The 57671-nt window shown below is 34.9% G+C and carries 65 protein-coding genes (1 of these 65 running past the window's edge); 15 read left to right on the plus strand and 50 right to left on the minus strand.

Annotated elements, in window-relative coordinates; translation table 11 throughout:
* The 7 genes from NE544_RS00005 to NE544_RS00035 all read left to right on the plus strand — a co-directional run.
* On the plus strand, positions 1–908 hold a 908-nt coding region (locus NE544_RS00005), incomplete at its 5' end, for an amidohydrolase family protein (protein WP_256267883.1).
* The gene (locus tag NE544_RS00010; RefSeq protein WP_256267884.1) at positions 908–2029 is read left to right on the plus strand and encodes an amidohydrolase; all 1122 of its coding nucleotides are present in this window, start codon (positions 908–910) and stop codon (positions 2027–2029) included. The genes NE544_RS00005 and NE544_RS00010, both read left to right, overlap by 1 nt.
* Positions 2029–3153 (plus strand): amidohydrolase, encoded by a 1125-nt coding sequence (locus NE544_RS00015; RefSeq protein WP_256267885.1) that lies wholly within the window; start codon positions 2029–2031, stop codon positions 3151–3153. Before NE544_RS00010 ends, NE544_RS00015 begins: the two co-directional genes overlap by 1 nt.
* Positions 3153–4274, plus strand: coding sequence for an amidohydrolase (locus tag NE544_RS00020; protein WP_256267886.1), 1122 nt, complete (start codon positions 3153–3155; stop codon positions 4272–4274). Before NE544_RS00015 ends, NE544_RS00020 begins: the two co-directional genes overlap by 1 nt.
* Before the next feature lie 44 nt (positions 4275–4318).
* A complete protein-coding gene (locus tag NE544_RS00025; RefSeq protein WP_256267887.1) occupies positions 4319–5503 on the plus strand; it encodes an aspartate kinase in 1185 nt (394 codons plus the stop codon).
* Positions 5503–6837, plus strand: a complete 1335-nt coding sequence (locus tag NE544_RS00030; protein ID WP_256267888.1) for an RsmF rRNA methyltransferase first C-terminal domain-containing protein — start codon at positions 5503–5505, stop codon at positions 6835–6837. The genes NE544_RS00025 and NE544_RS00030 overlap by 1 nt, the downstream gene beginning before the upstream one ends.
* A complete protein-coding gene (locus NE544_RS00035) occupies positions 6834–7517 on the plus strand; it encodes a pseudouridine synthase (RefSeq protein WP_256267889.1) in 684 nt (227 codons plus the stop codon). The genes NE544_RS00030 and NE544_RS00035 overlap by 4 nt, the downstream gene beginning before the upstream one ends.
* Before the next feature lie 125 nt (positions 7518–7642).
* Here the strand turns inward: NE544_RS00035 and NE544_RS00040 are convergent, their stop codons facing one another.
* The 4 genes from NE544_RS00040 to NE544_RS00055 all read right to left on the minus strand — a co-directional run bounded on the left by NE544_RS00040 (position 7643) and on the right by NE544_RS00055 (position 12171).
* Positions 7643–7837, minus strand: coding sequence for a hypothetical protein (locus NE544_RS00040; RefSeq protein ID WP_256267890.1), 195 nt, complete (start codon positions 7835–7837; stop codon positions 7643–7645).
* A gap of 347 nt (positions 7838–8184) precedes the next feature.
* Complete coding sequence (locus NE544_RS00045; protein WP_256267891.1) at positions 8185–9909, minus strand: class I mannose-6-phosphate isomerase; 1725 nt, start codon at positions 9907–9909, stop codon at positions 8185–8187.
* Complete coding sequence (locus tag NE544_RS00050) at positions 9906–10442, minus strand: glucose-6-phosphate isomerase family protein (RefSeq protein ID WP_256267892.1); 537 nt, start codon at positions 10440–10442, stop codon at positions 9906–9908. The genes NE544_RS00045 and NE544_RS00050 overlap by 4 nt, the downstream gene beginning before the upstream one ends.
* Before the next feature lie 301 nt (positions 10443–10743).
* Complete coding sequence (locus tag NE544_RS00055; RefSeq protein WP_256267893.1) at positions 10744–12171, minus strand: DEAD/DEAH box helicase; 1428 nt, start codon at positions 12169–12171, stop codon at positions 10744–10746.
* Between the two features lie 75 nt (positions 12172–12246).
* Here NE544_RS00055 and NE544_RS00060 point away from each other — a divergent pair, with 75 nt between their 5' ends.
* The 4 genes from NE544_RS00060 to NE544_RS00075 all read left to right on the plus strand — a co-directional run bounded on the left by NE544_RS00060 (position 12247) and on the right by NE544_RS00075 (position 16132).
* Positions 12247–12612 carry a hypothetical protein gene (locus tag NE544_RS00060; RefSeq protein WP_256267894.1) on the plus strand — a complete coding sequence of 122 codons (366 nt, stop codon included), beginning with the start codon at positions 12247–12249 and terminating at the stop codon, positions 12610–12612.
* A gap of 61 nt (positions 12613–12673) precedes the next feature.
* Positions 12674–14029, plus strand: a complete 1356-nt coding sequence (locus NE544_RS00065; RefSeq protein WP_256267895.1) for a transglutaminase-like domain-containing protein — start codon at positions 12674–12676, stop codon at positions 14027–14029.
* Complete coding sequence (locus NE544_RS00070) at positions 14022–14732, plus strand: gamma-glutamyl-gamma-aminobutyrate hydrolase family protein (RefSeq protein WP_256267896.1); 711 nt, start codon at positions 14022–14024, stop codon at positions 14730–14732. The genes NE544_RS00065 and NE544_RS00070 overlap by 8 nt, the downstream gene beginning before the upstream one ends.
* A complete protein-coding gene (locus NE544_RS00075) occupies positions 14732–16132 on the plus strand; it encodes a S10 family peptidase (protein ID WP_256267897.1) in 1401 nt (466 codons plus the stop codon). The genes NE544_RS00070 and NE544_RS00075 overlap by 1 nt, the downstream gene beginning before the upstream one ends.
* A 31-nt stretch (positions 16133–16163) precedes the next feature.
* Here NE544_RS00075 and NE544_RS00080 read toward each other — a convergent pair whose 3' ends face one another.
* Genes NE544_RS00080 through NE544_RS00105 form a run of 6 tightly spaced genes read right to left on the minus strand, consistent with a single transcriptional unit; the run spans position 16164 to position 21396 of the window.
* Entirely contained in the window at positions 16164–17609 is a 1446-nt protein-coding gene (locus tag NE544_RS00080) for a nicotinate phosphoribosyltransferase (protein WP_227991004.1), read from the minus strand.
* A 10-nt stretch (positions 17610–17619) separates the two neighbouring features.
* Entirely contained in the window at positions 17620–18231 is a 612-nt protein-coding gene (locus NE544_RS00085) for a cysteine hydrolase family protein (RefSeq protein ID WP_256267898.1), read from the minus strand.
* Positions 18232–18271: 40 nt separating this feature from the next.
* Entirely contained in the window at positions 18272–19288 is a 1017-nt protein-coding gene (recA, locus tag NE544_RS00090) for a recombinase RecA (RefSeq protein WP_256267899.1), read from the minus strand.
* Positions 19270–19764: a CinA family protein gene (locus tag NE544_RS00095; RefSeq protein WP_118114724.1), complete on the minus strand. Its 495-nt coding sequence runs from the start codon at positions 19762–19764 to the stop codon at positions 19270–19272. Before NE544_RS00095 ends, recA begins: the two co-directional genes overlap by 19 nt.
* Complete coding sequence (pgsA, locus tag NE544_RS00100; protein ID WP_117924178.1) at positions 19764–20342, minus strand: CDP-diacylglycerol--glycerol-3-phosphate 3-phosphatidyltransferase; 579 nt, start codon at positions 20340–20342, stop codon at positions 19764–19766. Before pgsA ends, NE544_RS00095 begins: the two co-directional genes overlap by 1 nt.
* Positions 20311–21396: a helix-turn-helix transcriptional regulator gene (locus NE544_RS00105; RefSeq protein ID WP_256267900.1), complete on the minus strand. Its 1086-nt coding sequence runs from the start codon at positions 21394–21396 to the stop codon at positions 20311–20313. Before NE544_RS00105 ends, pgsA begins: the two co-directional genes overlap by 32 nt.
* 87 nt (positions 21397–21483) lie before the next feature.
* On the opposite strand from NE544_RS00105, the gene NE544_RS00110 reads away from it, so the two are divergent.
* The gene (locus NE544_RS00110) at positions 21484–22236 is read left to right on the plus strand and encodes a hypothetical protein (RefSeq protein ID WP_256267901.1); all 753 of its coding nucleotides are present in this window, start codon (positions 21484–21486) and stop codon (positions 22234–22236) included.
* On the plus strand, positions 22233–22727 hold the full coding sequence (msrA, locus tag NE544_RS00115) for a peptide-methionine (S)-S-oxide reductase MsrA (RefSeq protein ID WP_256267902.1): 495 nt from the start codon (positions 22233–22235) through the stop codon (positions 22725–22727). The genes NE544_RS00110 and msrA overlap by 4 nt, the downstream gene beginning before the upstream one ends.
* On the opposite strand, the gene NE544_RS00120 is transcribed toward msrA, so the two are convergent.
* The 10 genes from NE544_RS00120 to NE544_RS00165 all read right to left on the minus strand — a co-directional run bounded on the left by NE544_RS00120 (position 22724) and on the right by NE544_RS00165 (position 31268).
* On the minus strand, positions 22724–23947 hold the full coding sequence (locus tag NE544_RS00120; RefSeq protein ID WP_305145680.1) for an NAD(P)/FAD-dependent oxidoreductase: 1224 nt from the start codon (positions 23945–23947) through the stop codon (positions 22724–22726). The two genes, msrA and NE544_RS00120, sit on opposite strands and share 4 nt — an antisense overlap.
* Positions 23941–24747 carry a Cof-type HAD-IIB family hydrolase gene (locus tag NE544_RS00125; protein ID WP_256267903.1) on the minus strand — a complete coding sequence of 269 codons (807 nt, stop codon included), beginning with the start codon at positions 24745–24747 and terminating at the stop codon, positions 23941–23943. The genes NE544_RS00120 and NE544_RS00125 overlap by 7 nt, the downstream gene beginning before the upstream one ends.
* A complete protein-coding gene (locus tag NE544_RS00130) occupies positions 24747–25622 on the minus strand; it encodes a YitT family protein (RefSeq protein ID WP_199670828.1) in 876 nt (291 codons plus the stop codon). The genes NE544_RS00125 and NE544_RS00130 overlap by 1 nt, the downstream gene beginning before the upstream one ends.
* 86 nt (positions 25623–25708) lie before the next feature.
* Positions 25709–26131, minus strand: coding sequence for a MarR family winged helix-turn-helix transcriptional regulator (locus NE544_RS00135; protein ID WP_256267904.1), 423 nt, complete (start codon positions 26129–26131; stop codon positions 25709–25711).
* Positions 26132–26135: 4 nt separating this feature from the next.
* The gene (locus tag NE544_RS00140) at positions 26136–27197 is read right to left on the minus strand and encodes a C45 family peptidase (RefSeq protein ID WP_256267905.1); all 1062 of its coding nucleotides are present in this window, start codon (positions 27195–27197) and stop codon (positions 26136–26138) included.
* A gap of 82 nt (positions 27198–27279) precedes the next feature.
* Positions 27280–27951 carry a Bax inhibitor-1/YccA family protein gene (locus tag NE544_RS00145; protein WP_256267906.1) on the minus strand — a complete coding sequence of 224 codons (672 nt, stop codon included), beginning with the start codon at positions 27949–27951 and terminating at the stop codon, positions 27280–27282.
* A 163-nt stretch (positions 27952–28114) separates the two neighbouring features.
* Positions 28115–28309 (minus strand): PTS ascorbate transporter subunit IIC, encoded by a 195-nt coding sequence (locus tag NE544_RS00150; RefSeq protein ID WP_117573687.1) that lies wholly within the window; start codon positions 28307–28309, stop codon positions 28115–28117.
* Positions 28309–29307, minus strand: a complete 999-nt coding sequence (locus NE544_RS00155; protein WP_256267907.1) for an SPFH domain-containing protein — start codon at positions 29305–29307, stop codon at positions 28309–28311. The genes NE544_RS00150 and NE544_RS00155 overlap by 1 nt, the downstream gene beginning before the upstream one ends.
* Positions 29308–29388: 81 nt before the next feature.
* Positions 29389–30150, minus strand: a complete 762-nt coding sequence (aroD, locus tag NE544_RS00160) for a type I 3-dehydroquinate dehydratase (RefSeq protein WP_256267908.1) — start codon at positions 30148–30150, stop codon at positions 29389–29391.
* A gap of 788 nt (positions 30151–30938) precedes the next feature.
* Complete coding sequence (locus tag NE544_RS00165) at positions 30939–31268, minus strand: DUF3784 domain-containing protein (RefSeq protein WP_118114895.1); 330 nt, start codon at positions 31266–31268, stop codon at positions 30939–30941.
* A gap of 278 nt (positions 31269–31546) precedes the next feature.
* On the opposite strand from NE544_RS00165, the gene NE544_RS00170 reads away from it, so the two are divergent.
* Entirely contained in the window at positions 31547–32830 is a 1284-nt protein-coding gene (locus NE544_RS00170) for a shikimate kinase (RefSeq protein ID WP_256267909.1), read from the plus strand.
* 48 nt (positions 32831–32878) lie between these two features.
* On the plus strand, positions 32879–34642 hold the full coding sequence (locus NE544_RS00175) for a serine hydrolase (protein ID WP_256267910.1): 1764 nt from the start codon (positions 32879–32881) through the stop codon (positions 34640–34642).
* A gap of 227 nt (positions 34643–34869) precedes the next feature.
* Here NE544_RS00175 and NE544_RS00180 read toward each other — a convergent pair whose 3' ends face one another.
* From NE544_RS00180 to terL, 30 genes are all read right to left on the minus strand, one after another.
* A complete protein-coding gene (locus NE544_RS00180; protein WP_256267911.1) occupies positions 34870–35079 on the minus strand; it encodes a helix-turn-helix transcriptional regulator in 210 nt (69 codons plus the stop codon).
* A gap of 80 nt (positions 35080–35159) precedes the next feature.
* Positions 35160–35915: a DNA adenine methylase gene (locus tag NE544_RS00185; RefSeq protein ID WP_256267912.1), complete on the minus strand. Its 756-nt coding sequence runs from the start codon at positions 35913–35915 to the stop codon at positions 35160–35162.
* Positions 35916–35991: 76 nt separating this feature from the next.
* Complete coding sequence (locus NE544_RS00190) at positions 35992–36969, minus strand: N-acetylmuramoyl-L-alanine amidase (protein ID WP_256267913.1); 978 nt, start codon at positions 36967–36969, stop codon at positions 35992–35994.
* Positions 36970–37053: 84 nt separating this feature from the next.
* A complete protein-coding gene (locus tag NE544_RS00195) occupies positions 37054–37425 on the minus strand; it encodes a hypothetical protein (RefSeq protein ID WP_256267914.1) in 372 nt (123 codons plus the stop codon).
* A gap of 90 nt (positions 37426–37515) precedes the next feature.
* Positions 37516–38670, minus strand: coding sequence for an RNA-directed DNA polymerase (locus NE544_RS00200; protein WP_256267915.1), 1155 nt, complete (start codon positions 38668–38670; stop codon positions 37516–37518).
* A gap of 630 nt (positions 38671–39300) precedes the next feature.
* A complete protein-coding gene (gene avd / locus NE544_RS00205; RefSeq protein ID WP_256267916.1) occupies positions 39301–39801 on the minus strand; it encodes a diversity-generating retroelement protein Avd in 501 nt (166 codons plus the stop codon).
* Positions 39802–39929: 128 nt separating this feature from the next.
* Entirely contained in the window at positions 39930–41009 is a 1080-nt protein-coding gene (locus NE544_RS00210; RefSeq protein ID WP_256267917.1) for an SUMF1/EgtB/PvdO family nonheme iron enzyme, read from the minus strand.
* Positions 41009–41341 carry a hypothetical protein gene (locus tag NE544_RS00215; protein WP_256267918.1) on the minus strand — a complete coding sequence of 111 codons (333 nt, stop codon included), beginning with the start codon at positions 41339–41341 and terminating at the stop codon, positions 41009–41011. The genes NE544_RS00210 and NE544_RS00215 overlap by 1 nt, the downstream gene beginning before the upstream one ends.
* Complete coding sequence (locus NE544_RS00220) at positions 41341–41841, minus strand: hypothetical protein (RefSeq protein WP_256267919.1); 501 nt, start codon at positions 41839–41841, stop codon at positions 41341–41343. The genes NE544_RS00215 and NE544_RS00220 overlap by 1 nt, the downstream gene beginning before the upstream one ends.
* A gap of 1 nt (position 41842) precedes the next feature.
* Entirely contained in the window at positions 41843–42151 is a 309-nt protein-coding gene (locus NE544_RS00225; protein ID WP_256267920.1) for a hypothetical protein, read from the minus strand.
* A gap of 11 nt (positions 42152–42162) precedes the next feature.
* Positions 42163–43050 carry a putative phage tail protein gene (locus NE544_RS00230; RefSeq protein ID WP_256267921.1) on the minus strand — a complete coding sequence of 296 codons (888 nt, stop codon included), beginning with the start codon at positions 43048–43050 and terminating at the stop codon, positions 42163–42165.
* Positions 43040–44140 (minus strand): baseplate J/gp47 family protein, encoded by a 1101-nt coding sequence (locus NE544_RS00235; protein WP_256267922.1) that lies wholly within the window; start codon positions 44138–44140, stop codon positions 43040–43042. The genes NE544_RS00230 and NE544_RS00235 overlap by 11 nt, the downstream gene beginning before the upstream one ends.
* A complete protein-coding gene (locus NE544_RS00240; protein WP_256267923.1) occupies positions 44140–44595 on the minus strand; it encodes a DUF2634 domain-containing protein in 456 nt (151 codons plus the stop codon). Before NE544_RS00240 ends, NE544_RS00235 begins: the two co-directional genes overlap by 1 nt.
* Positions 44592–44948, minus strand: coding sequence for a DUF2577 family protein (locus NE544_RS00245; protein ID WP_256267924.1), 357 nt, complete (start codon positions 44946–44948; stop codon positions 44592–44594). The genes NE544_RS00240 and NE544_RS00245 overlap by 4 nt, the downstream gene beginning before the upstream one ends.
* A gap of 12 nt (positions 44949–44960) precedes the next feature.
* Positions 44961–45917 (minus strand): hypothetical protein, encoded by a 957-nt coding sequence (locus NE544_RS00250; RefSeq protein ID WP_256267925.1) that lies wholly within the window; start codon positions 45915–45917, stop codon positions 44961–44963.
* A complete protein-coding gene (locus tag NE544_RS00255) occupies positions 45917–46636 on the minus strand; it encodes a LysM peptidoglycan-binding domain-containing protein (RefSeq protein WP_256267926.1) in 720 nt (239 codons plus the stop codon). The genes NE544_RS00250 and NE544_RS00255 overlap by 1 nt, the downstream gene beginning before the upstream one ends.
* A 13-nt stretch (positions 46637–46649) precedes the next feature.
* A complete protein-coding gene (locus NE544_RS00260) occupies positions 46650–48965 on the minus strand; it encodes a hypothetical protein (RefSeq protein WP_256267927.1) in 2316 nt (771 codons plus the stop codon).
* 171 nt (positions 48966–49136) lie between these two features.
* Positions 49137–49577 carry a hypothetical protein gene (locus tag NE544_RS00265; RefSeq protein ID WP_256267928.1) on the minus strand — a complete coding sequence of 147 codons (441 nt, stop codon included), beginning with the start codon at positions 49575–49577 and terminating at the stop codon, positions 49137–49139.
* 11 nt (positions 49578–49588) lie between these two features.
* Positions 49589–50026 (minus strand): phage tail tube protein, encoded by a 438-nt coding sequence (locus tag NE544_RS00270; protein ID WP_256267929.1) that lies wholly within the window; start codon positions 50024–50026, stop codon positions 49589–49591.
* Between the two features lie 15 nt (positions 50027–50041).
* The gene (locus NE544_RS00275) at positions 50042–51103 is read right to left on the minus strand and encodes a phage tail sheath subtilisin-like domain-containing protein (RefSeq protein WP_256267930.1); all 1062 of its coding nucleotides are present in this window, start codon (positions 51101–51103) and stop codon (positions 50042–50044) included.
* A gap of 5 nt (positions 51104–51108) precedes the next feature.
* Positions 51109–51564, minus strand: a complete 456-nt coding sequence (locus NE544_RS00280) for a DUF6838 family protein (RefSeq protein WP_256267931.1) — start codon at positions 51562–51564, stop codon at positions 51109–51111.
* Positions 51557–51961 carry an HK97 gp10 family phage protein gene (locus NE544_RS00285; protein WP_256267932.1) on the minus strand — a complete coding sequence of 135 codons (405 nt, stop codon included), beginning with the start codon at positions 51959–51961 and terminating at the stop codon, positions 51557–51559. The genes NE544_RS00280 and NE544_RS00285 overlap by 8 nt, the downstream gene beginning before the upstream one ends.
* Positions 51958–52320 (minus strand): hypothetical protein, encoded by a 363-nt coding sequence (locus tag NE544_RS00290; protein ID WP_256267933.1) that lies wholly within the window; start codon positions 52318–52320, stop codon positions 51958–51960. Before NE544_RS00290 ends, NE544_RS00285 begins: the two co-directional genes overlap by 4 nt.
* Positions 52313–52702, minus strand: coding sequence for a hypothetical protein (locus NE544_RS00295; protein WP_256267934.1), 390 nt, complete (start codon positions 52700–52702; stop codon positions 52313–52315). Before NE544_RS00295 ends, NE544_RS00290 begins: the two co-directional genes overlap by 8 nt.
* Positions 52641–52871: a hypothetical protein gene (locus NE544_RS00300; protein WP_256267935.1), complete on the minus strand. Its 231-nt coding sequence runs from the start codon at positions 52869–52871 to the stop codon at positions 52641–52643. The genes NE544_RS00295 and NE544_RS00300 overlap by 62 nt, the downstream gene beginning before the upstream one ends.
* Before the next feature lie 11 nt (positions 52872–52882).
* Positions 52883–53743: a hypothetical protein gene (locus NE544_RS00305; protein WP_256267936.1), complete on the minus strand. Its 861-nt coding sequence runs from the start codon at positions 53741–53743 to the stop codon at positions 52883–52885.
* 15 nt (positions 53744–53758) lie between these two features.
* Positions 53759–54364, minus strand: coding sequence for a DUF4355 domain-containing protein (locus NE544_RS00310; protein WP_256267937.1), 606 nt, complete (start codon positions 54362–54364; stop codon positions 53759–53761).
* Positions 54365–54402: 38 nt separating this feature from the next.
* Positions 54403–55419, minus strand: coding sequence for a minor capsid protein (locus tag NE544_RS00315; protein WP_256267938.1), 1017 nt, complete (start codon positions 55417–55419; stop codon positions 54403–54405).
* Positions 55412–56764 carry a phage portal protein gene (locus tag NE544_RS00320; protein ID WP_256267939.1) on the minus strand — a complete coding sequence of 451 codons (1353 nt, stop codon included), beginning with the start codon at positions 56762–56764 and terminating at the stop codon, positions 55412–55414. Before NE544_RS00320 ends, NE544_RS00315 begins: the two co-directional genes overlap by 8 nt.
* A gap of 3 nt (positions 56765–56767) precedes the next feature.
* Positions 56768–57671: the 3' portion of a phage terminase large subunit gene (terL, locus tag NE544_RS00325; protein WP_256267940.1), read on the minus strand. It continues 863 nt past the right edge of the window; only the last 904 of its 1767 coding nucleotides appear in the window; its start codon lies beyond the right edge, outside the window; the stop codon is at positions 56768–56770.

Consider the following 57671-nt stretch of genomic DNA (forward strand, 5'->3'; position numbering starts at 1 on the left):
ATGATGTCAATGAAATCACAGATCCAATCACACCAAATATGCGTGGTATTGATGGATGTAATCCAATGGATGAAACAGTAGAGCTCGCATTAAAAGGCGGTGTTACAACGGTAGCTGCAGGTCCTGGTAGTGCCAACGTTCTTGGTGGAACTTTCTTTGCGTATAAAACTCAAGGAAATTGTATTGATGAAATGACAATTGAGAATCCAATTGCGATGAAAGCAGCCTTTGGTGAAAATCCTAAGCGTTGTTATAAGGATAAGAAAATTGATACGCGTATGCAGATTAGTGCATTACTAAGAGAGACTCTAGCTAAGACTAAAGAATATATGGAGAAAAAAGAAGCTGGAAAAGATGTCGCTTATGATCAAAAACTAGAAGCCATGAATCCAGTTATCAAAAAAGAATTACCATTGAAGTGCCACGCTCATAGAGCCGATGATATTTTAACTGTCATTCGTATTGCGAAAGAATATGACATTGAAGTAACTTTAGATCATGCGACGGATGCAAGATGCATTGTCGAACAGATCAAAGAAAGCGGATATCCATGTATTTGTGGTCCTAGTTTTGGTCATAAGACAAAATTTGAATTGAAATCCAAATCCTTTAAAACGCCTGGCGTATTAAACAAAGCTGGAATCTTAGTTTCCATCACAACTGATTCTCCAGTTATTCCAGAACAATATTTATCTTTATGTGCCGCTTTGGCCGCAAAAGAAGGTATGGATGAATATGAGGCTATCAAAGCCATCACAATCAATCCAGCTAAGATCTTAAAGCTCGATAATCGCGTAGGTTCTATTAAAGCAGGTAAAGATGCTGACTTTATTATTTGTACAAAGAACATTCTAGATACGACAAATGAAATTCAATCCGTTTATATCGATGGAAAGAAGGCTGTGTAATGTTATTTAAGAACGCGACGATTTATACTATGGAAGAAGAACCCTTTATTGGTGATTTTAGAATCGATAAAGGAGTATTTACTGAAATCGGAAAAGATTTAAATCCAAAAGATGAAGAAGTACAAGATTTAAATGGTCTATATGTATTTCCAGGACTTGTCGATGCCCATAGCCATTTAGGTATGGTATGTTCTTCCATTGGATTTGAAGGCGAAGATGGAAATGAAGTCACAGATCCAGTTACACCCAATATTCGTGGCATTGATGGCTGTAATCCAATGGATGAAACAATTAAAGAAGCATTAAAAAGCGGAGTGACTACAGTCGCTGCAGGACCTGGTAGTGCTAATGTCATTGGTGGAACTTTCTTTGCGTATAAAACTGCAGGTAACTGCATTGATGAAATGACAATTCAAAATCCTTTGGCGATGAAAGCCGCATTCGGTGAAAATCCTAAGCGTTGTTATCAAGGAAAGAAAATTGATACGCGTATGCAGATCAGTGCATTACTTAGAGAAACTCTAGCTAAGACTAAAGAGTATATGGAAAAAAAAGAAGCTGGAAAAGAAGTAGATTATGATCAAAAACTAGAAGCGATGATTCCGGTTATTAAAAAGGAAATGCCATTAAAGTGCCATTGTCATAGAGCCGATGATATTTTAACCGTGATTCGTATTGCGAAAGAATATGACATTGAAGTGACATTAGATCATGTAACAGATGGAAGAAGTATTATTCCACAAATTAAAGAGAGTGGCTTTCCATGTATTCTAGGTCCTTGTTTAGGTCATAAATCAAAATATGAAGTTAAAAACATGTCTTTTGAAACGGCCAATGAATTCTATAAAGCCGGTATTCCTTTCTGCATTATCACAGACTCTCCTGTAGTACCCGAACAATACTTATCATTAAGTGCAGCTTTAACCGCAAAAGCTGGTCTTCCAGAATATGAAGCCATTAAGGCCATCACAATCAATCCAGCTAAAATTTTAAAACTGGATGATCGTATTGGTTCTATTAAAATTGGTAAGGATGCAGACTTTGTGATTTGTACAAAGAATATTTTAGATACACAAAATAAAATTAAGACAGTATATGTCAATGGAAAGAAGGAAGCATAATGTTATTTAAGAACGCAACAATTTATACAATGGAACAAGATCCATTTGTAGGTGATTTTAAAATTGATAAAGGTGTATTTACACAAGTAGGAAAAGATTTAACACCAGATGTTGGTGAAGACGTACAAGATCTAAATGGTCTATACGTATTCCCTGGTTTAGTTGAAAGTCATTGCCATCTTGGTATGGAAGAAACAGCTATTCGTTTTGAAGGCGATGATGTCAATGAAATCACAGATCCAATCACACCAAATATGCGTGGTATTGATGGATGTAATCCAATGGATGAAACAGTAGAGCTCGCATTAAAAGGCGGTGTTACAACGGTAGCTGCAGGTCCTGGTAGTGCCAACGTTCTTGGTGGAACTTTCTTTGCGTATAAAACTCAAGGAAATTGTATTGATGAAATGACAATTGAGAATCCAATTGCGATGAAAGCAGCCTTTGGTGAAAATCCTAAGCGTTGTTATAAAGGAAAGAAAATTGATACACGTATGCAAATTAGTGCACTACTTAGAGAGACTCTAGCTAAGACTAAAGAATATATGGAGAAAAAAGAAGCTGGAAAAGATGTCGCTTATGACCAAAAGCTTGAAGCGATGATTCCTGTTGTCAAAAGAGAAATTCCATTAAAGTGCCATTGTCATAGAGCCGATGATATTTTAACGGCTATTCGTATTGCGAAAGAAGAAAATATCAAGATTACATTGGATCACGTTACGGATGCTCGTTGTATCATTCCTCAAATTAAAGAAAGTGGTTTTTCATGTATTTGTGGACCTGCTTTGACTCACAAATCAAAATTTGAGCTTGCGAATATGTCATTTGAAACACCAAACGAACTATATAAAGCTGGTATTTTATTCTCAATCATTACAGACTCTCCTGTAGTGCCTCAACAATACCTTTCTTTAAGTGCTGCTCTAGCCGCTAAAGCTGGCCTTCCTGAATATGAAGCTATTAAAGCCATCACAATCAATCCAGCTAAAATCTTAGGCTTAGACAATCGTGTAGGTTCAATCAAAGAAGGTAAAGACGCTGACTTTGTGATTTGTACAAAGAACATTCTAGATACCACAAATGAAATCAAAGCTGTTTATGTCGACGGAAAGAAGGCCGCTTAATGCTTTTTAAAAATGCCACTATTTATACCATGGAAGAAGAACCCTTTATCGGTGATTTTCGAGTCGATAAAGGTGTATTTACAGAGATTGGAAAGAATTTAGAGCCCAAAGATGAAGATATCCAAGATCTTTCGGGATTCAATGTGTATCCAGGCATGGTAGAAGCTCATTGTCATTTGGGCATGGAAGAAACGGCTATTGGTTTTGAGGGCAATGATTTAAATGAAATCACAGATCCAATCACTCCAAACATGCGTGGCATTGATGGTTGTAATCCAATGGATGAAACTGTACAAACTGCATTAGAAGCAGGAGTCACAACGGTAGCTGCAGGACCTGGTAGTGCCAATGTGATTGGTGGTACATTCTTTGCGTATAAGACAAAAGGAAATTGTATTGATGAAATGACCATTCAAAATCCAATTGCGATGAAGGCCGCCTTCGGCGAAAACCCAAAAAATTGTTACAAAGGAAAAAATATTGATACACGTATGCAGATCAGTGCATTACTGAGAGAAACTCTAGCTAAGACAAAAGAATACATGATGAAAAAAGAAGCAGGCAAAGATGTAGACTATGATCAAAAACTCGAAGCCATGATTCCCGTCATCAAAAAACAGATTCCCTTAAAGTGTCATGCGCATAGAGCCGATGATATGTTAACAGCAATTCGTATCGCAAAAGAATACGATATTGAAATCACCTTAGATCATGCGACAGATTCACAAGCGATTCTAGATCAAATCAAAGAGAGTGGTTTTCCATGTATTTGTGGACCAAGTCTTTGTCATAAAGATAAGTTTGAATGTGCCAACGATTCGTTTGAAACACCAAATAAGATGTATGAAAAAGGAATCTTGTTTGCGATCACAACCGATTCCCCATTCAATCCCCAACAATATCTGCCATTAAATGCTGCACTTGCACATAAGGCAGGACTACCAGAGTTAGAAGCCATCAAGGCCATCACAATCAATCCAGCTAAGATCTTACATTTAGAGAATCGAGTTGGTTCTATTAAACCTGGCAAAGATGCTGACTTTATAATTTGTACAAAAAGTTTGATTGATTTAAATAATACAATAAAAAATGTATATATTAATGGAATAAAAGCTGTCTAAGACAGCTTTTTATATGCTAAAATAATGTGGTTGGAGAATAAAATATGAATATAGTTGAAAAATATGGTGGAACCAGCGTTGGAACAATTGAACAAATTCAGGCTATTGCACTTCATGCCAAACACATGAAAGAACAAGGTCACAATCTAGTCATTGTTGCGAGTGCCATGGGAAAAACCACAAATAAATTAATAGAATTAGCTCATCGTGTCACAAACAATCCAAACAAACGAGAATTGGATTCTTTATTATCTACGGGTGAGCAACAAACAATTACACTTCTTGCGATTGCGATGAATTCAATAGGTTTGGATGCGATCAGTTTAACTGGCTATCAAGCAGGTTTTCTTACTAGTAAACACCATTCTCGTGCTTTGATCAAAGATATTGATACAACTACAATTCAAGCTCATTTAGATCAAGGAAAAGTTGTTGTTGTAGCCGGCTTTCAAGGTGCTACTGAATATGGAGACATCACTACTTTAGGTCGTGGTGGAAGTGATACAACAGCGGTTGCGATTGCCGCAAAACTTGGCTATCAATGCCATATCTTTACCGATGTAGATGGAGTTTATACAATTGACCCGAGATTATATACGCGTGCTAAAAAGCTAAAATTGATTTCTTATGAAGAAATGATGCAGATGGCCTGTTTAGGAGCTGGAGTATTAGAAACTCGAAGCGTCGAACTTGCTAGTAAATATAATGTTCCCCTTTTCTTAGGAAAAGCTTTGGAAACAGATTTAGAGAAAGGAACTTGGATTATGCATAAAGAATTAGAAGATATGCCAATTACAGGTTTAAGTGTAAAAGATGACTATGCGATCATGCGCTTTATGCACTTACCTAATGATGGTGTTTATTTAGGAAAACTATTTAAGATGATTTCCGATTTAAATATCAACCTAGATACAATTTCACAACAATTAGATGATGAAGGCCTTGCCAACTTTACTTTATATTGTTCAGAAGAACAAAGTAATCAAATCATGGAACATGCTTCAAAGGAATATCCTGTTCATCAAATGCTTGGATATATCAAATTGTCTTTAGTAGGGCTTGGTATTTCTACACATTCAGGTATTGCCAGTAAAGTATTAAACATCTTAAGTGAAAATGGCATTAAGTATTATATGATTACTTCTAGTGAAATCTCTATCTCACTAACCATTGAAAAGAAAGATAAAGTTAAAGCCGTTCAAGCACTTGGAAAGGCATTTGATCTATAATGGAACTTCCAGTTAAATTTAAAGAACAAATGAAAGAGCTTTTTCAAGAAGAATATGGAGATTATCTAAACAGTTTTGATCATGATAGATATTATGGCTTAAGAGTCAATACACTAAAGATTTCTGTTGAAGAATTTTTGAAGATTTCCCCCTTTAAACTAAAACCCATCCCTTGGACAAATGATGGCTTCTATTATTCAAGTGAAGATAAACCTAGTAAACACCCCTACTATTATGCAGGCCTTTACTATCTTCAAGAACCCAGTGCTATGTTACCAGCACAAGTTCTTCCTGTAGACGACAATGATATTGTATTAGATACGTGTGCAGCTCCTGGCGGAAAGAGCACAAAGCTTGCGACAAAACTCAATCATACTGGACTTTTAATTTCAAATGATATAAGTTCTTCAAGATGCCAAGGACTCTTAAAGAACATCGAATTATTTGGTTGTGACAATGCTTGGGTTACCAGTGAAGATTTGACAAACATGGAACAACATTATCCTGAAACATTTGATAAGATTCTAGTGGATGCCCCATGTAGTGGTGAGGGCATGTTTCGCAAAGAGCCAGACTTAATTAAAAGTTGGATTGAAAAGGATGATACATTCTATCCGCCGATTCAAAAAAACATTTTGAATGCGGCCATATCCATGTTAAAACCTGGTGGATCTATCGTATATTCCACTTGTACTTTTTCGATTCACGAAAATGAAGAAGTTATTCAAGATGTATTAAACAAACATCCAGACTTACATCTTGCTCCTATTAATAAAATCTATGGTATGATGCCAGGCATAAACATGGAGGAATGCGTTCGTTTATATCCACATAAAATCAAGGGAGAAGGTCACTTTGTAGCTTTACTTGTCAAAGATGGAGAAACAAAACATAAAAAAATAAGACTGGAGCCAAGCGATAAGCTTGATGATTGTGTTACTGATTTTTTAAAACTCATTCATTTAAATAAGGGAACCATTAAAATCAAAAAAGACAAGGTCATCTGGTTAAGCAGTGATTTTCAAGCTTATAAAGGCTATCGCGTACTAAGATCTGGCTTATTATTAGGTCAACTCAAAGGTAAACATTTTGAACCCAGCCAAAGTCTTGCCCTTGCCCTTTGTCCTGAACAATTTAAAAATGTATTAAACTTTTCCATTGAAGATGAGCGCGTTATTAAATACTTAAAAGGTGAAACTCTAGATGTGAAAGATTTGGATTCAAAAACATCTGGATGGATACTTGTTTGCGTAAATAACTTCCCTTTAGGCTTTGCGAAACTTTCTAAAGGCTCATTAAAAAATAAATATGCGAAAGGATGGCGTTATCAATGAGACTTGACAAATATTTATCTCATATGGGATTTGGCACAAGAAACGATGTAAAAAAATTAATAAAAAACGGCTGGGTTACCATTAATGATGAAACCATAAAAAAGGCAGACTATAACGTAAAAGAAAATGATCGTGTTTGTGTGGATGATGAACCCGTAAGCTATGTAGAATACGAATACTATATTTTAAATAAGCCTCAAGGCTATGTGAGCGCCACTGAAGATATGGTCTATCCTACAGTCATGGAACTTGTCCAAAGCCAAAGACACGATTTGTATCCAGTGGGAAGACTTGACGTAGATACAGAAGGCTTGTTACTCATCAGCAACGATGGTAAATTAACGCATGAAGTATTATCTCCTAAAAAACATGTAGATAAAAAATATTATGTTGAATTTGATGGGACTTTACCAGAAAATGCCGTAGACTTCTTTAATCAGCCTATGGAATTTGAAGAGTTTACTTCAGCCCCTTCAAAACTAGAAATATTAGATACAAATAAAGCCTATCTAACGATTCATGAAGGAAAATTCCATCAAGTCAAAAGAATGTTTGAAAAGGCAAATTGCACTGTTACCTATCTTCAACGCATTGAATTTGGTCCTTTAAAACTCAATGATTTACCATTAGGTGAATTTAGAGCATTAACCCAAGAAGAATTAGATGCCTTAAAAAGCTAAGTAAAGGGACTGTAACGAGTAAGTGAATTTTATCGCTTACGGAGTTCAGCTTCTCTCTTTTTTATACAAAAATTCCCATTTTTCGTACACGGGAACATGTTCTAAACACGAAATTGGGCTGATTCTTATTTTAATCTAACATAAAATGTAGATTTCCCTCTGCCTTCCCTGCGAAGTTCTCCTTCTGCTACAAGCTTACGAAGTGACCCTTCTATAGAACTCACACTGAGTGCCGGGCATAGTTCTCGAATATCTTGCTTCTCAGGAATTTCTGAATCCCACTTTTCTTCTTTAATTTTTGAATAGTTAAACGGTCTCATTATTTAAACACCTGTCTTTCATTTTTCCCTTAAAGTATCTTGTTTCCCTTAAAATATAATCAGAAATAAGGGAAAATCAAGATATTTAAGATTATTTTCCCTTAAATTCATTCGTTTTTTGTGGGATAAATAATATTTTATGCGATTTGCAGGGATATATTCACATTTCATTTAATTTGTTTTCCCATCAGTCGCATTTGTTGCAAATTTTGCAACAAATGAATCCCGCTGTAATTCACTCTTTCTGTAAATATACTTTTTATATGTCTGGAAATAGTTGATTTATCCCTATCTATTTTTTATATATTCAAAAAAGTAAAATGACAACCATTCAGGTTGCCACTTTTTTAACTTCTTACATATGCCTTTAATACTTTCACTTCATCACAATCATAAGGCTTGATCGTATACTCGTTTATACTTGCAGGAATAATAAATGTTTCTGCATAATGCACAATGAAAGGTTCAAAATCCCCTTCAATTACTGCACTCTTTCCATCCACTAAATTCAACATATTCATTGTTCCATGTGTTTGATGATATGAACTGTTTTTTATTGTATATCTTCTAGTTTCAATGAATTCTAATTCATGAAGACCCGTATGTTCAATCTTGCAATCGTTTCCCTCTTCTTTTACTTCATACGTCGCATTGACCAAGTTTTCTTTAACCCATTTTGTAGTACGATCCCATTGAATGACTTGTTTTCCATGTTCAATATGAATAGGTCGAGGAAGTCCATCTAAGCCCAGTCTTTGCCAATCCCACAATTTAAACGTAAAAATATATGGTGTTGCACTAATTTCTAATACCATCGCATTCTTTCCCGAACAATGACAAGTTCCTGCAGGAATCAAGAAGTGATCATGTTTCTTTGCCGGAAACTTATTAATATACTTATCGGCATCAAATACAATTTCTCCTTTTTGTGCTGACTCTAAATCTGAAATCATTTCAGTTGGTTGAATACCATCTTTTAGGCCTAAATAAACAACGGCATCTTCTTTGGCATCTAAAATATAATAACTTTCATCTTGTGTGTAGCTCATCCCAAAATTCTTTTTAATATATTCCGTTAATGGGTGTACCTGCAAAGATAGATTTTGTCCTTCCATCGTATCTAGAAAGTCAAAGCGAATTGGAAATTCTGCCCCAAAACGAGAATAAACTTGTTCTCCCAATAATTCTTTTGGTTGATACAACACTAGATCCATAGCTGGAAGCTCTACAGTAACTCCATCATAGTCAAATAAAATGCTGTTTTCTTCTGGCACACCATCAAAACTCCATGCATAATTTGGCTGATTCACATCTAAGTTACAAACTTCCTTCATCCATTGACCACCCCAAACGCCTGGATCAAAATATGGTACTGTACGAAATGGTTTTTGAGCTAATTGTTTTAAACTTTCTGTAAATGTATACCTTGAAATCATCTTTGGATCCTTCGATTTATTTGTATCCACCACATAATCAAAGCATTCAAAGCATTTTTCTTTGTGCTTATCTGCTATACGCCATTCAATAAAATAGCCACGCTTATATTTTTTTAAGATATCTTCATCATAATTATCTACATTATAGTTTGCCATCCCTTTACGATAACGTAGTTGAATTTCCCATCTAGCCATATCAAAGTAGACATACACATCACCATGACTTACTAAACCAGCACCCACTCCATATACAATGACTGATTCTTTCTGTTCTTTAATTTTGTTTTGAGCTTCTTCTAGCTTATCTTCATCTATAAAATCTACAAGATTGCCATAATACATCTTGCCAAACACACGATCATCACTAAGATTGTATTTCATTTGTTCGGTCATGATTTTGCCATCTTTAAAGATATCATGCATGTTGATTTCCAAAGAAAAATTGAAGCGTTTGATCAATTCATAGACTTTCTCTTCATCTACACCCGGATAATAATCAAAGACAACAACACTGCCATTATTCATTTTACGATTTAATTCATGATAGATTTCATCATATCCATGAAACGCTTTATGATTCTTTATTGTTGTTTTAGGGAAACGATCATATTCCGATTTAAAATTTAAATAACTCATTCTTCCTCCACTTTCAATTCACCATTTTCCTTATACACTCTTACTGTAAAAGGATGCTCTTCTACACGCTTATAATCATGACCCGCATGACTTGGCCACATACATTGCACTTTGAATTCCGTATTACCTGTATTCACAAGGCGATGTGCCAAATGCCCATCAATATAGTGTACACTTCCACATTTTACTTTTTCAGCATAACAATGATAATTTTCATCCATCAATAAAAGAAGACCTTCACCACCCATGCCACAATAGATTTCATCACAATTTAAATCTTCATGAAAATGCCCACGCGTTACATTACATTCGCCATTCACACATACTGGCTGCATCACAGTCAATCCATAACACAAGCCATCATGTTCAGAGGAGTATACTTCATACATAATTTGATCATCTGAAATATTTGGATCCACATCTTTATAGAATGTTTTAGCATTCGAATACAATTTTGTACTCTTCTTAACATCCTCACCTTCAATTACACCATTTAAATAATCATGAAATACTTTTGCGTCTTTAATTTCCATAATTGCCTCCTATTTAATTGTTATAACATTCAATTTTATTATAGAACTATTGTTATAACATTTCAATATAAAGACAACCACAATATTTATAAACCATAGAAAAAGGTCCAAAACAGCTCTATTAAAAACTATTTGGACTCATTTTAATCATTCAAAATTATAGCTATATATAAATCACGAAAAAGATTCATTACATATACGAATACTTTCAATCACCTTTATCTTTTACTTCTATTAAAGTTCACTCCCTATTTACGTGCAAATCACGTATTTTAGTAATGTACAATAAAATGGATCTGGTCTAGTGACCAAATCCATTTTTTGCCTTTTGAATACGCAACGTTTTGCCTTTAATTGTCTTTAAATTCTTTAATACAAGTTTTCCCTTATCATTTAAGATATCCACATACGATTGATGATCCTGCACTTGAATCACACCAATATCATCGACCGTAACACCATCAATTTCGCAGATAGCCCCTACAATATCGCCGGGACGAATCTTCTTGTTTTTTCCCCCATTCAAATAGATTTTAGTGATACCTTTTCTTAAATCTTTTGATTTATCGACCACCATACGATTGGATTCTTTTAATGAATCTAAAACATCTAAATCACTTAAATAGACTTCACCCTCTTCTTTAAATGGCAAATTATAACCTAGATATTCTTCTAGTTTTTCTTTTCGAACTCCATCATATTCATTCACTAAACTTATAGCTAAGCCTTGTTCATCAACTCTACCGCTACGACCAATACGATGTGTATATGTTTCAACGGGACTTGGCATATCATAGTTAATGATCATCTCCACTTTAAAAACATCGATTCCTCGACTTGCGACATCGGTACAAACTAAAATACGCACCTTTCCTTTTTTAAAGCGTCGCATATGCGATAGTCGCTCTTCTTGCATCATACCACCGTGAATCTTATCGACACTGACTTGATTCTTTTCTAAACATTCATAGACTTCATCCACTCTTGCCTGTGTCTTACAAAAGATCATGCAGGATTCTGGTTTCTTTAATGCCAATAAATGAAGAAGGAACAATTCTTTGTGTTCTTCATTGACGTGATAGGCTTCTTCTAGAATATTTGGCTTATTTGTACTCGTTAGATCAATTTTAGCTGGTTTATATAAATATTTCTTACTCATTCTTTGAATCACTGCAGGATAGGTTGCACTAAATAAACAAGTTACGTGTTTTTTGGGCATATATTTTAAAATAGCCTGTACTTCATCTAAAAAGTTCATATTCAACATTTCATCCGCTTCATCCAAAACTACATATTTAATTTTTGAAGGATCAAGTGTTTGTTGTTGAAGATGATCTAAAACTCTTCCTGGCGTACCAATCACAACATGGCATCTTTGTTTCAAATCTTCCTTTTGAAACTTAAATGGCTGCTTACCAAATATAGGCAGTGTCTTGATTTTTTTAAAGGTTCCAATACGATCAAAATCCTGTTGAATCTGTAAAGCTAGTTCTCGAGTCGGTGTTAATACCAATGCTTGTGGGCTTCTTTCATCAATTTCTAGATTTTGAATTATAGGAATCGCAAAAGATGCTGTTTTTCCACTTCCCGTTCTTGATTTGACAATACAATCCGTTCCCGAAAGAATATTGGGAATGACTTTTTCTTGTACGGGTAATGGTTTTTCATATCCTAATGTATGTAAAGCTTGTATAATATTTTTATCTAAATTCATTTGTTCAAATGTCATTTTATCACCCACAAGATTATACCATGTTAATAATATTTAACAGAAACAAAATATATTATAAGCTACAATAGAATCATGAAATATAAAACTTTATTGATGAAACAAATCGATCGACATACATATCAATATAGTATGAATGCGCCTTTAGATAACTTGAGTTCTATTCTTTCTTTTGATGAAGAAATATTAAAAGCAAACTATGGCAATGAATTGGAATACGCCTTAAATTGTGCAAAACGAAGAGAAGTCTTAAAAGATGGATTTCTTTTAGAGCCAAAAGACAATATGACACTTCAAGAGTGGGCTCCCTTTTTAGCTTTATCTTTAGTTTTACAATACTATAAATCATTTAGAAATCTACCCCCTATATTAATGAGTGTAGATAAAGAAATGCAGAAAAAATATAGTCAGGAGGAATTAATTCGAAACTTATTTCAATAAGTTTCATTTTTTTATGTAATAATTTTCACAATAGAGTATAATCAAAATGAGGTGAACTATTATGAACATGACAACATTGAACACGCCACTTCCTGAAGATTTAATGAAATTAAAATGGAATGGGCAATTTAAATTGATGCAGGAGATGATTGATTTACGTCTTAAAAAAGATATTCCTGCCAAACTAAAGGAGCGTTTAGAATTAGAAAAAGAATTGATTTCTCGTCTTCCTGAAGATTTTACGTATTCAAAAGAAGATGCGATTGAACTATTAAAGTCTAAAATTTCCGATTTTAAAGATGAAGAATTTGATGAATTATTCAAAGACAATGCGTTTGAATGGATCTTCATTGAGGGAAAAATGTATTTAAAAGACAATTTTTTTGAAAACCTAATTAAAGTGCGTAAAGTTTATAAAGATCGTTTAATTGAAAAAGATGGTGCTGCAAGTACTTTATTAGATGATGTAATGCATAAAATGAAAGAAGAAAAGGATGTTTACTGCAAGATTCATGTCAAGACAAGCTTAAAGGTGGATCCTGCATTTGAAAAGCCTGGAAAAACGATTCGTGTATGGCTTCCTATTCCAAAAGAATATGCGCAGGTTGAAGATTTTAAATTATTAAATACATCCCATGAAGGTCTAGTTAATGATAACAGTGTGGATCAAAGATGTGTTTATATTGAAAAACCATACGAAAAAGGTGAAGAATTCAGTGTAGAATATGAATTCATCAATCACATGCACTATGAAGAATTGGATCCTAGTATTGTGACGAATGAACATCCAGATACTTGTCTTGAAGAATATGCGCCACACGTTGTATTTACAGATTATTTAAAAGATGTAGTTAAAGAAATCATTGGTGAAGAAACAAATCCATTATTAAAGGCTAAATTGATTTATGACTATATCACAAGTCATGTCACATATTCGTATGTACGTGCTTATGCGACTTTACCTTGTATTCCAGAATATGTCACAACTGGATTGAAAGGGGATTGCGGTTTACAAGCATTGACATTTATTACTCTATGTCGTATTGCGGGCATTCCTGCCACTTGGCAAGCTGGACTTTATACTACACCAGAAACAATTGGCAATCATGACTGGGCACGATTCTATGTAGCTCCATATGGATGGTTATATGCAGATTGTTCATTTGGTGGAGGATCCTATCGTGCTGGAAACTTAGAAAGAAGAGATTTCTATTTTGGATATCTAGATCCATTTAGAACTCCATGTTCATCTAAATTCCAAGGTGATTTTGTGCCAGCTAAAAACTTCTTGCCAAACGATCCATATGACAACCAAAATGGTGAAATGGAATATGTAGATGAAGCTATTCCAAGAAAATACATTATTAAAGAGACAAAGAATATCGAAATTGCCCTTATGGAGGATAAAAATGCGTAGACCTATTATCGGTCTAACGTGTAATGAATTGGATAAAGAGAATTTACCTAAACAATTTATCAATGAAGCCTATATTCATAGTGTTATTCGTGCAGGTGGTTGTCCGATGATTCTTCCTATCACAAATGACTATGATACAATTCAAACTCAAGTTAATATATTAGATGGATTGATTGTGACAGGTGGAATTGATGTGAATCCTATGATTTATAATGAAAATCCAGAACCTTTACAAGGTAATTCAAGCTTAGATCGTGATTATTATGAAATGCGAGTATTAAAATATGCCAATGAAAAACAGATTCCTATTTTTGGAATCTGCCGTGGCATTCAGATGTTGAATGTCTATTTTAAAGGATCTTTGTATCAAGATTTATCGTATTGTAAAAGAAATGTCATTAAACATGCGCAACAAGAAAAAAGAGAAAATCCAAGTCATAAGATCCATATTGAAAAGGATAGCTTTTTATATCCTAGCTTAAGTGATGAAGCTTATGTGAATAGTTTTCATCATCAGGCCATCAAAGATTTAGCACCAAACTTTAAAGTTGTAGCTAAAGCTCCAGATGGCATCATTGAAGCCATTGAACATGAGTCATTACCAATTTATGCCGTACAATTCCATCCAGAAGCGTTGTCCCATAAATATGGTGAGATGCAAGATATATTCAATGTCTTTGTTAAAAAATGTGAGGTGAAATAATGCGTATTCAAGAAAACTTAGAAAAATCAAAATATGAAGCAGATGGAAGCATTCAAATTCAAGGAACAACCATTCCTTATCATACAATTTGTGAAGATCATTTCTTCGTAGATGAAGAAAACAATCCGGTCGCATCTATCTTTAGTTATGCCTATTTTCGAAGTGATGTTCAAGACAATTCTAAACGACCTATTCTATTTATTTATAATGGAGGTCCAGGATGTGCAAGTCTTTGGCTTCACATGGGATTATTTGGTCCTAGAATTGTAAAATTAGATGATGAACTAAATCTTCCAACTGTTCCTCCTTTTGAACTAGAAGACAATCCTCATTGTTTATTAGACTTATGTGATTTAGTCTTTATTGATCCAGTAGGAACAGGTTTAGGTCGTTTGATTCAGGAAAAGGCAAGAAAAGAATTTTATGAAACGCATGGCGATGTTCGAAGTGTTTCTAAATTCATTGAACAATTCTTAGCTCATTACAACCGAAGAAATTCACCAGTATTACTTGCGGGTGAAAGCTATGGTACAGCTAGAAGTGCCCTACTTGCAGGAGAGTTGATGGGTGCAGGTCCTGAAAAGGCCGATACGATGGGCATTAGTGTCAGTGGTATCTTCTTACTTGGAAGTTATTTTATTGAAAAGCTTCCGGTTGAAGCAAGTGCAACAGACTTAATCACAATGGCTGCCACAAATTATTTCCATAATCCAAAGGAAAATATTTCACAAAAAGACTTTATTGATGAAGCCTTTACATTCGCATCCACTGAATATGTCACAGCCTTATTTTTAGGGGATGCCTGTCCTAATAAAGAAGAAATTGCGGATAAACTAGCTTACTATTCTGGTATTGATAAAACATATTGGTTAAGACACCATTTACATATGGATATGCAAAAAGGCTTTGCGCATAAATTATTAGAAGATAAGGGCTTAGCTTTAGGATTCTATGACGGGCGCTATACATGGAATGATGATCCAGAAATCATGGAAGCCAATGTCATTGCGGATGACCCAGCTATGGGACAATATACACCTGCTTTCCAGACTGCCTATGGATTGATGCGTCAAGAATTGAATATCACAAGTGATCGTATCTCAAAAGGTTTAGTCTTTGATGTAAATATGACATGGAATCGTGAATTCAAAACGAGTCCTGCCCAATCCTTAGCTGGATGTATGCGAAGAAACAAACAGATGAAAGTCTTCTTTGCCTCAGGTCTATATGATCTTTGTACAACGGCTGGAAATGCCAGATATTTGGCAACCCATTCCAACCTAGATCAAAATCGAGTTACAATTGGTGAATATCCAAGTGGTCATATGGCTTATCTTGGTAAAGAAAGCTTTGATCTATTAGCCAAGGACATGCGTGCATTCTTTGAAAGCTGTATTTAACACAAAAACCGTCAAGCGACGGTTTCTTTTTTTATTTATACTTCTTCAACATTTCTAGCTTAAGATTCAATAACTTTTCACTTAAGTCTACATAATATTCTTGTGGATATACAAAACGTTTGATTTCATCCCAAATTGTAGCTAGTTCTTTTTCACTATATGCACGAATTTCTTCTAGGCTTGGAAGATCATATACTAGCTTACCATCTTTAAAGATTGGCACTAACATATCGCGTACTGTATATGTATTGGCAGGAATCACTTTGTATTTCCAACGTGACATTGGATGATAGATTGTTAGATCTTGCGTTGTATCAATCACTTCATCTTCTAATGTCAATAAATCGGCAATAGCCATACCTGTTTCTTTGTCCATGATACGATTCAAATTCTTCATACCTGGATTTGTCACTTTTTCAACATTGTCACTAATTTTGATTTTTGGAATCATATGGCCATCTTTTTCAAGCGCCACCATTTTATAAACACCACCAAATACTGGCGAATTTTTTGAACAAATCAAGTTTTCACCAACCCCAAACGAATCAATTTTAGCGCCTTGTTGATGAATCAAAGATTCAATGACGTATTCATCTAATGAATTGGATACAACAATCTTACAATCTTTCATTCCTGCTTCATCTAACATTTTACGAACTTTTTTAGAAAGATATGCCATATCTCCACTATCAATACGAACACCTTTTAAGCGGTATCCATTTGGTTCTAAATAATCCTTAGCTACTTTAATCGCATTCACAATACCTGATTTTAAAGTAGAATATGTATCAATCAATAAAGTACATGCGTCTGGATATGTTTTGGCATAATACATAAATGCATCATATTCGGTATCAAAGCTTTGAATAAATGAGTGAGCCATTGTACCAAGTACAGGTACACCAAACTCTTTTCCTGAATACGTAGTGGCACTTCCTGCACAACCTGCAATATAAGCTGCTCTAGCTCCTAGAATAGCTGCATCAAAGTTATGAGCACGGCGTGCACCAAATTCCATAACCGCTCTACCTTCACTAGCTTGTACAATACGACGTGATTTTGTCGCAATCAAAGTCTGGTGATTGATAGCCAAAAGTAATGCCGTTTCTACAAGTTGCGCTTCAATAATTGGCGCTTTTACACGAACCAATGGTTCATGAGGAAATACAGGTGTTCCTTCTGGAATCGCATAAATATCTCCAGTAAAACGAATGGTTGATAGATATTCTAGAAAATCTTCACTAAATTGGTTTAATGAGCGCAAATAATCAATATCTTCTTTTTCAAAATGTAAATTAGAAACATAGTCTACAACTTGTTCCAAACCTGCAAATACACAATATCCCCCGTCATCCGGATTTTTACGATAGAATAAGTCAAATACGACTTCTTTGTCTTTATTATCATTAAAATAACATTGACTCATTGTTAGTTCATAAAAGTCCATGACTAAACTTAAATTTCTCTTATCTTTCATTTTATAATCTTTACTCCCTTACTTCAGAAACAACTTGAATACCATTCATTTCCATCATTCTAAATGCGACATCATTCCAGAATGTGGCTTCATGTATTTCTGGTATATGATAGGTTTCTGTACAGTTTTCAACCACGACAATACGATATTCATTCATATTGTGTTCATTCAACCATGTGTTTAAACTCAATACAAAATGAAGAACACAAAGATCTGTACAACAGCCCGTCACAATTATATCACGATAATACTTCAAATCTGAATTTAGAAACTCTTCAAATTCTGGTGCCATAAATGTATTCGTACTGTTCTTTTTAATTACGTGTTTCACAAATGGCTTTAAAGAATCTACTACTTCAGCTTCTTCACTGCCAATTACACAATGCGTTGGAAACGAATTGAATTCACGCGTCTTCGGTGGATGTGAATCACATACAAAGACATTGTTGCAGTCTAAGCTTGTTAATAGATTTTCAATATTCTTTTCCACATTGCCAATGACTTCATCATGTAAGGGTCCCATATTCACAAACCCTTTTATCATATCCACCACAAATACTACGGGATCATTCAATTCATTTTTTTGAATGGATTTATAATTATTTTTTTCTAAACGTGCCATATATACCTCTAAATGAAAATAAGAGTTCTACACAGAACTCTTATTCTTCAACTTCTTTGTTTGTTTTAAATTCCTTTAATTTTTCTTCAAGCATTGATTTGAATTCTGGATTTGCCTTAATGTAAGCTTTGGCAGCCTCTTTACCCTGACCGATTTTTTCTCCTTCATAACTGAACCATGCCCCTGCTTTTTTTACAATATTGGCATCGACACATAAATCTAATAGTTCACTAATGTAAGAAATTCCTTCGCCATACATAATTTCTAATACAGCAGACTTAAATGGAGGTGCTACCTTATTCTTAACAATTTTAACTTTTACTTTGTTTCCAACAATATCTGTACCATTTTTAATGGTATCCGCCTTACGAATATCCACACGAACAGAAGAGTAGAATTTTAATGCACGGCCACCCGGAGTTGTTTCTGGATTTCCATAAATAACACCTACTTTTTCACGAAGCTGGTTGATAAAAATAGCTGTACAATCATTTTGGTTCATTGCTCCGGCAAGCTTACGCATTGCCTTTGACATCATACGAGCTTGTAATCCAACTTGATTATCTCCCATTTCACCATCTAATTCAGCTTGTGGAACTAAAGCTGCAACACTGTCCACGACAACCAAATCAACAGCTCCACTTTCAACAAGCATCAACATAATGTCTAAACCTTGTTCCCCAGAATCTGGCTGAGATAAAATCAACTCATCAATGTTGACACCTAAATTTTTCGCATATACTGGATCGATTGCGTTTTCCGCATCAATAAAGGCTGCACGACCACCCTTTTTTTGAACTTCTGCAACAGCATGTAAAGCAAGTGTTGTTTTACCACTTGATTCTGGACCAAAGATTTCAATAATTCTTCCCTTTGGATATCCACCGATACCTAAAGCATCATCCAATAATAAACTTCCAGAAGGAATGGGTTCAATATCTACGGCTGCTCTATCCCCTAATTTCATGACAGAACCTTTACCATATTCCCTTTCGATTTCTGTTAGTACATCACTTAAAAGTTTATCTTTATTTGTTTCTACTTTTTCTTTTGGCATATATTCTCCTTTTGAATTGTTTGTATCAATATATCTATCATTTGACAAACAACATGCTCTCTTACATCATTTCTAGATAGACCTGTACATTGAAAACCATATACACGAACCGCTTTTTTAGAAGCAATAGCACAATAGACTCTTCCTGCTGGTTTTTCTTCCCAAGCACTCGGACCTGCGTTGCCCGTAAAAGACACACAATAATCCACATCCATAATTTCTCTTGTGTTTTTGGCCATGGCATAGGCACACTCTTCACTAATTACACCATATTTTTGAATTAAATTCACATCCACATGAGCTAATACACTTTTCATTGGTGTAAAATAAGTCACTAAACCACCTTTTAAAATAGCACTTGCCCCAGGAATTGAAGCAATCGTACTCGTAAATAGGCCAGCCGTTAGACTTTCACAGCTAGAAATAGTCAAATGATTTTCTGTACATAAAGAAACAAGTTGTTTTGCCTCAGTCATTACATAGTCTCCAAAACGTATTTTTTCAATTGGTTGAAATAAATCCATCCACTATATAAAGAAGCCACTGTTGCTGCCCACAACAATATTTGGTCCATACAAATACCCATATAGACAAACGGCCAATCTTTCAATAACAAGAATACAAGTGCAAACATTTGTAGTACTGTCTTTAGTTTTCCAAAAATACCCGCACTTACAACTTCACCAGAATTAGCTGCACTCATTCGTAAGCCATCAACAATCAAGTCTCTTGCGATCATTAGTAATACCGCAATCACATTGGCTTGATGAAAATAAACCATCAAGATCAAAACTGTGTTCACTAACATCTTATCTGCGATAGGATCCGCAAATTTTCCAAAAGAAGTAATCCAATTGTTCTTTCTTGCTAACATTCCATCAAAGAAATCTGTAATACTCGCAACCGCAAAAATCACAAATGCGATCACATCACGTAATGCAAGACCACTTGCTTCATCTATAACACCAATAGTCGGGTCCATACATAAATATACAGCCACAACAACAGGAACTAATAAAATTCTAATAATTGTTAGTCTGTTCGGTATATTCATCTTGGCCATAAGTTACATCCTCCCCTTGTGCATATAGATTTTCATCTGTGTAACCATAATCATAATCGTAATCATAGTCACTATCCTCATATTCAGTTTCATCTTCTTCAACAGGTTTTTGGTATCCCTTACCAATTTGTAGTGTGATAACGGCAGGCTCACCCTGCTTCCAACCTTCTTTATCAAAAGAAATTTCTTTTCCATCAATAGAAATACTGTTATCTGAATATGTCTCAATACTAATTTCAAAAGTACAATCATCGGATAATTCTAAGCTCTGATTGAATGTACCCGTATATACTTTTGAAGTATCATTGATTGTTTCATCATTCTTTTTCAAAGTAATTTTTGTCTTTGTCGGTAACGTAATACTTAAATCCAATGTTTTTACATCCGATTGAATATTCGAAAGCTGAAATGCGTTGGTTTCACCGCTAATTTTATCAACAACTAAAGACTGAGCCTCTTTAGCTTTTTTACGCTGGTTTGCGAGTTTATTTGTCTCCTGTTCCTTTTTAGACAATTGCTCTTCACGAAGCTCTTGCTGCGTTGCTAGTTTTTGATTTGAAATCGAACGCAATCCCACATTGATCAAGGATAAAACTCCCAATCCAATGATTCCAATCAGGACAAGCATTTTGATGATCTTCGTCTGGTTTGCGTTCAATGAAGAACTTGTTCTACTGACATGTTTTTGAAACCATCCTAAAGATGATTTTTTCTTTTTCTTAGTCGTCTTTTTTGTCTTTTGAACACTCGCCATTTGTTCAACCATACGCCTTTGTGCCATAGTTAAAGCCATGTCTCTTTGATGCGCAAATTCATTGACATCCACATCAACTTCATCTGAAATGGCCTGCCAATTTACGCCAATCGCATCCGAATAGGCATGCACAAAATAGCGAACGAAAGATAGGTCATCGGAGAAAACATCAAGGTTGTGTTCTTCGATTGCTTGTATATATTGAGGCGCTAAACGCGTCTGATTTGAAACATCCTGAATGGAAAGTTTTAGATTTGTTCGACGTTCTTTTAAGATGTGATAATAAGCCACTAAAACTCCCCCTTTGAAGTTTATTATAACAAATTCAAAGCAAGAATACCACGATGTGCTATAATTATTTACGAAAGGATGAATGAAATGTCACAACTTAATTTTTCAATTGGAACATTTTCTCAATGCATGAGTTTCTCTCCACAAAATATTAAAATCGATAATTTTGAAGACTACACACTCTATTGTATTGACTGTGAAAATGTTCAACAATTTGACACAAACACGCTAAAAGCCACAAGTCCTAGCGTCTTCTTTTTCTTTGGAAACTTTGAAAAAATAGGGCAAAAGTGCTGGCAGCAAATCTTTGCGATTGCGAAGGATTTCCCAAATTCTTATTGTTTCAATACACACCAAAGCCAAAAGAATTTTGCGGACATCTATTGCGCTACTTTACTTGGACAAATTGTTGCCAATATAGTCCCTAAAAAAATTCTTCTTGTCACAAATGATCAAGGATTTCAAGGTATTAAACAAGCCTTGTTGTTCCAAGGAAAAGATATCGACATTGAAATCTTACAGACAAGAGACCCGTTCTTGTTGCCTTTAAAGGAAGAAGCGCCTAAGTCTCAACCAAAACAGACACAAAAGCAAAAGAAACAAACAAATACCTCAAAGCCAAATGAAGCAAGTGATGAAGAGGTAATAGAAGCCTTAAAAAAATATCCAAAAATCAATACCCGCTATGCATCTATTGATGATTTAAGTAAGTATTTAATGCCCATCTTAGCAAACAAACAAAAGAAGTGTAAACTTTCCAAATGGATTGAGAGTGACTACGCAAAAAAAGTTGGGCGCTTTAAAAAAGACTCGAAAGGAAAATATTATAAATTAAAATGATAAAAACAATATATTTAGCTGGAGGCTGCTTTTGGGGTGTGCAGCACTATTTCGATCAGTTTGATGGCATCTTAAATACAACTGTTGGTTATGCAAATGGTAAAACGCAAAATCCCAAATATAAAGATGTGAAAGCAGGACTTACAGGTCATGCAGAAACATTAGAAATCCAATATGATGACAACGTGATTTCACTTTCTAAGATTTTAGACTTATACTTTGACATTATTGATCCAGTATCCGTCAATCAACAAGGAGAAGATATTGGCATTTCCTATCGGACAGGCATTTATTATTTGGATGAGACCGATCTAAAAACAATCCAAACGAAATACAAAGAAATTCAAGAGAAATATGATTTAGCTCTAGCGGTCGAAGTTGAACCATTAAGAAACTTTTTTAACGCAGAAGAATACCATCAAAAATACCTGGATAAAAATCCAGGTGCCTATTGTCACATTCCTGCATCAAAATTTAAGAAGGGACTTTAATTAGCCCCTTCTTTTATTGTGCTTCCCGCAACATATCCTGTTGTCCAGGCAATCTGTAAATTGTATCCTCCCGTTTGCGCATCCAAATCCAATACTTCACCCACAAACTTTAAGCCTTTAATTTTCTTAGACTCCATTGTCTGAGGCTGAATCTGATTTGTCTTGATTCCACCTACAGTTATCATAGCCTGATCAAATCCGGCAAAACTAGACACTTCAAAATCTAAACATTTCAATAATTCACTAATACTTCTTCTCTGTACTTTTGTTGTTTCATTGGCTTTTAAAGAATCATCAATATTTAAACGATCCATGATATATTGTACCAATCTCTTAGGAATCATCATTTCAAGTATGTGATTCAATTGTTTATTTGAAGAACGATTCATTCTTTCTAGTAAAAATGCATCCACTTCATCAATTGATTTATCTGGAATTAAATCAAATATGATTTTGTCAGGTTCTTTATGAATCACATAGCTTGACATGGCCAAAATACCTGGTCCACTAAATCCTTCATGCGTAAACAAAATGTCTCCCAATTGTTTATATAAAACTTTTTTATCTTTCTTTACTTGAATACCCACATTCTGCAAAGAAAGACCCGCTAAATCAAAGTTTTCTTTTGTCCGCAAAGAAACCAATCCAGGATATAAATCACTGACTTTGATATCTAATGTATTCGCCCATTTATATCCATCGCCACTACTTCCAGTCGACACAAAAGACTTTCCACCTGTCGCAACAATTACTACATCAAACGAATACAAACCTTTATCTGTTTTGATTCCAACAACTTTATCTTCTTCAACCATTAAATCTGTACATGCTTCATCCATATGTAGAATCACATTGTTTTTGCGTAATAATTCCACAAACAATAAAACAACATCCTGACTTGAATTCGAACCAGGAAACATACGCCCATGGTCTTCTTCAATGGTAGGTAAACCATTGGATTTTAAAAATTGGATCATATCCAAATTAGAGAATTGTGAGAAAGGACTATATAGAAATTTTTCATTATGCACAATATGCTTGAAAAATTCATCCTTTGAACAACTGTTTGTAACGTTACAACGTCCATGTCCTGTAAGTTGCAACTTCTTTCCTAATTGTTTATTTTTCTCAAACAACTCCACTTGGTGACCGACTAAGCTTGCGGTATAGGCAGCCATCAATCCAGATGGTCCTCCACCAATCACGCATACTTTTAACATAAAATCCCACTTTCTTCTAAATAAATAGCTAACCCATCATGTTCATTATCCTGTTTTGTGATGGCATTGGCGCAAGCCTTTGTATCATCCGTACCATTGATCATACAAACACCACAACCTGCTACTTTTAACATGTCATTATCGTTGGATGTATCTCCAAAGGCCATAACATCCTTTATATCTAAATCATTTAGTTCGCATATTTTTTGTAGTCCATATCCCTTGTTGATTCTTTTATCACAAAATTCCAATAATGTGGATTGTGTTTTAAAACCATGATAATAAGGATTTGGATGCTCTTTTACCCAAGCTTCCGCTTTAGGCATATCCTCTTCTTTCATACGGAACATGATTTTTGCGTTTTCATGTGCATAGAAATCTTCTAATTTTACAATTTCCAATTCTTTATGCGATGTAGAAGCCGAATGAATCATCCAATCATCAATATGAACACAACGAATCTTTCCATCCCAATATATCATTGGGTTACATTTAACAACATTCATGATTTCCATGGTTTCTTTTAGCCATTCCTTTTTCATCATAAAATAGCTATAAAATTTTTGATGCATACCATCCCAAAGTTCTGCACCATTCATCCCTACCACAAAATCAAAGTCAAAAGGTAGATTCCAATACTCTTTATTGCGTTTTAATTCATCGGCTGGACGTCCTGAGGCAATCCCAAAATAAATCCCTTTTTCATGAAGCTTGATCAAAGCTTCTTTTGTCCTCGGTGTTAATTCTTTCTTTTCATTGACTAATGTGGCATCAATGTCACAAATCACTAATTTTGTCATCACTTTAAATCCTCCAATTCATAAGTAAATCCTTCTCCATCGACTTCATGAACACTATTTACAATAATAAAAGCTCTTGGATCTAACTGCATGATTTCGTGTTCTAAATTCGAATACATTTTTTGTGGAATTACAATCATCAATACAGGTTTGGATTCATTTGTATATCCACCCTTACCTTCTAAAATTGTAACACCACGCTCCATATTGTTTAATACATGATTTTTAATATCAAACCATTTATCTGAAATAACCATACAGTTGATTGCCGTACTTGAACCAATCAAAATTGTTTTATCAATCGCAAAACCAGATGTGAATACAGATAAAACTCCAATCAAGGCTGGTTCTACACCATACGTAGACATTCCCAACAATACAGTTAGAGCATCAATGATCATTACTGAATTTCCTGAAGAAATATGAGTATACTTATGAATCAACAAGGCTGGAATATCCATACCTCCAGTACTTGCGTTCACTCTAAAGCATAGACCTAAGCCAATTCCCGAAATCAATCCACAATAAATACTTGCCAACATGGGTTGCATGACAAATGTGTCTTTGGGAAATAAAGTTGTCACATATGTTAGTAATGAGACAAAAAATGAATAACTAAATGTTGAAATCAATGATTTCAGTGCAAATGCCTTCCCCAAAAAAATTGCACCAACAACGTAGAGTCCAATCATCAATATGTTGATCAGCCATACGGATGGTACAAATGGTAATAATGGTTTTAATGCCACGGCAACACCGGCTACGCCTCCGGTTAATGTATTATTTGGTAAAACAAAAAAAGCAACTGATATTGCCACCATAAAATTCCCTAATAAAACAACCAATACATCTTTTACATAATTTGTTTTTTTCATAAAAGCCTCCCAAAACGACATCTATATTCTACCAAAAAAGAACTCTTTATGAAACAAAAGAAAAAAGCTGGAAATCCAGCTTATCTTTACAACATTTCTTTTGCGGTTTGCGTAATCAAATCAAACAGTTCAATCACTTCTGGTTGTTTTTCATAGCCAATCTTATCAAACAACTGATCTACGATTTCTAATATTTTCTCATGTTGAGCTTTATAAATCTTAATCATTGAATCATTTAATGTAATATAGATTTTTCGATTGTCATCCTCACTACGAATACGTGTAATCAACTTCTTTTTTTCCATACTTGTAAGCGTACGATTCATCTGCGATTTTTGCATGCGCATATAGTTGCATAAATCCGTTGCGGTTACATTTATATCTTGATTTTGATATAAATAACGACAAATCATCGACTCATTGTAAGGAAGATCTGGAGTAATTCTCTCATTATTAATAACGGTTGTCATTTGAAGCCACGCTTCTAATACTTGTTCATTCTGTTTCATAGCTTTATTCTAGCACAGAAATTGTGTATTTCGCATCATAATTTTGATTCACACAAACCGTTACCTTTTTATTCTTTAAATCATATACACAAGACCACTGTGTCTTTGAGATTTTTCCCTGATTATTCTTATGTTCATCTTGTGAACAATCGGATAGAAGCTGCATAGCCTCACGATTGGATAGTTTTCCATTTGTGGAACTTAATTTTTCATCAATAATTTGGTAGCGGTCTTGACCAAAATTAAATTCTGCATCTGGATTTGTAAGTAAGAAATTCGTAGCACACTGATAATTCTTATCCGGATATACAACCTTCATTTCATTATCCACATATTCTACGACAACACTCTTTCCAGAAGCATCACAAATTTGGAAGTGATAACAACTATTCGCACTTGAATGCATGTCATGAGAAGATAATAATTCTAACGCTTCATCCACATTCTTTGCCTTATCTAACATCATTCGAATGGCTGTTGTTGTTGTGATATCCACCTTTTTTGTATTCTGATTTGTTGGTTTTGTATCAATCAACAATACACCAACCGCTAATCCTTTTTCATTCATGCCATCTAATGGTGCATAAGGTGCTGCCAAAGTCACTAATGAATCCTTTAATGTATCTGGTAAATATTTTTCATTATATCCTACAAAGCCTAAATTCACCATAGATACAGAGGCATACCCATTTTTAGGTTTCGTCTTCACTAATACACTTGGCGAATAATCCATATCAAAGTTGCGTCCAAACAGATATCCTGAATCTTTATTTTGTGCAATAAATGTAGAACAACCTAAATCTGGAATCTTAATACTTAATGGTAACCCCTTCATTACATGATTCACCACAAATTCAACAAGCTCTTTATCATTGCTTGCACCTTTTTCTAAAAACTCATCCAATCCATAATCCGCACTATAATCCATTGTATACATTGGATAAGCATCAATTTTTTTTAATGATTTTAATGAGCTATATTCATTGTGAAACAAACAAACAATTCCTATTCCACAAATCAATAATAAACATAATATAGTAATTCCTATTTTCTTTAATAATTTCATACATACTCCTTTAGTTCATTTAGTGAACTATTAAAGTATACAATATTAGTTTACATTGTCAACCATAAAAAATAGAGATGAATTAATCATCTCTACGTCCTAATAATCGTAAAATGTATAAGAAAATATTCAAGAAATCTAAATAAAGCTGTAACGCCATATAAATCGATATCTTTTCATCTTCATACCCATTCAACATATAATTCATTTTTTGTATGTCCCAAGCTGTAAGTCCGGTAAATAATAATAGGCCAATCACGCTCCATAAGCGTACATCCATACTAACTCTAAATAGCATGAAGAAAAATTGACTAAAGATCATCGCAATCAAACCAATCAAACAAATGTTTCCCACTTTACTAAGATCCATTTTAGTCGTCTTTCCAATAATAGCTAAACATGCAAAGTAGATAGCGCTAATGCCAAAGGCAGCTGCAATCTGTCCAGCACTATATACATAAGCCAATGATGTCATATTGATTCCCATTGTAAGTGAATACACAATAAACATCGTCTTTATCGTAGAAGCGGGTGTATTACGTGATAATTGACGTCCCATTGAAATCGTTAACGAAATTTGTACTATGAATAATAATAGTGAAATCATGGGAATCTGAATAATAAGCATGAATATGCCTGAAGCATACAACAAGGCCGAAGTGATTGCCGTAATTCCAAGACCTACCATCATCCAGCTGTATACTTTATATAATGAATTTGTACTTACTGAGTTTGAATAATTGTTTGTATACATAAATATATTTACCTCCTATTTTTAGAGTATTTTATGTTTTTTACATATACATTACAATGTACAACTTAGACAAAATGACTATTCAATTAACCAAGTCTTCAAAATTTAACCTTTAAAAGCTTTTATTTTTTTCAAAAATAAAAGAATGTATTTCTACACTCTCTTACTTAATATCCAATTCAATAGGCTCATCCATCGTATCACTGACGTATTTGCCATTCTTTTTTCTTTGTTTCACGCACTCTGTCAACAAGTATTCAATTTGTCCATTGACACTGCGAAAATCATCTTCTGCCCATGAAGCGATTTGATCATACAATTTTTTTGAAAGACGCAAAGGAATCTGTTTCTTTTCCATTAGTAAAGACTGCCAGAATTTACAACTGGCTGCGCATCATGGTTTCCACAAAGTACGACTAACAAGTTAGAAACCATAGCCGCTTTCCTTTCTTCATCCAATTCTACAACCCCATTTTCATTTAAACGATCCAATGCCATTTCAACCATACCAACAGCTCCATCCACAATCATCTTACGTGCATCAATAATCGCACTTGCCTGTTGTCTTTGAAGCATAACGGCTGCAATTTCTGGTGCATATGCCAAATATGTGATTCTTGCCTCAATGATTTCAAGACCTGCATCTTTTACTTTACTTTGAATTTCATCACGAATTCTAGAAGCAACCACTTCACTAGAACCTCTAAGACTTCCTTCATCGGCAATACCATCACCTGTTGTATCTACATTTTCAGCGACATCATAAGGATAAATACGAACAATATTTCTTAATGCACTATCGCATTGTAAAGAAAGATATTCCTTATAGTTATCTACATTAAATACAGCTTTTGCGGTATCTGTAACACGCCACATCACGGCAATTCCAATCTCAACAGGATTTCCTAAACAATCATTGATTTTTTGACGATTGTTGTTTAAAGTCATGATTTTCAAAGATACTTTTTTCGAAGCTATTTCTGCCGTTCCATTATTTTGTGCCTGAAAAATACTCTTCTTAGACCCATCATCCACATCTCCACTTTGATTTAGTTTTGTCTTTGCGGCAGGATTGACAGCCTGACAAAAAGGATTGACATAATAGAATCCAGCATCCTTTAAAGTACCCACATATTTACCAAATAACGTTAAAACCAAGGCTTCTTGTGGCTTTAATACTTTTAAACCAAGAAATGGAATCCAACCAATACATAGCCATACAAGACCAACAATAAATAAAGGCCAAATTAATGCTGCCCCAAGTATTGTCATCAATAAAGCTACAAGATATAAAACAATCCACAATATCATCATGGCCATGCCATTCTTTTTGTTGCTTAAAACTTTTTCTGTCATATAAGCACCTCCTGATACTCTTATGATATCATTTTGATATCTATTGTCAATAAAAAAAGATGGAAAATCCCATCCTATAAATTATAGACTCTTGTGTAAAGTTTCAAGAATTATCTTAAGATCATTTACACCCATTTGACCCGGAGCACTTGCCTTTTTAGCAGCACCAAATGTCAAACAAGAACCAAATACTTCACCAGCTAAACGAGAAATTACTCCCGTAGCTGCCATTGACATAGTGATGATTGGACGATTGGCATGTTCTTCTACCATTTCATTTGTAGCTGATAATAATGTCAATACATCCTTTTTTGATTGAGGCATAACTGCAATCTTAGGAATGTCTGCACCCTTTTCTTGCATAGCACACAAACGAGAAATGATTTCTTCTTTAGATGGTGTTTTAAAGAAGTCATGGTTCGACATGATTACTTTTACTCCATTTTCATGAGCTGTCGTTACAATCGTTTCAACTTCCTTATCTCCTGTATACAATTCAACATCGACTGCATCTACATAACCGCTTTTGGCAACTGCACAGTTTAATTCCACATAATATTCAGTAGATACTTCTAATTCTCCACCTTCTTTTTTAGAACGGAAAGTAGCTAAGACTGGAGTTCCTTTAAATACTTCACGTAATTCATTAGCCATTTCTACTACAGATGCAGTATTTTCAACTCCTTCAAACCAATCCATACGCCATTCAATAATATCAGCTGGTGTATCAAGAATGATTTTAGCTTGTTCTAAAACATCTTCTTTACTCTTTCCACAAATAGGAACACAAATCTTTGGTACGCCTGCACCAAATTCAACATTTTTCATTGTTACTGTATTCATTTTTTTATTCTCCTTTATTCATATTTTTTGTATACGCATCAACTGACTACTCCTCACCACAAGCAGTGAGGGTTCTTTGCTGACAACATTATGCAGCAATCATACATTATTTTCAAACTTTGGATTCCTATCTTTCTGTTGAAGCAGTGAACTCTACAGTCAAGCACTACATTTAGCACATAGATTGGATAAAATCCACTTCTTCTTTCCTTTTTTGATAGTTCCATCCTCATTATAGTTGCCTGGATTCATAGCTCTACGACTTCTGTCCATTTTCATTTAAAGAAATTAAAGATAAACAACCCACAAAAGAAACGTATCATTTATATGGCAAACATCAAAAACAGATATATGCTTCCTGCTGCGCATTCATTCTGTAATTTCATTGTCCAAAACTCCAATATTGACTAAAAGAAGAGATCAAGTCGGTCTCTTCTTTTAGTTTTCATATTGAATATAGTTTCTTAAGAAAGCAATGCCAGCTTAAGCTAATGCACAACCAAGTCCTGAATAAAAGAAGGCAATAAAGATATCCGGAAAGATTCCAGCTGCTCTAAATCCAATTCCTCCACCCATCATGCAAGCCATGATCATATAGGCTTTTAAATCAAAGAAGCGCCAGAATGGATGTATTGCTTCATATCACAGAATTCGTTTTGTGTGTTTTTTGCTCATTTTGAAAAACATCATTCCAAATATATCCGTTTTCATGTTATCATCATTCCTTTTTAACTCTATTATTTTCATTTTAACTTTAGTATCGTTAAAAGTAATGTTTTTGCGTTAATTTACTTAATCAAATACTTTTCGAATGCCTTTTCTGCATCCAAATGTACAGACTTAAAGAAAAGAATACCCCATAGAACATAGGTTGGTATAGCGATAAGAGTGGATATGAAATAAGAAATGATTGCTCCTAGAAATAGAATCAATGCATATGTAAAGCATTGATTTCGCATATCTAAAGAAATATATGCCTTATCATACTTTTCAGGATGATTCAACGTACTAAAACCAGAAACATACTTAGCTCCTTTTTCCTTTAATAAAGAGAAAAGAATCCCCACAATAAGAAACAAAACCCCGAGAACAATACATGCCATAAATCCAATATTCATAATTAGCTCCTTTCGGATAAATTGTATCACATCTTTTTTTTGAAACAATTTTCTGATTTTTACATTTATTTTCATTTTAGAGTTGCCACTCACAAAGAAATGGTGTATTCTATGCGTATGAACACTTCAAGACATTATTACTTTTACTTTAAATAGCCCTGAGAAAAGCCATATGTATACGATGGTTATTTTTAAGTTTCAGGGCATTCAAAAGGCATTTCTTCTTCGAAATGCTTTTTTTAACATTTAAAGAGCTGTTCTAGAAAAGAGGAAATGATATGAAATACGGATTGATTGGTGAGCACTTGGGGCATAGTTTCTCTAAGCAAATTCAGACAAGAATTGCAGAGATTGAGAACGTAAAAGATTATGACTACCAATTGGTGGAATTAGATAAAGAAGAATTCAAAGAATTTATGGAAAAGAAAGATTTCAAAGGAATCAACGTGACTATTCCATATAAAAAGGATGTCATTCCTTACTTAGATGAAATGGATGAAAGTGCTAAAGCTATTGGTGCTGTCAATACAATCATCAATGTAGATGGCAAATTAAAAGGGTACAATACAGACTTTGGTGGATTCTTATATATGGTTAAAGCCCACAACGTACATATGGAAGGCAAGAAGGTCTTGATTATTGGTAATGGTGGTGCATGCGCTGCTGTTAAAGCCGTTTGTAAACATGAAAACGCAAAAGATATTGTGATTGTTTCAAGAAGTGCAAATCGTGGTGCCATTGGATACGATGAAATGTATACATCCCATTTAGATGCAGATATTGTCGTCAATACAAGTCCTGTAGGAATGTTTCCAAATATTGCGAATGCACCAATTGATGTAAGCTGGTTCCATAAATTAGAATGTGTATTAGATGTTGTATACAACCCAATTCTTACACGTTTATGTTTTGAAGCTCAAGAAGCCGACATCAAGCGTGTGATTGGTTTGGAGATGTTGATTGCGCAAGCTAAATATACATTTGAAATTTTTAAAAACATGTCTTTTGATGATTCTATCATTGATGAAATCAAAAAGGAGATGTTGAAAGATCGTTGTAACATCGTATTAATTGGTATGCCAAGTGCTGGTAAAACAACAATTGGTAAAATGCTTGAAGAAAAGCTTGGAAAAGAATTTTTCGACTTAGACGATATGATTATTGCCAAAGCCGGCAAAAGTATTCCAGAAATCTTCCAAGAATCTGGAGAAGCTGGATTTAGAGCGATTGAAACAGAAGTTGCGATTGAAGCTAGTAAGATGAACAATAAAATCATTGCGACAGGTGGTGGTGTCGTTAAACATAAAGTCAATATGGACTTTTTACGTTTAAATGGAATTACGATCTTCATTGATCGTGATATCGATAAATTAATTAGTTCCGATCCAAATAGACCTTTATCAAGCTCTAAACAAGCCCTTCAACAAATGTATAAAGAAAGATACCCATTGTACCAAAAATACGCTGCTTATATAGCTGTCAACAATGCGAATATTGAAGAAACGGTTGATGATATTGTGAATGCCTATCACAGCATTTTAATTGATGCCGTTGCAGAGTAGCGAGAAGGTTTATTATCTTCTCGTTTTCTTTTAAAAAGGAGAAATCATATGGAAAATCAAGTTACACAATTATTAAAAGCTATGGTAAAGCCAGACTATACAGCTTGTAGCTATGCCTTTATGCAGGATGGAAAAATTGTATGTGCCGATGCGATTGGTGTCATCGACAAAATCAACAATCAACCCATCACGACGGATTGTACATTTAATGTATGTTCGATATCTAAAATCTATTGTACCGTATGTGTTATGCAGTTAGTGGATGAAGGATTGATTCAACTCGAAGATAAAGTTGCAGATATTCTTCCTGAATTTACAATGAAAGATGAAAGATATAAAGATATTACAGTACGCATGTGCCTAGATCATTCAAGTGGACTTCCAGGGACACAATGGAAACATTTTAGTGTGAGTACCACTTCTAAGTTTGACTACTATAGCGAAGTATTAAACTATTTATCAAACAGCACCCTAAAAGCAGATCCAGGAACTTACAGTACCTATTGTAATGATGGGTTTACACTCGCTGAAATGGTCGTTTCAAAAGTTCGTAATATGCCTTATGAAGATGTCTTAAGAAAATATATTACAGAAAAGATTGGCGCAAAAAGCACCAATACAACATATACAATCAATTCAGATTATCCTTTAGTTTCTGAAGGTAAGAAACCAAAAGAATACTTTCCAATTCAAGGAGCCGGTGGCATCACCACTTCTATGATTGATTTATGTAAATTTGGTCAACTCTTTCTAGAACCTAATTCTATTCTTAGTGAAAAGTCAAAAGCTTTAATGGCTAAATCTTGGGGCACTACATTTCTTGAATCGGATCTAGGCGCCATTGATTTTGGCTTAGGCTGGGACTTAGTCAGACACCATGATCCAGACTATGATTTTGGTGATAGTGTTCTGGCAAAAGGTGGAAACAGTATGTTCTTTAGTTCAAGACTGATCATTGTTCCTAAATACAATGCCGTATTAGCATTCAGTGAAACACATGATTGCGGACTCGATGTTCCTACAACTTTAATGCGCTTATTCAATACCTATTTAGAACCAAATACATATCCAGATTATTCAGGAATTTATGCCCATGCCTTTGGTTTACAAAAAATCACAACCATAAAATCAAGTATGGTTGTGCAAGATAAAACGGAAAAAGGCTGGATCATGAGTGATCTATTAAATTATGCAGATGGTAAATGGACAAATGAAAAAGGAAATCAAATCTTCTTTGAGGGGGATTATCTTTTAAAGACAACAAGAAATCGTACGGTTGCGTTTGCACAAAAAGCCAAAAAACAAGAACTCAACTCACTCTGGAAATCTAGATTAAATAAGAAATATATTGTGTGTGATACAACTTATTATGATATTGTCACAAACCAAATGTTATGTAGTGTTGAATTTAACAGGACAGAAGATACAATGTCATTGATCGTTCATGGCAATAAATCAGAGCCTGTAGTATCTGAATTTCCAATTGAAGCAATCGATGATACACATGCCCAAAGCTATTTAAATACGCCTTGTAACGGTTCTAGAGATCGTATTGAACCTTACTTTGAAGATGGTAAATTGTATTGTGCTAGCTACACCTATATTTGTGAAGATGATATAGAACCATATACTTCTCAATTGTTTAAAAAAGAAAATCAAGTCTACAAAATCAACAACACTTTAGAAGTCTTACCAACTATTTGTGAAAATCATCGAATTCTAGTATTAGACTCAAATGGAGATCTATACTACGATTCAATGGATGTCGAAGAATATAAACCTATTGAATCTGGATTTATCATCTTGGTTTAACCTTAATGTGGATGGAGGTAATATACTCCTCCACTTTTTTTGTTTCATGAATATCAATCAACAAAAATTCTAAGAATGGCCCATCGACTGTATAATTGTGTTCTTGAATCCAATGTAGTGTTGCGCGCAAAATGCAAAAATGTTGCAAATAAAATGCAAAAAATAGGTTTTAAAAAAAGACATTTTAAACGGCTTTTAAACGCCAAATAAATGTCCTTTTTTAATGCTTATTTTCTGTTTCTTATTTTGATTAAATCACACACTTCACAATTCAAAACTGAGCATATTTTTTCAATATGTTCTAGACTGATTCTATCCACCATTTCCCAATATATTTCATTAATCGTGTTAGGTCTAATACCAGTCTTTCTAGCAAGTTCTGCCTGAGTCATTTTCTTATTTCCTAATAGCTCAGACAGGTATATTTTAATCGCCATAGCAACGCCCCTTTAAGTGAATTTTATCACCCCAAACATTGCTATAACATTATTGATATTTTATATCGTATTTTGATATTTTACTTGTAATTTCTTATAATCAATTCTTTATATCTAGAAACGCCATCTTTAACAAGATTGTTATTTCTTTCAACCTCTTCTATATAAAAGTCTGAATACAACTCTCTTATGAATGCACAATCATTATAGGAAAGAATAAACCTACCTTTTATATCTCTTAGAATATCTCTTAATTTAATATGATCTTCTTCGTCAAACAAGTTGCCATAATATTTTTCAGTCTTATAATATGGTGGATCTAAATAAAACAGAGCATTGTTTCTATCATATACTTTAATAAGATTATCATAGCTTTTGTTTTCTATGACAACTCTATTTAAACGTTTACTGATTTCAGGAAGCATATTCACCGAATACGATATATTTTTAGCGTTTGTTCCATATGTTTTTCCGTCAGCCCCAAAAGATACCTTTATTAAATATAGAAAGCGTGCTGCTCTTTGAATATCAGTTAATCCATTGATATTCATTTGTTCTTTATAGTTAATAAAAATCTCTCTAGAATTTAATAAGAATTCACATTCTCTTTGGACTTCCTGAGCGTGGTATTTAACGCATCTATATAGGTTAACTAAATCACCATTTAGATCGTTATATACCTCTAATTGCTTACTGTTATGTTCTTTTGCAAATAATACCCATCCTGCACCTCCAAACACTTCGATATAGCGTGATGGTTGCTCTTTAGGAAACCTGCTTAATATCTCTTTTCTAAGTAACTTTTTACCGCCAATCCATGGTATAAAACTATTCATTTTTAATCTCTCCTTCCACACAAAGGGCATTGCTATGAAAAGGAGAGTAGGATAGCATTTCCTACTATCCTACAAATTACTTACACAAACTATTTACAATGCTTTGAATTGCATCATAGTTATACCCAGCAGCTGTTAAACGAGCCTTACGATCGGCTCCGTTTCCCCAATTACCAGCAATAACCTCTTTAGCAATTGCTTCGTTGGATTTACCAGGCTTTGATCCATATGATTTTTCATTAACTTTTGCTTGAACTGCATCATAATTGTAACCTGCGCTAGTTAAACGATTCTTACGATCAGCTCCGTTTCCCCACTTACCAGCGATGACTTCATCTGCCAACTGATCAATGGTTTTTGTTGGCTTTGGAGCAGGGTTTGAATTTCCTACCATTTGATTTACTAATGATTGAATAGCATTATAATCGTAACCTGCGCTAGTTAAACGGTTCTTGCGATCAGCTCCGTTTCCCCACTTACCAGCAACCACCTCTCTTGCAACTTCCTCACTGGATTTTTTGTTACCTGTAGATGGTGTAGATGGAGATTCAGCTCCATTCATCATTTGATCATACCATTGTTGAGCTTTTTGCATATAAGCATCTCTTTGCTCATCCTGTAATCGACCAGGGCAAGATGTAGCTGCAAAATGATTATGAGGGAATACATTTACTTTCCATTGAGGACGTCCCAATCCATAATACTTACATAGCGCTGCAACTAAATGAGCTCCTGCATCTAAGCATGCTTCACTAATATATCCGCCTTCTTTATTAGCATGTTCAATTCCAATACTTGAACAGTTAGCATCCCAGTTACTTGCATGCCATGCTGTATCACTATCCCAAACCAACTGTCCAATACGACCTGAAGATTCAACTTGATAGTGTGCTGAAGCTGGTCTGTTTTGCCATACAGAATAACATCCTTCTACAGTTAAATCGCCTGCGTTATAATGAATGATAATTTTATTGATTTTTCGTCCTGAACGCCCACTAGTATAGTGCGTGTTCAGGATTTTATTTACATCAGCATTTAAGTTTTTCCAATCCATTACTCATCACTTCCTTCCACACCTTTTCCCATGGCGTTAAGTTCTTCTTCCATTTCTGGAGTAATTACAATATCTTTTACATCTTCATTCATTTTCTTCACCTCCTGATTTTTCTAACAATTCCACTCCAGTAGAGATAGAATCTTGAAGCAACTTTCTTTGTTCACGAATATTAGCAATAAACTCATGAATAGCAGGTGCTCCCGCTGAAATAATCAAACCTGAAATGATATTGCCTACATATGGAATTGTTTCATTCATATCGAAGTATTTAAATACATCGATGCTAAACATGAACGCAAACAAAACACCTAATAATGCAGCCAATACATCCGCTGGTAGATACTTCATTACCTTATTACCTAAGACTACTTTTAAGCGTTCAACGATAAATTGAATCAACACCGCAAAAACGATCAATAATAATAGTAATGATGTTGTTTTCGAAATATCCATTGCATATTCCTCCTTTCATCGCTCATTCTATAAAAAATAAATAAAGTCGAAAAATAAAGAACTTTAAAACATAATTAAAAGGTAACGAAATTAATCGTTACCTTGATTTCTAGTCAGTACAAACCAACCATCTATTCCTTTTTCATAATCACCAAATATTTCTGTTTTTAATGCGTAACTATTACAATGCTTCAACAGTCCAAAATATGAATCAACTACTCGTGTAGCGTGTTCTAAAGTACAATCTCCTTCATTGTATCGTTTCATCACGCCTTTTAAGTTCCTTTTAATTCTTAAGGAGGTGCTTTTCCTTATTTTAATATGTGTAGGCCATAAGCGAAAACCACAAAATTCAATTCCTTGATTGATTGGTCTAATACAGGTCTTTTGATTCATTTCCATTTTCATGACATCATTCGCGAACTTTTCTAGTTTTTGATGCCATTCTTTTATTTGTTTCTTATCATCAGAAAGCACCACAATATCATCCTGATAACGTATATAACACTTGATTCCTAATGTCCTTTTAGCATATTGGTCTATCTGGTCATTGTAAACATTCGCTAACATCTGTGAAATCAAAGCGCCCACTGGCATTCCTTTATCATATAAACGTTCGCTCATTTCAACATCTTCAGGACGCATGCCTCTAGGCAAACCAAAAGGCATATCAGGGCTTTCTATGCGGGTTGCAAGCCATCTAACAACACGATCATCCTTAATTTTCTTCTTCAATACATCAATCATAACTTTATGATCTACTCTATAAAAGTATTTGCTAAAGTCTATTTTCAAGTAATACCACTTATTTAAATCGGATACATCTAAACCGTTTTTCAGCTTATTGTATCTTTTACTATTGACCAATTTAAGCCAATAATGCAGCCTTTTAACTGCTGCAATTTGTCCTTTTCCTTTGATGCAAGCATAAGAATCCTTGATGTACATCCTAGTAAACATAGGACTTAAAACTTGATAAAACGCCCACTGTTTTATCACTTCAGGAAAGTCTTGAGCAAGGATCAAACGACACTTTGGTTCGTAAACGTAGAACTCTCTATATTTAGGATAATCAGCAACTTCGCTTCTTAATTCATTTTGAATCTTAACTAGATTCGCTTCTAGATTTTGGGTAAATATGAGTACATCTTTTCTATATCTTTTGTTTTTACGAGCGTTTAAATAAGCCTTGTATATGTTTTCATCACTAACGATATCGTCATATACATTCTTTATTTTCGCCATGATCATCACCTAATTTTTAAGATGCTTAACGGAGTTCATTTAACATTACTATCGGTTTTCATCTTTATTTATTTTTTTGCTTATTCAGCATGGAATTAGACTCCTTTATTCCCTTGATTTGAAATGATAGACGTATCCATCATATACCTAATTGCAAGAGCAGAGCGGAGCGAAAACCTGCATTGTGATTCGAATTGGAGCGTGGGTCATTCAAGTTTACAGCGAACACGCCTGCATTGCTACCATTATCCCAATTGCCACCACGAAAAGGCAAATCATATAGTCCAATCCCATTACTCTTTATAGGGTTAGAGCGGAGCGAAAACCTCTATCATTGTCAGAGTTGGAGCGTGGGTTGTTGAGATTCAAAGCGAACACACCTGCATTCGAATAGTTCCAAAAAGCGCCACCACGAAAAGGTCTTCATAATAATCTAATCCCATAAGGATAAAGCGGAGCGAAAACCTAAATCGTCCCAAGTATTGGAGCGTGGGTTGTTCAAATTCAAAGCGAACACGCCTGCATTGCTAGAATTATTGAAGCCGCCACCACGAAAAGGCAAACGCTAATAGCCTAATCCCAAAATAGCATAAAAGAATAGAGTGGAGCGAAAAAGGGCTCACAATTCATCTAATCCTTATGACTTTTTTGACATGTATAACAAAGAGATTTACCAAAATTTTTCATTGAATATTCATAAGACTTAGGAGTTATTCTTGTGCCACATTTCTCACAAACATATGGTTTATCAACAGCTTTATTTCCTGTTTTTTCTTTTTCAGCCTTAATCCAACCACCTAACATCTTGCCGACTTTATCTAATCTTCTAGACATTTCCATATAGTGGTTTTCGCCTTTAAAATATTGCAAGTCAAATGCTAATCTTACATAAACCTTTAATACAGCTAGTTCTACATCCATTTTTTCAAGTGTTGTAGTCTTAGCGTATTTTTTATTAGCTGCAATTGCATATTCAAGAACTGAATCCATCTTTTTTTTAATATCTTGAACTAAAGAAAATTTTTGACTCTTTGGAAAATGATCCAACAATGGATAGGCATATAGCAACATATCATAAACCTCCTGTTGTATGATCAGTTGCGTTTCATACGAGCCTAATTGATTATCCATTGTTACCACCTCTGGTAAATTATAACATGCGTAAGAATATACACAATAAAAAAAATAATCCCACCAGCTTAATCGCTGGTGGGAATGATTGCCACTTACGTGGCAAAAACAGAACACTGATACCAAAATTACAGACCGACAAAAGCGGAGCGAAAACCTCTAACATTGTCAGAGTAGGAGCGCGGGTCATGCAAGTCGACAGCGAACACGCCTGCAAGGCTACCATCATCCCAAGAGCCACCACGAAAAGGCAAACGCTCTCCCTTATTTCTCATATAGATATAATCTCCATGATTTGCTTTTGTTCCATCAGGATAAATTGCCAAAGCCTTTAAGATTTCAGGCGGGTTGATACTTCCATCTGCTGTCATATCTTCAAATTGTCCTGCAGCATACGGATCACCATTAGTCTGTTGATGTGCTAGAGTTGTTACTAATTTAGGCATTCCTTTCGATGTGTTTTCAGTACCTGGATCTACTGTATAATCGAACTTTAATGTATTAGCAGATTTTGGCGCAACCAAGTTTCCACTCTTATCAATCGCTTTCCAATGGCTAGAATTTTCAGCCATATTTGCATCACATGCTGCATTATTATCAGCAATAACTTGGATTTCACCATCAACTAATCGAAGTCCTCCAACCCATTCCCATACATTTCCATTCAAATCAAAGATACCTGAATTACTTCCATCATGTGCCCATGTAACTGGGCCTGAACCTGTTCCAACTCTACCTGTTTTTCCATCATATTTATAAGTTTCAACACCTTTTTCATGCGGATATGATACATCGCTTCCGTAATTGTTGTTGCCTCTTGGGAAGTATCCGTTCTTTTTACACCACAAAGCAATCGCAGCCCATTCAGCATTTGTCATTAAATGCCATCCTTTACCTTTGTTTTCACAAGCTTTTCTTGCTGTATCAAAATCAATATAAACTTTTGGATCTTGCATTGGTAAAGAGTATGCTCGATCATTCACTACGATATTTTGATACTTACTAATATAAATTTCATCTTTTTCTACACCATTAACAATAAAGGCTGGATGTACTGAATTAGAACCACCTTCAATTACATCTGAAATTTTAAATTTAGGAATTCTAACCATGATTGACGGATTTCCTAAATCATCAAATAATACTGTATTTTTCCCGCCAGTCGCTGCTTCAACCGCTAACTTGATTGCATCAAAATTTGTCTCCATTATTCTTCTACCCCCCACAATGTAATATCCACTTTTTTAATATCAAAAGGAACTGCTACCTTGTTGAATTTTGTGTGCCCTTCTTCATCCACACCATCTTCTACATATTGATATTCTCTAGCTGAAATGTCGATTTGAGCCACATATTTATTCGCTAGTCCCATGCACAAACATCCAAATTCATCCATACAAATATCGATATGCATTGGATCATCACGTTCATACTTGGCTAGATTCAACATTAATTCATCATTGAAAATGATTTTATTTCCAATGATTTCATAGTCAATCTTTGCTCCTTCGTTCTTATTGATTATCTTTGCACCATTCATTAATATCGTCCTCCTGTTACTTTATATTTTAATTTCACATTTTTTGCACTGCCTTTAAACGCCAATTTAAACCCATTTAACTGTTTGTCAAAAACTTCAATTGTTTCAATATTTCCATCCGTTTCTGACACTTCGATTTGAACCACATAATCAAAATTAGACCTTTTTTCTTTAATCGGAACCGTTATCGAAGCTGATGAAAATGGATATTTATTTGTGTTTTTGATAGTTACCACACCGAATTCACCATGATTTTCTGCAGCTGATCTTTGTAGTTGAAGCATTTCTTGTTGCAAAGCCAGAGCAAGAATCTGATTTGCAAGAATCCCTTCTTCCATGTTGTTATAGTTCTTAGCATTTCTCGGTGTTCCTTGTTGAATTACATCACCTTCTGCACGAACTATATCTGCAGTTCCATCTTTATTGTTTGTAATTCGTCTACGCATTGGATATTGCGTAACGTGATCGAGCCATTTTGTTGCTTTATACAATAATCCCATACTAGCTTACCTCCATAAAATTAATCGTTATCTTTACAATAATTCCTTCATTCAAAGGATTGAATTTAATGTTTTCAGCCTTTTTATAAAATAGATCTCCTGATGTGTCATATAAGGCGATTTCAGATACAGTTACTTCTTGACTGATTGATGGGTTAAGTTGTAAATGCAATACCAACTCCGATTCTTTCTCTTCAATACTGTTAATCGTTGCCTCATAATAGGTGTTTTGGATTTTATACTTTGCTGAAACAATTTCTCTATGTGCATGAGATACCAAACCTTTAAATGCCTTCGTACTAAATGGCATATCCATACCTCCTAATCTTCGCCACAATAATCGCCATCATCGCGGGCAAATAAAAGCGGTGTGGCGTAGTTTTCTATATCCACATTTATTTGTCCGTTCTCTTCATTACCAACGCCCAGCGTTGAAATATGAGGGATTATCCCCGCTTCAAAAGATGTAAAGTCATAATCATATCCATGTGTTTCATGTACCGCGTTAACTTTAATATCTCCATTCTCTACACTTCCTAAAGTAGAAATTATTGGATATTGACCTGTATACACATAAGGGAATGAATGACTTTCATTTCTCGCTTTAATTTGTATTCCTGGTTTTTCTATCTTTCCTATATAGCTTAGTTCAGGTGTTTCTCCACAATAATCAAAATCATTGCCAAGACCACCACATACATCATGAGCTACTTTGTAAATGGTTGAACTGACTTTAATTCCAATTGTCCATTTCCAACACATCATAACTGTAAAAGCAAGATGTGCTGGTTTAATAATTTCCACAGCTGCTTTGATATCTTCGATATTGATTAATTGGTCGTTATCTCTTAAGACATCAATCATAAAAGCATACTTACCGTAGTATTCTTCTATTTCCGTATCGCATCCAGTAATAGATGAAACAACTGTTTTGATGGCATCTACAGTTGAATTTGTTCTTGTATTTAGCTTTGCAAGAATTCTTCCTATTCTTTCTGAATCGGTAAGAGCAGGACTGACATTCAATCCGAACATTTTCTCATATCTTGAAAGGTAGATACTGGCTGTACTGATCGAAGTTTGATTCCGCATCAATTCAATATAGTCAAAGAACTCATCCAGGCCTTTTTGTTCGGCATATAGAAGTTCCTTCATTTCAGGAATATCAAGTATAAATTGAGGAAGATAGTTAACTGAATCAATTCTCATGAAGCGTTATCTCCGATAGAGAAAAGAATTCTGCAGCTTCTGCCATGATGGATTGTTTACCACCGTTAACCGTATAGTCTAATACATCTGAAACTCCTTCAACGTTAAATATCAAGTCGCTTATCTTGAAGTAAGATAATACCTTGCTTTCTTCCTCGTAAGCAATTCCTGTTAGATATTCACGAATAATACGATTGGCTTCTGTTTGCACATCAGTAAGCCTATAACCAGCTGAAACTTTAATTGTGCAATCAATAATAATTTCTTTTGCTTCCGCTTTTGAAACTGTTACTTTAGCACCTATCGGTCTTTGTGTTTCAATGTAGTCAGCAACATTTTTTATCACTGTATCATCAGGTGCAGTTCCGTCCGAAGATAAAATTACGACCTTAACAGTCCCAGCTCCATTCCATAAAGGAATACATCGAGCGTTGCCAACACCTGAAACCTGCTTTGCCCAATATATATAAGAATTGGCATTTCCTGAAGCAATCGGCATTTGTATCTTTTCGTAAATCCTTTTTCGGTAAGAATCATCCGTTTCTTCTTCAGTTCCGCCTTCAAAAGGTTCTTCGTTGGTTACTTTTACACCATCAATTCCTTCAGTGGCCCTAATTCCAGTAATTGCGCCTGCTAGAACGTTTCCAGTAATCCCGAGTTCTGTACATGTTGCTCTCACACTAGTCGTTCCTGAAGAAGAGATGATCGCTTCAAAATCAGTTGTAAACGTGCAGGTGTCTGCCAAAAGGGTCGTTCCTTTTGGAATGATCGTTCCTTGTGCTCCAGTGAATTTAACATAACCACTAGAAGCAGTTGCTGGATTTCTTGCCAATCCATAATCTAATCCTTTTCTATCTAAAAATTCATATTCTGCTGTGTCTAGCATTGCCATATCAATAAAATCAATAATTCGCATATTGATAGCTCTTGCCATTTCCTGTGCTACTGCCTGTATGCTATCCATAGCGAATGAACCTTCGATTTTAGATGCTGGATTATTCAAGTATGATTTAATACGACTTTTGATTTCTTCAGCAGTGTATTCGCCATTACTCATAGCATCTATCACTTCTTGATAATTCCTTTTCATTATCCAACACCTTCTTTCATTATCTGTTCATAACGCATTTGTCCATATATAGAAATTACAGTAAATCGAATCAATACTTCCGAGCCTTTGACTTCAAATTCAAAACCATTCAATTCTTGAATATAAGAGTTATACATTAATGCTTCTGTAATATATCTTTTCAGTTCAAGAAGCATGACTTCTTGGTCTATTGCTTGAGAAATCATAGAAAACATCTCATTTCCATAATCTTCCGTATAAGCAAGATGCTGATAGCGTGGAGTCATCAATGCCTTGTATATCCAAACTTTCAAAGCCTCATTTCGATATACATAATAGTTTTGTCCTGCACTGTTTGTTAGAAGGCAGTTATTCTTGAAATCAAACGCATACTCGCATAATTCTTCTAATTTATCACTCTCAATAACATCTTCGTACTTGCTTGTATCAATAAAAGGAAAGATTGAATTGTTCATGCAACCTTCGTAACTCTTTCCAATACATAAAAGGAAACACCATCTAAAAGAACGATAACAGTATCACCAGCATTTAATAGGTCAGCTTTAAACATCTTTCTTGTAAAGCTAAGTAAACTGCTAGGAACATAATTGTGATTCATATCCCAAGTAATATTGGAATCTATTGCTTTTGATGATGTTTTTAAAAATGAATTATTGACATAAATATGTTCAGTAATTATTTGATCATACAGTTTTAGCTTGAACGGACTAGTACTGACTACTTTAGCAACATATAGATTGTTGTTATTTTGACATTTACTCTTTAGTGCGTTCACTAAATTCACTATTTTTCTATCTGTTTTTTTCATAGGTGCTCCTTTCTAGGATGTAGGAAGTTCCTTTTCATCCATCATATTTTCAAATGCTAATGTGAGTGACATTTCGTGTTTCCCATTCATAAATGTATGAGAATCGCTCTCAATATAAAAAAGACCATATAGCCCAGATTTACTTTCTTGTACCGCCACTGAATATCCTGATATCGCACGAACATCCCCTAAAGCTAGAGTAGAACCATTTTTGTCAATTCCATGCATGAGAGCTTTTGCCTCAACGTTGGAATCTTTTCCATCTTGTGTTTTATAAACCTTTTGAATTGTTCCATACTTATTCATAGAGTCAATATCTTCTAATGTTCTGATGGCATTCCCTTCTTTATCGGTAATCACCACTTTATTGACTACATTTTCAGAAGTCACTGAATAAGTGCTATCTTCAAGATTGTAAGTACCTTCTAAAACAACATTTGAATACTGACCTTTTTGAATGATATTCAATTTGTTTATATCTTTCATGATAGGGATATAAACATTTCCAGTCTGATAGCCTGCTTGCGTATAAGCAATCATTATCGCTTCATAAGCTGTTTTACCAAGACAAGGATAATAAACCTTAACGTTTGTTGAAGCTAAACTTCCGACTGGAATGTTGAGATCGTTGCAAATAGATCTTGTGATTGCTTCAGGAGTTGAATTGAATATCTTAGATATTTCTGATTTGTTTACATAGAACAGTAAATCGTACGCTAGAAAAGTAAAACTTTTATCTGCTGCTTTTTTATCTTTTTTATGAATGACTCCACCAAAGATGGCTTTTCCTGTATCGTCTTTAAAGATGATGTCATCTCCTTCGTTGATAGAAACTGCTGGCATCAACTTATCTATGTCGTTTTGATAAATTACAAAATTGAGCTTTCTAGATACTTCTTTCGTATCGCCTGACCATGTTATCTCCCTAACAAGCTCAATGATATCTTTTCCACCTGTTAATAATTGCATTATGGAATCGTTATGCTCGTACCTGGAAAAATCCAGTGTCCGTTTTGCGAGCTTCTAAACCCTCGGCTTCGGGCTACAGACTCTATAGTTCCTTTGTTAGCGTTATATATCTTTGAATATTGAGCGCCATTACCATAGTATCTTGTAGCAATTGCCCATAAAGTATCACCACTTTTGATTGTGTATGATCTTCCTGCAGATGCACCACCTGATGGTTTTGCTTTTGAGGGAGCAGAGGGAGCAGTTGGTGCAGGTCTTCTTTGAATAGAACTTTTCACTTTGGTCGAAACTTTAACCGTTGGGACGTTTAAAGTCTTATATTCAACCAACTCAATACTGTAATAAATATCATCATCTCCTTCACGATGTGTTGTCGTGAAGTTGTTGATTGCCATGGCTAGATCGATATCCATATCTGATATGATCAAGCGAACAATCATGTTTTTATCTTTCCACTTTTTAATAAGAGCCTTGCACTCCTGTGGTGTCCTAACCCCTCCATATCTTTTATAAAAAGGTGAACTTTCAGAAGGGAAGAAGCTCTCAAGCGTTGTCGTTATCAAGCCTCTGTTCCCTAAAAGAAGTGCAGTTCCCACTTCCAACAAATTAATCTGCTGGTTATTTTGCATATCGGTAAAAACAATAGAAGCTGGATTTACTGATAGCTTTAAAAATTCCTGTCGGTTATTCACATTCAATTCAATTATTCTTCTTTTCATGCAAATCTCCTTCCTATAAATTCTCAACAACTTCTAAAATCTTATCAGCAACTTCTTCAGCAATATCATCAATATCATCTTTTTCTTTGACTATGATACTGTCAGCAAGTTTCGCAATCGTAATGACTACTGATAAAGTCTTTCCACTAGAAGCTGGAGATATAGTGTTTCCATTAGTCATCGGTATATCTTTACCTACAGTAGGCAATTGGATACTGAATCCAGCCATCCTACTCATAATCTGACCTGCTAACTGACCAATCCAACCTGTATTTCTTTCAAGAGGCATAACCACTTCTTTACCAGCTTCACCAATGACCGCTGTTGTTGCCTCGTTGACAACACCACCTTTGGCAAGGTATGGGATTTGCCCTAAGTTTAATCCCCAGTGTTGACCACCAACACCTGGAACCCAGGCAGGGATATCAACTGAAATACTATTAATTGCTCTAATTGCTCCATTGATAATCGCAATGACTGCATTCATAGGAGCTTTACAAATTTCAGCAATTCCACCAAAGATTGATGCAAAGGCATTTACGACACCTTGCCAGCTTCCTGTCCAAATAGCACTGATCAGATCAAGTCCACCTTGAATCACCGAACTAATACCTGATATCGCATTCGTTACAACCTCACTGATTCCTGCGAATGTATCTGAAATAATAGGTGCTATCGCTACGATAACATCTGCAATCATTGAAAAAGCAGTTCCAAGTGGAGGCAATACAGTTGTGACTATGTTTCCGATTGTTGTAACGAGAGTAGAAAAAATTGGCTGAACTGCAGGTAAGATACGAGCAATCGCTTGAATAATCTGGTCAATTATCGGTGTTGCCTTGATTACTACATTTTGTATCGTAGTAACAATCGTTCCACCAAAAGCCATAATTGGTGGCAGCATCTGCTGAACTCCTAAAATAATTGATTGGATTGCAGGCATCATCATTTTGAAACCATTGATAAACGATGGCATGATTGATGATATATATTGAATTCCTTTTCCAAGGCCTTCACCAAACTTTACCCCGAACTCCTGGACATAAGGCATTGCTTTATCAATCAAACCAATAATGTTTGTAAAGACTGGTTTTAGTTGTTCTACAATATTCAATCCAAAATCAGCAACTCCTGACTTTAACTTACCAGTAATTGTAGATAATAACCCTGTACCAGTTGTAGCTAGTTTGGCTGCAGCACCTCCATAGAAGTCTTCTAAATCTTTGGAAACACCCTCAAATCCTTTTTGTTTAAATTCATCAGCCGATACTTTAAAGCCAAATTCCTTTAAACGTTCCATTTCTCCAAGTTTCGCATCGGCTAAGGCTTCCATAGCATCGCTGACTGATTTCGTTCCACCTGAAGCAGCCGCCATATCTTCTGCCAACCGAACCAAGGACATTGCTGACTTCGTGTTCCCCTGTGTAATCGCTACTGCGCGACTTCCTGCTTGAATGACTTCGCCAGTTTCGAATGGTGTCGCATTGGCATTTTGTCTTAACTGCTCAGTAAATGTTTTTGCAGCTTCTTTTATCTGTGATTCACCATAGTCTTTATTGGTCGCTCCGATAAAATGTTCAATGCTGACTTGTTGATTTTCTAAAGTCATTCCTGATTTGACAGCAGCCCCAAGTGCAGCAGCTGTGCCTGTAGCTACTACTGTAACAGGAACAACTAATTTCTTACCTATTTGAGCCAAACTCTTCATAGCAGAAGATATACCACTAGCTGTTTTATTGACTGCTGTTATCGTTGCTTTGTAGGCTTTTTGGGTTACCGTCTTTAAAGCAAGCTTGATTGGAGACAACTTGCTGGTTATCATGTCCTTCAATAACACTGCTGGTCTTGCAACTGTTTTTGAAAGCCACTTTGTTTCTGCTTTGATTTTACTAGCCTTTGAAGTGAAGTTATCCTTAATCCTGACGATAGGGGATACTGCTTTATTTTTTAGATCATCAAACAATTTGATTGTAGATTTCAGTTTTGATAATGCATGATCTCTAATTTTAACAATCGGCGCAACTGCCATTGTTGATAGTTTTAACATCCTTTTATAAATACTATTTAACTTGATTAAAGCTGCATTATCTTCCAAATGAAGCCTCGCTTTTAGGTTATTCTTAAATTCATTTGCTTTGGATTGCATGGCTCGAATTGATTTCATGGCTGATGTTGTCTCAATAGCTGGTTTATATTTATGATCCCATGCTTTTTTCAACTCATCTCTTGTTGACTTGACTTCGTCCTTGAAGGTCTTATGCTCGTCTTTTAACTTTTTAAGCGTTCCTATACCTTCATCTGAAATCTTAATCTTTTCAACAATTGCCATTCTTGCCACCCCCAATCTTAATCTGCGCTGCTTTTTGCATATCTTCTATTGCGACATCCATAGAAGCTTTATAAAAAAGTTTGTAGTAATTCGGCAATTCTACAAACTCCTCTATTTTCCACCCCAATTGAACATAATGATGTAGCAGATTAAAATCACCATTAGTTCGAATTAGTTTTTTAAGTTTTCTAATCCTTTGTCAACGACTGTAACTTTGTTTTTACTTAGTACACCTGATTTTTCCATGATGATCATTGCAGCTTCCGTAATTTCGTGTCGTTCAAACATTTCCATTACTTCCATAGGATGAACAATATCACCAGCTTCTTTTAAGGTTTGGCCCAATTTTTTCAATGATGGTTCAACTGAAGCAATATACATAGCATATTTATCTGCTCCGTTTGGATCATCACTTTCATACGCCAAGCAATCATTGATTTCAGCATCGGATAAAGTTCTGAATTTAATTTCCAACGGTTGTCCTTCACCATTTTCATCTTCTAGCTTTTCAAAAGAAGGGAAGCTTAATGTGTATTGCACGAATGATTTTTTTCTTTTCATGGCTGCTGAAGCTTTCGCAGCAAATATTTCTAATGTTGATTTCTTTTCCATGTAAATCCTCCTTATCGTTTGATCGTATCTAAGTTAACTGCATCGCTTGGTGTAAAGCCTCCAGTTAATTCTTCTTCAATAAGCGCTCCTTTTTCGGCAACGAATAATGGAATATCATTCCACCATACATTATCGAATGACCAGCGTTCTTGTTGAGCATCCACTGCATCAGGGTCTGCTAACTTTGCAATTACTTGAGAACGTACATCCTTACCTTGAACATAATTTTTCATAACGTCATTGTAATTGCTGTATGTTTTGTTAATTGTGATTGAGATTTCTCCTTTGAGTCCTGTCATCTTGCTATCGATATCAATACCCATCTGAACTTCTTCTCGATTAGCTGATACTTTCGCTTCAATTTTCTTAAATTCGATAATTGGAACACCATCTACCCAAATTTCACCCCATGTACCTGAAAGGACTTTGTTTCCTCTTATACTCATCATCGTATCCTCCTATTCCTACATATTGATTTCCATTTTTAAATCTTCCATTGCATCAACAAACTTGATTGCTGCAGTTAAAAAAACCATACTTCCTGTATTGGCCTGTAAAATTTCAATATCACTCATAGCTTCAGTATCTTCTCCTTGACTTAATAAATAACTGCGTTGATCTTCAAGCGAAATTGCACAACTGTTATTGTAAGTGCGATCCAATACATCTCCTTCCATGCTTTTGAAATATGTAACAATCGCTGCTACGAGGTTTTGCTTATTGTCGTAATCATTAATAACCTTACCGACATACTTTTCTTCAAATGTAGTCTTGATATCTTGATAGACGGTATCTTTACTTTCAATAACCTTAATCTTTTTAAGATCTTCATTGTTCCCTGAAGTATAACTATTGATACCTCTTGCGATTTTGTATTTTTCTCCATCGAATAAAATAACTAGTTCACCTTTATTGACTAATTCTTCAGGATTACTAGGAATGTCAGCTGAGATAATATCTGTTAGAACATAGTATGTTAAACTGCGGGATAAACTTAGTCCTGCAACAATACCTGCAATACGAGCACAATATTCAGCAGCTGTTAGCTTCACTTCATTTCCTGTGATTGTTGAAACAATATTCCCAGTTGTGAAATTAATAATCCCTTCGCAATCCGCAGCATGATTGGCAAGTACTGCTTTAAATGTTTTCTTGTTATTAGTTCTTTGCTCTTTAATCCATGAACTAATAACTGGAGTGCTTTCTTCATTTGCGGATGGGACAACTAAATAGTTCCATTTATAGTTTTCTAAAACTTTTAATGCCTTACTATAGTTGTTGTCTTCTTCTGGAATTACTGCAACCATGACTTTGTATGGTGCTCCATCAAAAATCAATTTCAAATATCGATAGTTCTTCTCGCTCATTTTTTCAAATTCTACATCACTCAAACTTTTATAAATACTAAATGGAATCGCACCTGCAGTATTGTCTTTTAGAATGACTGCAACAACTCCACGTTCGCTTCGTTGAATAATAGATTGAGCTTTGCTTTTAAACTCAATCAAAATTTGTGGTAAATTCATAAAATTTAATCCTCCTGTACAAAGTTAATGTTTAGATTTTCTGCAAGTACACCTTGCTCGTTATAATCAATCGCAATCACATCTCTAAACCTCAATGTGAAAGTGTAATGTCCTATGTTGTCCACGATTTTAAAAGAACTGTTTTCAATTGTGATTGAGCGTTTGCCAATTTGAACATAAGGCAGAAAGTTTTGATCCATTGCTTCCATCCAATCATAGAAAGTATTGCTATCTGCTTTATCATTGATATAAGCAATATCTACAAACAACGCTCTATCTCTTAAATACTTTCCAAATAGCGCTGTACTGATTGGAATCAAAGAAACATGGAAATACTTATAAATTTGGTTTTCTTCAACACTTGAATCTGTTTTGCTGACATTTGTAAAAAATACATCAATGTTTTCCGCTTTTTTTAAAAGGCTGGTTATGGTTGTTTTAATTTCTGTAATCTTAATCATTTAGATCATGCTTATTTATAAAATCACTCAACCAGTCTCTTAAATAAGAAGGTAACTGTATTTTTAAAAGTTCAACTGATATCTCCATCATATGAGCTCCTTCAACAAAACCACCGCTTTTTGTTCTATGTCCATACTCGACAGGTTCAGCATACTCAACATTGTTATATACCTCGATGAAATAGTTGTTCCCTCGTTTGACCAGTTCTCCGACAAACCAATTACCTTGAAGATGGCTCGTGTCGACTGGAGTAGCATCTGCAGTAGCAGTTTGAAGATCGGTTGCAACTTGAATGACCATCCTTTCAAACTCGTATGGATAATCATGCGAAATAATCTTTGCAAGTTTCTTTTCAAATTCATCTAAACCTTCAATTACAATATCTGATTGACTCATGCTGTATTCTTACCCTCCAAGACTGGAAGCTCTGCATGACTTGGTAAAGTATATTGCTTTCCAGCCACCAATACATAGCGTGCGCCTTCGTGTGTGCAAACGATTGTGTCATTCTTTTCAACACTTATTTTTGGATCATAAAACAACTTATAATCACTTTCGATTTTAACGTTTACATCATTCTTATTTGACTTGCCATTAGAAAAGCTAGACAAGGCGCATGGTATATCATCATATATTTTTTTGCCATCTAGGCCTTTATAAAAGACACTTTCGCCAGTCGGTAAAGTGTCTTTAAAAGGTCGATAAACGCTCATTTTATCATAATAAGTTAATGCTAGAATTTCAGCTTCACTCATCATTAGGATCTCTTGGAAGCCTCATTCTTTTAAAGTGGACTAATTGACATGAATAATCTTTCATAAAGTCAATTGCATTGTTATAGGCTGAAGCAGGATCTTTGTAGGTAATGCTTGTATCACCTCGACTTACGCTGGCAACTTCCTTGTTATCGGTAGCAATAACTTTGTCAGCCATCAGCATTTCTTCAGTGATTTCTGCTACAACTGATTCCAGTGCTTCAGGTAAATCATTACGATTGCAATGCGCTAAAACCTTTAATCTAACACGGTTTGCATATCGTGCGATAATCGGTTCTAACTGTTCTTTTTGTTCATCACTAAGATTTCTTATCTTTGGATGCTCTAGAACTTCCTTCAGTATCCTTGTCATTTGTTCCATCTGTAGAGCCTCCTTTTTCAAGTTCATTAATCTTCTTTTTCAAAGAAGTGTTTTCTTCTGATAGTTTTTTGATTTCACCATCTTTTTTAGAAATTTCTTTTTTTAATTCTTCCAGTTCACTTCCAGGCTTTTCAGTGCCTAAACCAATTACTGTTCCTTTTGTTTCCATATCTTGTTCTCCTATTCAGAATCGTGTGAGCAATAAACTCCAGCTAATTTATTTTCATAAACGTGTGCGTATAAGTTGTTGTTTCGATAATCCCACTTATGAGAATCGCCATTCTGGTTTTCATCAGGTGAAAAATACTTGATCCATTGTTCCATCGCTGATACTGCTGCTGATTTTTCAACCACAACGAAGTTTACGTTTTTACCAGTTGTTGGTGTTTTCTTATAACCATACTCAGTTTTACCATCTGCCAATGTGATTTGAGTGTACATTCTAGATTGTGGCATTTTGATAATTGTTGAGAACTTATCTAAAATCTTTTTAGATTTGGTTGTATCCATATCTTCAATCAATGAAAGGTAAGAACCGACAATGAACAGGATACGTGATTCTTCAGGCACTTCATCGTTATCCATTTTGTCCGATGCTGCTCTTAATGCTTTAACAACAGCTGCTCCGTCAGCTAATTTTTCTTCTTTTACTGTAATACCAGTAGTTCCACAAATTTTAGCAATACGAGCTGCATCCGTTTCAGGAATAACCTTTGTACGAATGAATTCGCTTAATAGTTTAGATGCAGGAATTTCTAATGCTTCTTCGTTATCCATTCGGTCGATGTTTAACTCTTGAGAACGTTCTTTGTCATATTTGACTGTTTCCCAAGCAAATTTTGTTCCTCCTTTTGTATAACCCGATTTACGGTCATAGTCACCAAGTGCATCCATGTCAATTTTTGCAACCTTGATTTCACCATGTGCTCCTTTTAAAACAGTGGTTTCATCACCTTCAAGGATAGAAGTCTTAGCTTCCTGTTTATAAAGTTCATCCATCAAAGGTGCAAATAAAGTAGCATAATCAATTACATTTTCCATTTTTCTTTCCTCCTATTACTTAATTCCCATATATTTTCTGATTTTATTTTGTTTATCCTGCATATCATTGATTGCGGCATTTGAATGAAGTCCTTCAGGTGTCTTACCTTTTAACTTCTCTTTAATTCCATTTTCAAGACACTCACTATAAGTTTTAATAATATAATCCAACGATGCTTCAGCAGTTTCTTTTGTTGAATAGTTAATAATATCTGCCAATTTTACTGGTAAACCAGCTTCATCTAATTTTTTGATTGCATCGTTTTTAGAATTGTTGACCATAATCTCATGTTCCAACGCCTGAATCTTCTTGTCTTTTTCAGCATCTTCTTCTGCTTTTAATTCTTCAGGCGTCAAGGATGCTTTTCTTTCTTTTTCAGCCTGTGCTTTTTTATATTCTTCAATAGCATCTGCTTTCGCTTTTTCAATGGCTGCATCCATATCTTCCTTTGATAAAGCGCCTTCTTGAGCCTCATCCTCCTTTGGTTCTTCAGCAGTTGGTTCTGCTTCAACTGTTGTTTCTACCTCCGATGGTTCTTCATCACTCTTTTTGCCAAAAACAACTTCTTTGATTTTTTCTCCGATTGTTTTTTCTTGTTTTGTTTCTTGAGCTTCTTCCATTTTGTTTTCCTCCTTTAACCACTCTCTATAACAAAGCCTTATTTCGCTTTATTACCATTTTTAACAAATCTTTCTTTCCATTTTTGATAGTTGATATTCTTTTCCAACGGAACGACATTTCGTTCTTGATCAAAAATACTCATTGCGTGAACTGCGATTACTCGGCATTTGCAATTCGGATGCATTGGTGGACAATTGACACCGACTGTTGCATCTTCGATTTTGAACTTTTTACCATTTAATGGTTTACATTTCGGACATCCAGCGCCACGGTACATATATTCATCAATCTTCATTTTTTTATATGACATCAATTGCGCTTGTTGAGCAAAATACTTTGCTTCTGTTCTAACCACACGCTCCGTAACATATTTACCTTTGCCAAGAACATCATCAATTCGCTTTGTCATCTTCTGAATAGAACTTCCATCCACGAATCCCGTTGCCAGTTCTTTTCTTAAGGTTTCGGTCAATTTGTCAATGTTATCCCAAATGGTTTTGGAATACACTTTCGTTGACCATGGGTATTCAAGAACACTTTTAACCAGGTGAGGATTAAATCTTGCCACATTAAATCCCAAGCCGACTGTTTTTTGAACAGAATAGAAACCACGATAATAGTTGTTGACAAGTACGATGCCAAGATGCTTTTTAATACTTCTTGTGGTTTTATTAGCTAAATTCATCATTTCTTTATCAATCTGCGAAAGCAGTTCTTCCTTTCTTGAAAGGCTGGTCTTAGCTGATAAAGTATTTAATTCCATTAACATCTTTGTTCCATCAGCTTCTTTTTCTATTTGTTCAATGTATTCTTCAATACTTTTTTTCCATTTAGTAAATTCTTTGCTGCTTAGTAGTCCTTTTGCTTCCTCGATAGATATTTCATTGTTTTCGGCAAATCGAATCAAGGATCGTTGAATATCTGCTTTTAAGCGTTCAGCTGCTTCATCATAGACATCCAGTAGATCTTCTACAATGTCATCTATTTCTTCTAGCTCATCCAATAGACAATCTTTAGCGATTGCTAACTGTTTTTCTTTTTCGGTCTTATTCATCCAATTCATCCTCGCTTAGCTTAAATGCCTTGACAAGATTTTGATAAACCCCCTGTTTTACCTCTTCATCTTCATTTTCTTCTTTGATGTTTTCTAATTCTTCCTGAACATTTTCGATATCGTCCAACTTAGAAAGTAGTGTTTGATGAGAAATGAACGGTGAAATCATTTGAGCAATTTGAGCGTTCTCTAGCTTGTTTTGAGGTCGATTTCGATTAAATACGACATTGATATCTCGATAGTCATAATTGCCGCCGAATAAATTCAAAATATTGGTAATCAATTCGATCCTTCTTTGTAGCGATTTTTTAAATTTTCTTTCCTTGATTGCAACAACTTGATCCATTGACCACATCTTGTAAGAAATAGCCACGCCTGAAAGATTAGATGCAAAAGCATTATCTGTCATATTCGGAACTGAACTAAACAAATGCATGTCACTTACTAGGCGGTTCTTATAGTTTTCTAAAGCTGTATCATTAATTTCTTTTAACATCCAAGATACATCACCGCCATCGTCAAGAATGATTGCTCCTTTTTTACGCATTTCTTGAATGTCAGTTGTTGTTACATCTCCAAGCTTAGAAATCTTCATCAACGCCTCATCGTTATATTGGAATAAATTTGCTGTATTCGATTGGACTGTGTTATAGGCATCCACAATACTGATGATGCCTTCAAAATCACCAATTCGCTCTTCATTGTTGACAAACTCAACTACTGGAACATCTTTCCAGTAATGATCAACAATATCTTTCAACTGTAAGCTTCCACCAGCTCTTGACTCAAAATACCAGGTGCTTTCACTTGTGCTGAATTCCAACTTCAATATTTCGACCTTTCGCTTGGTATATGAACGAATAATACGAATAAAACCTAAATAGTTATCTTCGCCACCTGAATCACGAATCAAGATACCTTCGTTCGCTGGCACTTTGGTAAAACGAATATTGGCATCTTCGTCAATATATAAAATTTCAAAGCAATCGCCATGAATGGATGCTTTTTTAGCAATTTCTGTGTTTTCGTCCTGTTCATCGTTGTATTCAAGTACATTCTGTATCTTTTCCATATACTCATCATTCTGTGAGTTGTATTTGATAGGATCTCCAACAAAATAACCAACCATACTATCAGTAATGTACTTACACATGTTGTTGACAATCTTATTATTGGGATCGTTTGCGTTGTATTTTTGCTTGTACACGATTTTATGCTTCCCAGCATAGTAGTTATCAAGAGTTCTATATGTACTGTTTAAATATCGGTTTTCCATATAGATTCTTTTGATATCATTTTCATCCAAAGAGTTAAAACTCTCTTTATCCATATAAATTACTGCCATTTTCTATCCTCCAAAAAGCGAACGGTCTAATATTCTGAATCTCTTTCCTTTTTTAGCAATCGTTCGTGCCATTTCCAATGCATCAGGTGCATCATCATGGCTTGCCATAGGGAAATGCTTAAGCTGTTCTAAAAGCAATTTGTGTCTACGATTGAACTTGATGTATTTATTCTTGATATCAGGTTGCAGTGATTGAATACGCAGCACCTTGTCACCAGTCGAATTGATTTCTTCGATCGGCAAGTAAAGACCCGCTTTGGCAGAAGCTTTAGAAATTTCCTCTTTCAAGAACCATTGGAACTGTACAGTTTCACATCCAAGTTTTTTAAAGCCTTTGCCATAAGTTTTTCTAAGCCATCTTTCTTTTTCGAGCACATCGTTAATGATGCGATCAGGATGTCTACGCATCACATCGGCATCAATTACATACATATATCCAGTTGCCTTTTGTTTGGCGATAGTGATAATGGCTGAATAGTCTGATTTCTTATTCTTACCAAGCGATGGATCTACTGCTCCATAGAATTCAAAATCCTTCGAATTAAAGTTCATTTCAAATTCGTTGTAGTAATCAAACCATTCTTCCTGGAATAAGCAATCATCAGGGCTGATTGGTTCATTCTGTAATTCAGAATTAAATGAAGCATCGCCTTCAGATACCTTGATGCACATAAGGTTGTAATAGGAAAGTTTGTCTTCCCATAACACTTTTGTACCTTCCAGCATTTCTTTTTTATGTTGTTCAAAGAAATGCAACGCTTTAGCTTCATGTTCAGGTTCATCAAGGTCGGTATATATCTTTTCCCATTCATCCCATAGATCAACTGCAGATGAAAAAGAAAGGACTGCTTGATATTTAATGCTTTTATAGCTTGGATTTTTCAACACATTAGCAAGCAACGAATCA

This window comes from Holdemanella sp. MSK.7.32 (genome assembly GCF_024460475.1).
GTDB lineage: Bacteria > Bacillota_I > Bacilli_A > Erysipelotrichales > Erysipelotrichaceae > Holdemanella.

Excerpts from the sequence above, each read along its gene's own strand:
- NE544_RS00010 (WP_256267884.1), top strand. The coding sequence starts at position 908 with ATGTTATTTAAGAACGCGACGATTTATACTATGGAAGAAGAACCCTTT.
- NE544_RS00015 (WP_256267885.1), top strand. The coding sequence starts at position 2,029 with ATGTTATTTAAGAACGCAACAATTTATACAATGGAACAAGATCCATTT.
- NE544_RS00020 (WP_256267886.1), top strand. The coding sequence starts at position 3,153 with ATGCTTTTTAAAAATGCCACTATTTATACCATGGAAGAAGAACCCTTT.
- NE544_RS00025 (WP_256267887.1), top strand. The coding sequence starts at position 4,319 with ATGAATATAGTTGAAAAATATGGTGGAACCAGCGTTGGAACAATTGAA.
- NE544_RS00030 (WP_256267888.1), top strand. The coding sequence starts at position 5,503 with ATGGAACTTCCAGTTAAATTTAAAGAACAAATGAAAGAGCTTTTTCAA.
- NE544_RS00035 (WP_256267889.1), top strand. The coding sequence starts at position 6,834 with ATGAGACTTGACAAATATTTATCTCATATGGGATTTGGCACAAGAAAC.
- NE544_RS00040 (WP_256267890.1), bottom strand. The coding sequence starts at position 7,837 with ATGAGACCGTTTAACTATTCAAAAATTAAAGAAGAAAAGTGGGATTCA.
- NE544_RS00045 (WP_256267891.1), bottom strand. The coding sequence starts at position 9,909 with ATGAGTTATTTAAATTTTAAATCGGAATATGATCGTTTCCCTAAAACA.
- NE544_RS00050 (WP_256267892.1), bottom strand. The coding sequence starts at position 10,442 with ATGGAAATTAAAGACGCAAAAGTATTTCATGATTATTTAAATGGTGTA.
- NE544_RS00055 (WP_256267893.1), bottom strand. The coding sequence starts at position 12,171 with ATGACATTTGAACAAATGAATTTAGATAAAAATATTATACAAGCTTTA.
- NE544_RS00060 (WP_256267894.1), top strand. The coding sequence starts at position 12,247 with ATGAAATATAAAACTTTATTGATGAAACAAATCGATCGACATACATAT.
- NE544_RS00065 (WP_256267895.1), top strand. The coding sequence starts at position 12,674 with ATGAACATGACAACATTGAACACGCCACTTCCTGAAGATTTAATGAAA.
- NE544_RS00070 (WP_256267896.1), top strand. The coding sequence starts at position 14,022 with ATGCGTAGACCTATTATCGGTCTAACGTGTAATGAATTGGATAAAGAG.
- NE544_RS00075 (WP_256267897.1), top strand. The coding sequence starts at position 14,732 with ATGCGTATTCAAGAAAACTTAGAAAAATCAAAATATGAAGCAGATGGA.
- NE544_RS00080 (WP_227991004.1), bottom strand. The coding sequence starts at position 17,609 with ATGAAAGATAAGAGAAATTTAAGTTTAGTCATGGACTTTTATGAACTA.
- NE544_RS00085 (WP_256267898.1), bottom strand. The coding sequence starts at position 18,231 with ATGGCACGTTTAGAAAAAAATAATTATAAATCCATTCAAAAAAATGAA.
- recA (WP_256267899.1), bottom strand. The coding sequence starts at position 19,288 with ATGCCAAAAGAAAAAGTAGAAACAAATAAAGATAAACTTTTAAGTGAT.
- NE544_RS00095 (WP_118114724.1), bottom strand. The coding sequence starts at position 19,764 with ATGACTGAGGCAAAACAACTTGTTTCTTTATGTACAGAAAATCATTTG.
- pgsA (WP_117924178.1), bottom strand. The coding sequence starts at position 20,342 with ATGAATATACCGAACAGACTAACAATTATTAGAATTTTATTAGTTCCT.
- NE544_RS00110 (WP_256267901.1), top strand. The coding sequence starts at position 21,484 with ATGTCACAACTTAATTTTTCAATTGGAACATTTTCTCAATGCATGAGT.
- msrA (WP_256267902.1), top strand. The coding sequence starts at position 22,233 with ATGATAAAAACAATATATTTAGCTGGAGGCTGCTTTTGGGGTGTGCAG.
- NE544_RS00120 (WP_305145680.1), bottom strand. The coding sequence starts at position 23,947 with ATGTTAAAAGTATGCGTGATTGGTGGAGGACCATCTGGATTGATGGCT.
- NE544_RS00125 (WP_256267903.1), bottom strand. The coding sequence starts at position 24,747 with ATGACAAAATTAGTGATTTGTGACATTGATGCCACATTAGTCAATGAA.
- NE544_RS00130 (WP_199670828.1), bottom strand. The coding sequence starts at position 25,622 with ATGAAAAAAACAAATTATGTAAAAGATGTATTGGTTGTTTTATTAGGG.
- NE544_RS00135 (WP_256267904.1), bottom strand. The coding sequence starts at position 26,131 with ATGAAACAGAATGAACAAGTATTAGAAGCGTGGCTTCAAATGACAACC.
- NE544_RS00140 (WP_256267905.1), bottom strand. The coding sequence starts at position 27,197 with ATGAAATTATTAAAGAAAATAGGAATTACTATATTATGTTTATTATTG.
- NE544_RS00145 (WP_256267906.1), bottom strand. The coding sequence starts at position 27,951 with ATGTATACAAACAATTATTCAAACTCAGTAAGTACAAATTCATTATAT.
- NE544_RS00150 (WP_117573687.1), bottom strand. The coding sequence starts at position 28,309 with ATGGAAAAGAAACAGATTCCTTTGCGTCTTTCAAAAAAATTGTATGAT.
- NE544_RS00155 (WP_256267907.1), bottom strand. The coding sequence starts at position 29,307 with ATGACAGAAAAAGTTTTAAGCAACAAAAAGAATGGCATGGCCATGATG.
- aroD (WP_256267908.1), bottom strand. The coding sequence starts at position 30,150 with ATGAATACAGTAACAATGAAAAATGTTGAATTTGGTGCAGGCGTACCA.
- NE544_RS00165 (WP_118114895.1), bottom strand. The coding sequence starts at position 31,268 with ATGAATATTGGATTTATGGCATGTATTGTTCTCGGGGTTTTGTTTCTT.
- NE544_RS00170 (WP_256267909.1), top strand. The coding sequence starts at position 31,547 with ATGAAATACGGATTGATTGGTGAGCACTTGGGGCATAGTTTCTCTAAG.
- NE544_RS00175 (WP_256267910.1), top strand. The coding sequence starts at position 32,879 with ATGGAAAATCAAGTTACACAATTATTAAAAGCTATGGTAAAGCCAGAC.
- NE544_RS00180 (WP_256267911.1), bottom strand. The coding sequence starts at position 35,079 with ATGGCGATTAAAATATACCTGTCTGAGCTATTAGGAAATAAGAAAATG.
- NE544_RS00185 (WP_256267912.1), bottom strand. The coding sequence starts at position 35,915 with ATGAATAGTTTTATACCATGGATTGGCGGTAAAAAGTTACTTAGAAAA.
- NE544_RS00190 (WP_256267913.1), bottom strand. The coding sequence starts at position 36,969 with ATGGATTGGAAAAACTTAAATGCTGATGTAAATAAAATCCTGAACACG.
- NE544_RS00195 (WP_256267914.1), bottom strand. The coding sequence starts at position 37,425 with ATGGATATTTCGAAAACAACATCATTACTATTATTATTGATCGTTTTT.
- NE544_RS00200 (WP_256267915.1), bottom strand. The coding sequence starts at position 38,670 with ATGGCGAAAATAAAGAATGTATATGACGATATCGTTAGTGATGAAAAC.
- avd (WP_256267916.1), bottom strand. The coding sequence starts at position 39,801 with ATGGATAATCAATTAGGCTCGTATGAAACGCAACTGATCATACAACAG.
- NE544_RS00210 (WP_256267917.1), bottom strand. The coding sequence starts at position 41,009 with ATGGAGACAAATTTTGATGCAATCAAGTTAGCGGTTGAAGCAGCGACT.
- NE544_RS00215 (WP_256267918.1), bottom strand. The coding sequence starts at position 41,341 with ATGAATGGTGCAAAGATAATCAATAAGAACGAAGGAGCAAAGATTGAC.
- NE544_RS00220 (WP_256267919.1), bottom strand. The coding sequence starts at position 41,841 with ATGGGATTATTGTATAAAGCAACAAAATGGCTCGATCACGTTACGCAA.
- NE544_RS00225 (WP_256267920.1), bottom strand. The coding sequence starts at position 42,151 with ATGCCATTTAGTACGAAGGCATTTAAAGGTTTGGTATCTCATGCACAT.
- NE544_RS00230 (WP_256267921.1), bottom strand. The coding sequence starts at position 43,050 with ATGAGAATTGATTCAGTTAACTATCTTCCTCAATTTATACTTGATATT.
- NE544_RS00235 (WP_256267922.1), bottom strand. The coding sequence starts at position 44,140 with ATGAAAAGGAATTATCAAGAAGTGATAGATGCTATGAGTAATGGCGAA.
- NE544_RS00240 (WP_256267923.1), bottom strand. The coding sequence starts at position 44,595 with ATGAACAATTCAATCTTTCCTTTTATTGATACAAGCAAGTACGAAGAT.
- NE544_RS00245 (WP_256267924.1), bottom strand. The coding sequence starts at position 44,948 with ATGAAAAAAACAGATAGAAAAATAGTGAATTTAGTGAACGCACTAAAG.
- NE544_RS00250 (WP_256267925.1), bottom strand. The coding sequence starts at position 45,917 with ATGCAATTATTAACAGGTGGAAAAGATATCATTGAGCTTGTTAGGGAG.
- NE544_RS00255 (WP_256267926.1), bottom strand. The coding sequence starts at position 46,636 with ATGAAAAGAAGAATAATTGAATTGAATGTGAATAACCGACAGGAATTT.
- NE544_RS00260 (WP_256267927.1), bottom strand. The coding sequence starts at position 48,965 with ATGGCAATTGTTGAAAAGATTAAGATTTCAGATGAAGGTATAGGAACG.
- NE544_RS00265 (WP_256267928.1), bottom strand. The coding sequence starts at position 49,577 with ATGGAAAAGAAATCAACATTAGAAATATTTGCTGCGAAAGCTTCAGCA.
- NE544_RS00270 (WP_256267929.1), bottom strand. The coding sequence starts at position 50,026 with ATGATGAGTATAAGAGGAAACAAAGTCCTTTCAGGTACATGGGGTGAA.
- NE544_RS00275 (WP_256267930.1), bottom strand. The coding sequence starts at position 51,103 with ATGAATTTACCACAAATTTTGATTGAGTTTAAAAGCAAAGCTCAATCT.
- NE544_RS00280 (WP_256267931.1), bottom strand. The coding sequence starts at position 51,564 with ATGATTAAGATTACAGAAATTAAAACAACCATAACCAGCCTTTTAAAA.
- NE544_RS00285 (WP_256267932.1), bottom strand. The coding sequence starts at position 51,961 with ATGAGTCAATCAGATATTGTAATTGAAGGTTTAGATGAATTTGAAAAG.
- NE544_RS00290 (WP_256267933.1), bottom strand. The coding sequence starts at position 52,320 with ATGAGTGAAGCTGAAATTCTAGCATTAACTTATTATGATAAAATGAGC.
- NE544_RS00295 (WP_256267934.1), bottom strand. The coding sequence starts at position 52,702 with ATGGAACAAATGACAAGGATACTGAAGGAAGTTCTAGAGCATCCAAAG.
- NE544_RS00300 (WP_256267935.1), bottom strand. The coding sequence starts at position 52,871 with ATGGAAACAAAAGGAACAGTAATTGGTTTAGGCACTGAAAAGCCTGGA.
- NE544_RS00305 (WP_256267936.1), bottom strand. The coding sequence starts at position 53,743 with ATGGAAAATGTAATTGATTATGCTACTTTATTTGCACCTTTGATGGAT.
- NE544_RS00310 (WP_256267937.1), bottom strand. The coding sequence starts at position 54,364 with ATGGAAGAAGCTCAAGAAACAAAACAAGAAAAAACAATCGGAGAAAAA.
- NE544_RS00315 (WP_256267938.1), bottom strand. The coding sequence starts at position 55,419 with ATGAATAAGACCGAAAAAGAAAAACAGTTAGCAATCGCTAAAGATTGT.
- NE544_RS00320 (WP_256267939.1), bottom strand. The coding sequence starts at position 56,764 with ATGGCAGTAATTTATATGGATAAAGAGAGTTTTAACTCTTTGGATGAA.